Here is a 53,337-nt window from a genome sequence, read left to right as displayed (position 1 = left end):
GGCACGCGCTCCGCGTACCCCACCGAGTCCTGGGTGCAGCTGTTCGCCTGCTCCCGCTACCCCACCACCGGGCTGGACTGCACCGCCCCGTGGTCGCCCGCGGTGCCGGGGGCCCCCGGGCCCGCGGCACGAATCCCACGCTTGTGATCCCACGAAAGGCAGGCCACGTCGTGATGTGGTCCCAGATCCGCAGCCGGCTCCCGCGGGCGATGGTGGCCGTCGGGCTGCTCTCGGCGTTCGCGACCGCCGCCGGCACCGTCGACGCCGCCGCGGCGGCGCGCGCCGCCACCGGCACGGTCGTCGCCCCGAACGCCGCCCCGTCCTCGTGCCCGCACGGGGACTTCTGCGCCTACCAGGGAGTGAACTACACCGGCAAGGAACAGAAGATGGGCCCGTGCGGGGTCTACGAGTTGCAGGGCAGCGGCTGGAGCGGCCCCGGCTCCTGGTACAACAACCAGTCCGACGGCATCAAGGCGCGCATGGCGAACAAGTACGGGGTCACCGTCTACGTCACCCCCGGCGCCCCGAGCCACGACGCGAACGGCAACTGGTCGCCCATCTGGTACATCCAGAACTGCTGACGGCCGAGCCGGGCCGGGCCGGCGCGGGCGTACGGGAGCGGGGAGACCTGGCTGGGACCCGGGCGTCGCGGCCCGGGCCGGGGCTCACGTCGCCGGTCGGCGGGGGGAGTTCCGGTCCTGCGTCGGGTCGCGGTCGCCGTCGGGTTGCCCGGCGGTCCAGGAGGCGAGGATGCGCAGTGCGTCGTGGGAGGGGCTGCCGGGTTCGGCGGTCAGGACCATCAGGCGCTGGCCGGAGCCGTCGGGGCTGGTCCAGGTGTCGCAGTCCAGGGTGAGGTCGCCGACGAGGTGGTGCCGGTAGTCCTTGGTGCCGTAACTGGCGGTGTTGACGCGGTGTTCGGCCCACCATGTGCGGAAGTCGGCGTCCTGGACGGACAGTTCACCGACCAGGTGGGCGAGTTCGAGGTCGTCGGGGTCGGCGGCGGCTTCCATGCGCAGCGCGGCGACGGCGTCGCGGGCGTCGTGGTCCCACTGCCGGTGCATGCCGCGGATGAGCGGGTCGGTGAACAGCAGGCGGATGTAGTTGCGCCGCTGCGGCGGGACGTGCGCGAAGTCGGTGTACAGGGCCGCGGCGGCGGCGTTCCACGCCAGGATGTCCATGCGTTTGCCGAGCACGATCGCGGGGGTCTGGGTGAGCTGGTCGAGCAGGCGGGTCATGGCGGGCCGCACCCGCTGCGGGGGCCTGCGGCGGCGGGGCCGGGCGTCGGTCTTCCCGGCGAGTTCGTACAGGTAGCGCTGCTGGTCCTCGTCGAGGCGCAGCGCGCGGGCGAGGGTGGCGAGCACCGATGCGGACGCCTGGACGCGGCCTTGTTCCAGCCGCGTGTAGTAGTCGACGCTGATCGCCGCGATCTGCGCGACCTCCTCGCGGCGCAGGCCCGCGACCTTGCGGTGGCCGTCGGTGCCGGGCAGGCCGAAGTCCGCGGGTGACAGTTGTGCCCGGCGGGCTTTGAGGAACGCGCCGAGCGCTGCGGGATCACGTGCGGGGGCCATGGTCCCCATTGTCCCGCCGGCCCTGCGGATGTGGGGGGGCAGGTTCTTTCCCGGGCAGGATCCTGCGGCTTTTGCGGGCCCGGGCCGGGGGCGATGGTGAAGACGAGCCCGGCACGGTGCCCGGCTCGGCCCCCACCGCACCGGTGCGGACCCCCATCTGGGACAGCAGGATCTGGAGAAAATCCGTGAACAGGCACGACATCACCTTCGACAGTGCGGGCATCCCCCTGGCCGGCCACCTCTACCTCCCCGACGCCGCGGCCGGCGGCCCCCGTCCGGCGATCGTGGTCGGCCACCCCGGCGCGGGCGTCAAGGAGCAGACCGCCGGGGAGTACGCGCGGCGCCTGGCCGAGCAGGGCTTCGTGACGCTGGCCTTCGACGCGGCCTACCAGGGCGGGAGCGGCGGGCAGCCGCGCGGCCTGGAGGATCCCGCCCAGCGCGTGGAGGACCTCAAGGCCGCCGTCTCCTTCCTCACCGCGCGCGGCGAGGTCGACGCGGAGCGCATCGGCGCGCTGGGCGTCTGCGCGTCGGGCGGGTACGTGCTGACCGCCGCGGCGGGCGACCACCGCATCAGGGCCGTCGGCACGGTCAGCGCCGTCGACATCGCCCGGCAGTTCCGCCTGGGCCCGGACGGGACGCAGGACCCGGCGGTCTTCCAGGCCATGCTGGACGCGGCGGCCGGGGCCCGCACCGCGCAGGCCCGCGGCGAGGAGCCGGCCGTCCTCACCCTCTTCCCCGACACCGCCGAGCAGGCCCGCACGCTCGGCGGCGAGCACGGCGCCGAGGGCTTCGCCTATTACCGCACCGAGCGCGCCGCGCATCCCCGCGCGGCGAGCTTCTTCACCTGGACCAGCATCGACAAGATGGCGGCGTTCGACGCGTTCGCCGCCGTCCCGCTGATCGGCCCCCGCCCGCTGCTCATGGTCGCCGGCACCCGCGCCGTCACGTCCTGGATGAGCGTCGACGCCTTCCAGCGCGCCACCGGCCCCAAGGAACTCCACTGGATCGACGGCGCCAGCCATGTCGACCTCTACGACCGCAAGAGTTACGTGGACCCCGCGGTGGAGCGGCTCGCGCTGTTCTTCACCGAGCACCTGGGGCAGGCGGGGTGACGGCGGGGGCGGTGGGCCGCGCTGTGTGCGGCCGGGGGGTGCGGGGCCTATTGCCGCCTGTTCGACGGAAGGGGCCTGCCGTTCTCTAGGTCGCGGTCTTGGCGGCGATCCTGCTGCGCAGCTTGTCGCGCAGGGTCGGCCACTCCGCCGCGAGCACGCTGTAGAAGAGGGAGTCGCGGCGGGTGCCGTCCTGGCGCAGCATGTGGCTGCGCAGCGTCCCTTCGTAGGCGAGTCCGAGGCGCGTCAGGGCCTGCTGGGAGCGCTCGTTGAGGTTGTCGGTGCGCAGGCCGACTCTGGCCAGGTCCAGGTCGTCGAAGGCGTGCCCGAAGATCAGGAGCTTGGACTCGGCGTTGCAGGGGCCGCCCCAGCAGGAACGGTCGAACCAGGTGGCGCCGACCTCGGCGCGGCCCTGCGCCACATCGAGCTCGTACAGGCTCGTGGAACCGATCACCGCCGCGTCGTCGAGGCGTTGGACCGCGAAGGGCCGCCGGGCCGGGTCGGCCAGCATCTGGGTGAGCATCTCCCGCATCTGCGGCAGGGATTCGGGCCGTGGCCGGGGCATCCATCTCCACACTTCCGGATCCGACGCGGAGGGGAAGAGGGCTTCCGCGTGGTCAACGGACAGCGGGACAAGGCGAACCGTGCCGCCGTGCAGGAAGTTGCCGGTCATCACTGCACCGTAGCCTGTGATCTTGACCGGGCAGCCGGCGAACGGCCACCGTCAACTCCCGGATGGGGGTGGCCGCTTCACGCGCCGGGTGCGGAAGTCGCCGGTCCCGGCAGGTCCTTGGGGCCGGGCCCCTCGGATGCATGAAGGAGATCGGGTACGTGGAGAACGACACGCAGCACGCGCCGGCCGGGCCCGAGGTGCGCCGGCGTATCCAGGAGAGCTTCGACCGGCAGGGGCTCATGGCGCACCTAGGTGCGCGGATCACCCACATCGGCCCCGGGCGGGTCCACATCGTGCTGCCGTCGCGTCCCGAGGTGACCCAGCAGCACGGCTTCATCCACGCCGGGGCCACCAGCGCCATCGCGGACACCGCCGGCGGCTACGCGGCGCTCACGGTGTTCCCCGAGGACTGCGATGTCCTCACCGTCGAATACAAGATCAACCTCCTCGCGCCGGCGATCGGCGACCGCATCGAGGCGGTCGGGACCGTCCTGAAGTCCGGACGCACCCTCACCGTCTGCCGGTTGGAGGTCCACGGGGTGCGCGGGGACGGTGAGCGCAAGCTCGTCGCGAACGGCCAGCAGACGCTCATCCGCGTGGACAAGCCGGCCGCGGAGTGAGGTCCCGGCTCGCGCCGGCGTCCGGGGGTGGGGGGTGGCGCCGGGCAGGCGCTTCGAAGTCCGTGCCCGAACCCGCTTGGCCCGCGGCGGGCGTGCCCGGCCCCGGTGGTCGGGACCCTGGCAGGATGCCGGGGTGCGGGTGTTCGGGGTGGTCGGCTGCGTGGGGCTGATGGTTGCTCTGGCGGGGTGCGGTGGCGCGGACCGCGCCGTCCCGGCCGAGCGCGGCACAGGAACGAGTGTGAAGGCGACGGCTTCGGTGGACGCGGACGCGGACGCGGACGCGATCAGTGTTCTGGTGACATTCGTCGGCGGGCCCGCCGACGGCCTGACCGAGCTTCTGCCGCTTGCCCAGGCGGCGGGACAGGTGACGGTCTCGGGCGTGGTCTATGACAGCGACCACGTCCCGCCGGGGGAATTGCAGGACACCGCGCAGGGCCTGGCCCTGGTGATGCGGCCGCTGTGAGCCCGGCGCCGCGGCGCCTGGACGCCGAACGTCACTCGGCAGGCGCGGGCGGGCGGAGGCCGGCGTCCAGCATGCGGATCAGTTCACCGACCCGGCCCCCGCCGCCCGGCGCCGCGGGGAAGCGCTGGAGGACCTGGACGACGGCCGGTGTCGCGCGCTGCACCGCTTGCTGCACGTGTTCGGCACCGGTGTCCGGGTGGTGGGCGGCGGCGAGTTCCGCGGCCCTTGCCGCGTGGCCGCCCGCGCCGAGAATGTGTTTGACCTGGGTGGCCTTGGCCAGCGGGTGCAGGTAGGCGGCGCCTGCCGCCGACATCGCTGCCCGGGCCGCCTCGCGCGCGGCCTCGGTGTCCGCGCTCTGGGCTGCTTTGAGGGCTGCCCACGCGGTGTCCCGCAGGGCCTTCCCCCGCTCGCCGCCACGGGCGAACTCCCAGGCGGCGACGATGGCTTGCCGGGGCCGCGGATCGTCCGGACGGTCGGTCTCGAACACCGCGAGCACCGTTTCCGCGCACGCCGCGGCGAACGCGGTGACCTCCCGCAGGTCCTGCTTGCTCAGGGCGATCTCGTCCGCTTGCGCCGGCATGGCCCCATCCTCGCCCATCGCACAGGGCGGCAACGCCGTTGGCCTCGCCGCGCGGGCCGCCGAGCAGGGCCGGGGCCTGGTCAAGGTCACGACCCCGGCCCGTCGGAGGCGGCGGGTGCGGTGGCGTGCTTGTGGCGGTAGGCGGCGGTGCGGGCCCGGCCGCCGCAGGCGGTGCTGGAGCACCAGCGGCGCCGGCCGGGGCGGCTGGTGTCGACGAAGAGCAGGGCGCACTCGGGGTCGGCACATTCCCGGATGCGGTCGGTGGCGGTGTTGGTGAACAGGTCGATCGCGTCGCGCGCCACGGTGCTCAGGGCGGCCTGCTGGGCGCGGGTGGCGGGCAGGGTGAGCCGGCCGGTGCCGGCGTGCAGGACCGGGATCAGGGGCGGGGGCGCGGCGGCGGCGTTGACGGCGGCCTCGTCCGCGGCGGCCGGCGGGCGGCCGTCGATCAGTGCGCGGGCGATGCGGTGGATCGCCTCGCGCAGCACCCGTGCCGCCTCCAGCCCGGCAGCGCTGATCGCGGGCGGGTCGGCCTGGAGCAGGCCGGACTCGAGGTACCAGCGGGCCAGGTCGGCCGGCTCGCGCAGCCGCTCGTAGCTGCCGCGCCAGCGCTCCCCCACGGTGGCGACGAAGGCCAGACACAGGCGGCCGGAGCGGAAGTTGAACCGCAGCTCCTCGACGGGCACGTCCCGTCCCGCGTCCCCGACGCTGCTTGCCCCAGCCTTCACGTGACGACTATAACTCGTGACATGACCACACGTCACAAGGCACCGGAGTCCCCCTGGACCCGCATCGAGGACTTCCTGCGCGACCTGGGGGCCGACCGCATGCCGCACCCAGGCGGCACCCTGCTGGCCCACCTGGGCCGGGTCGCACGCGCGCTGGCCGCGTGGGGCGCCAGCACCGACGTGCAGACCGCGGGCCTGGCCCACGCCGCCTACGGCACGGACGGCTTCGACGAGTCCCTGCTCGACCTCGCCGAACGCGCCCGGCTCACCGCTGTCATCGGCGAGCGGGCCGAAGCGCTCGTCCACCTCTACGCCGCCTGCGACCGCTCCGCGGTCTACCCGCAACTCGGCAACGGCCGGCCGCTGGTCTTCCGCGACCGCTTCACCGGCGCCGAGCACCCCGTGGCCGACGCGGACCTTTCGGCGCTGATGGAGATCACCGCCGCCAACGAACTCGACCTGGTGGAGCACAACCAGGACCTGGCCGACGCTCACGGCCCCGACCTGTGGCGGCTGTTCGCCCGCTCCCGCGCGTGGCTGTCCGCGCCCGCCCAGGACGCCTGCACCCGGCTGCTGGGCCCCTACGCCGAGGCGGCGCCGCCGTTGCGGATCAGCGGCCTGGACCACCTGGTGCTGACCGTCGCGGACATCGAGCGGACCGTCGACTTCTACCGCCGCGTCCTGGGCATGCAGCCGGTGGTCTTCGGAGACGGCCGCCGCGCGCTGGCCTTCGGCACCAGCAAGATCAACCTCCACCAGGCCGGCCGTGAACTCCTCCCCCACGCCGACCGCCCGACCCCCGGCAGCGCCGACCTGTGCCTGGTCACCGCCCAGCCGCAAGCCCAGATCACCGACCACCTCGCCGCCTGCGGCGTCCACGTCGAGCAGGGCCCGGTACCGCGCACCGGCGCGCTCGGCCCCGTCACCAGCACCTACCTGCGCGACCCCGACGGCAACCTGATCGAGATCAGCACCTACCCGCAGCCCGCGGACGGCTGAGCCCGGCTCGCCCTCCTGGGCCCAACCGGGGTCAACTGCCCGCCCGCGCGGGGGTCATGGGGCGAGCATGCCGCGCAGCAGTTCGGTCAGGCCGCGGCGCAGGGTCGCTTCGTCGGGGGTGGTGGCGTGGTCGGGGCCGGCGGCGCACAGGAACATCAGGCCCTCGCACCAGGCGGCCAGTGACTGGGCGTGGCGGGCGGGGTCGGTGGATCCCAGGGAGGCAAGGAGGGTTTCCAGGGGTTCGCGGAAGCCGCGGCCGGCGGTGTCGTAGAACGCGCGCAGTTCGGGGCGGCGGGTCGCCTCCAGTGCCAACTCGTGCCGGGCGACCAGCAGTTCGCGGCCGCCGGTCAGGGTGCGGTGCAGGGCCAGGGCGAGCGCGCCGGCCGCCTCCTCCAGCCGGTCACCGGTGGCGGCTGAGCCCTGACCGGTGGCGGGCGGGTGGGGCATCTCGTCGGGCGTGAGGACTTGCGCCTCCCGTTCGGCCAGGCGGCGGACCGCCGCGGCGAGCAGGGCGGCACGGGTGCGGGCATGGTTGGACGTCGAGCCCTGCGGCAGTCCGGCCGCCTCGTCGACCGCGCGGTGCGTCAGGCCCCGCATGCCGCGCTCGGCGAGCAGCGCGAGGGCGGTGTCGGCGATCAACTCCGTGCGCGCTGTGCGGGGTTCGCGTGCCGCGCGGGAGCCACCGGCCAGCACGGCCGGTGCGGCAGGCGCGGCAGGCGTCTGATCAGCGGTGTCAGCGGTCATGGAACCCCAACCTACCCCCTCACACTACAGATGTAGTAGCTTGCCGTTTACTACATCTGTAGTTACGGGAGGGATCATGAAGCAGCCCCGTGCCGTCGTGATCGGCGCCGGAGTCGGCGGACTGACGGCCGCGGCCGCCCTGCACCGCGGCGGCTGGCGCGTCACCGTCCTGGAACGCAGCCCCAGCCTGGAACCCGTCGGCGCCGCGATCGCGCTCGCCCCCAACGCCCAGCGCGCCCTGGACGCCATCGAACTCGGCGACGAGGTACGCGCGTTGGCCGCCTGGGAGAGCGACGGCGAGCTGCGCGCGCCCGGCGGCCGGCGGCTGCTGCGGATCGACGGCGCGGCCGCCATCGAGCGGTTCGGCGGCCCGACCGTGCTGCTGCACCGCGCGACCCTCACCGACCTGCTCGCCTCCCGCCTGCCCGCGGGCCGCGTCCGCACCGCGGCCGCCGCGGAACTCGCCGACCCCGGCGCCGCCGGCCGCCCCGCTCTGGTGACCGCCGGCGACCAGGAGTTCGAGGCCGAACTCGTCGTCGCCGCCGACGGCATCCACTCCGCGGCCCGCCGCACCCTGTTCCCCGGCCGGCCCGGGCCCCGCTACGCGGGGTTCACCACCTGGCGCATCATCACCCCCGCCCCGCAGCGGCCGTTCACCCCGCACGAGACCTGGGGCCGCGGGCGCTTCTGGGGCACGCAACCGCTGCGCGACGGCCGCGTCTACGCCTACGGCGCGGCCTTCACCCCACAAGGCGGGCACGCGCCCGACGACGAAAAGGCCGAACTGCTGCGGCTGTTCGGCACCTGGCACCAGCCGATCCCGGAACTGATCGCGGCCGTCGAACCCGCCCAGGTCCTGCGCCACGACGTCTTCCACCAGGCCGAAGCCCTGCCCGCCTACCACCGCGGCCGCACCGCCCTGCTCGGCGACGCCGCCCACGCCATGGCCCCGACCCTGGGACAGGGCGGCAACCAGGCCATCGAGGACGCCGTCGTCCTCGCCCACCACCTGACCGCCACCCGCACCGACGACGGTGACAGCGATGCGGACGTGCCGGGCGCGCTGGCCGCCTACACCCGCGACCGGCTGCCCCGCACCATGGACGTCGTGCGCCGCTCCGCGAGCAGCAGCCGCGCGCCCGCCCTCAAGAGCGCGCCCGCGGTCGCCCTGCGCAACGCCGCGCTCATCGCCGCCGGGCGCCTGGTCCCCGGCCTGCTGCTGCGCGGCTTCGACGGCATCGCCGACTGGAACCCGCCCGCCACGCCGCACGGAGCAGCCCCGCACGCCGGGACCGGGCAGGGCGACGGACACCATGGCGTTCACGGTGACGGGCCGTCATGAACAGCGCAGAAGGGGGGCATCGAGCCGATGTAGCGCCGGGGTCGGCGGCTCCACCTGCGTCTCCAGGTTCGTTCCCTTTGGTGCAGCGGGGGGCTGTACATCATCGACGGGCTGGGTTGCCCCGGTCAAAGTCCTGGCGCACCTCGGTAGCTGAACCCAAGCAACCAAGATCCCCGACAGAGTCAAGCCAGCGGCGTGCCAGCGAGGCGTCGTACGGCTGTTCCGTGGATCGGCGGACCTGGTTCGCTTCGCGGAGAATCGCCCATGCGTCCGCTACCTGGCCCATGTGTTGGAGCTTGTCGGGGTTGATGACGACGCGAATGGCCTGGATCCGGCCGTCGAGGATGTCCAGCGCCCAGGTGCCGAGGATCTTGCCGTCCCGCGCGCGCAGGACCGCGCCAGGCTGGCCGTTGACCTCGCGCGACTCCACGACGACGCCCACCGCGGTGAACAGCGGGACGAGCGCGGCGACCCGGCTGACCACGATGTCGATACCGAATGCGCCCTTGCTCCACAGCGGGGCCTTGCCGCCGCCGTCGCCGACCATGTGCACGTCGGCCGAGAGAACGTCCCTCAGCACCTCGACGTCTCCCCCGCGGAAGGCGTCGAAGAACCGCTCGGCGAGTTGCTCGCACTCGCGCCGGTCGGCTTCAAACCGGGGACGGCCCGCGTCCATATGCCGCCGTGCCCGCACGACCAGCTGACGGCATGCCGCCTCTGATCGGCCCACCGCCGATGCGATCTCCGGGAAGCCGAAGTCGAACACCTCCCGCAGCACGAAGGCAGCCCGCTCCAGCGGGCTGAGCCGCTCGAGCAGCAGCAGGGCCGCCATCGACAACGAGTCGGCCAGCTCAGCCGAGCGCTCCGGGTCCTGGTAAGGATCGGCCAACAACGGCTCGGGAAACCACGACCCGACGTACACCTCCCGTCGTACGCGAGCCGAGCGCAGGACGTCGATCGACACCCGTGTCACCACGGCCGACAGGAAGGCCTTGGCGGAGGCGGGTTGTGTCGGGGAGGACTCCCAGCGCAGCCAGCTCTCCTGAATCGCGTCCTCGGCCTCGCTCACGCTGCCCAGAATCCGGTAGGCAATGGAGAACAGCAGCGGGCGCAACTCCTCGAACTGCTCGGTCCGCGTCATGCCAGCTCCTCCTTGAAGCCCTGCCGCCAGGACGGGTAGCGCAGCTCCCAGCCGAGCTCGCGCTTGGCCTTGGCGTTGGAGAAACCGCGCCCCTCGGTCATCATGAGCACCGCCACCTCGCCGGCGAGCAGCCTCGCCAGCCATGCGGGCACCCGCATCGGTCTCTTCGCCCCCGCGCAGGCGGCCATGTACGGCAGCCAGTCGTTTGCCGGGGCCGGCTCGTCGTCGACGATGTTGAAGACGCCTCGCGCCTTCTGCTCCACGGCCAGGACGGTCGCGCTCGCCGCGTCGTCGAGATGCACCCAGGAGCTGTAACCCGTGGCGCGGCCCACCAGCGGGAACTGCCGCTTGCGGATCAGATCCACCTGGTCGTCGGTGGCGCCCGGCCCGTAGAACCCGCCGTAACGCAGGACCGCCCCATCGGCCTTGAGGACCATCTCCTCGACGTGGCGAACCGCCGCCATTCCCGGCGCGGCGGACGTCCCCAGCATCGGGTCCGTCGGATCTTCCTCGGTCTTCACCCAGCCGCCTTCGCGGATGCCGTTCCCGTTGGCGTAGCTCTGGGCGACGACATGGGGTACGCCCGTCGCTTCGGCGGCGGCCAGCAGGTGATCCGTTCCCTCGGTCCGCAACCGGTTGGTGGTGGCGAACCAGCGGTCCATGTGCTTGATGTCGGGCTTGCCGGCGTGCACCGGGGCGATCGCGGTCATCTGGTGCACGATCACGTCCGGCCGGGCCCGGGCCACCGCCTCATGGACCGAAGCCGCGTCCAGGCCGTCCATGACGGCTCCTGCCGCGCCCAGCCGCTCCAGCAGCGCCAGCTTGGCCGCGCTCGTCGTCGTCGCGGTCACCTGGTGCCCGCGGGCAGCAAGCTGCGGAACCAGCCGTCGCCCCAGCACCCCGGTTCCGCCTGCAACGAAAACCCGCATGACCATCACCTTCCGCTTCGTACGCTTGCCTCTGCCCTCGAGACGAAACAGACCAGCTCCCTGTGACATCCGCGGATTGACATCAGAAGTACTGCGAGGGGCACGGCCTACAGGTTGGTCGCCTCGCCCGCGGTCGGACCCCGCACCTGCGTCCCGGCGTGTTCCGCTTCGCCTGCCGGGTGCACAGCGCAGGACCCGATCCGATGCTCAACGCCACTGCCGAGCATGACGCGGCCCACGTTCTCGCCGTCCTACCGACGTGACAACCTGATCACGGACGGACTGGGCCCGCAGACCAGGAGAGACACAGTCACGGGCCTGACCTTGGCGGAGATACTGGACGCTGCGGCCCACGGGCAGTTCCCGCCGCCGGAGGGGACCACGACCGTGGTGCCGCAGCTCAATCACCGCGATGCCGGGGTCATCGCGTTCACCGCACACTCCGTGGTGTTCACCGACGAGGACCCGCGGTGGGTGCGTGCGACGCTGGCGGCTCTCGACTGCGACGAACTGGCCACCCTGCCGGCCGGACGTGGCCCAAGGCGGTGGGCCGCCGGGTCCTCTCGTGCGCCCCTTGCGGCCGGAGGACAAGAAAGGGATCGGGAGTTGTTGCCCCGGTGACAGGAAATCCCCGGCGCGCGGGGCCCGTTCGCGAATCCCGGACGGGATGATTGCCCCCGTCAATTACCGGCCAGTAGCGTCGTTCGGCGGGAACGGCGGCCGGTCGAGGACGGTCCTCCCCGCACGGTTCCGGCCGGAAGCCGCTGCCGAGTTCCGCTTCGAGCCGACGCGGGCGGCAAGGCGCCGGACAACGCCGGATGGCAGAAAGGACCAGCTCGTGCGCAAGATCTTCAGCGTCGCCAGGAGCAGCCTCGTGACCGGTGCCGCGCTCCTGGCGAGCCTGGGACTGGCCGTCGACTCCGCCTTCGCGTCCGACACGTGGACCGTGACCGGCGGCGGCAACCTCACCGGCGTCTCCACAGACGCGTCCCTCACCGACGGCAGCACCTCGATCGCGATCCCATGCGCCTCGTCCGGCATCATCGTGTCCATGGCGAACGGCACCGGGCTGCCCGGCGCCGGCATCGGGTCCTTCACCAGCCTGACGTGGAGCAGTTGCACCGGTCCCCTCAACCTTGCTCTCACCCTCAGTGCGCAGAGCCTGCCGTGGTCCCTCAACGCCGTCAGCGTCACCCCGTCCGGTGTCTCCGGCACGGTCACCGGGGTCCAGGCCCACATCAGCGGCAACGGCTGCACCGCCGACCTGGGCGGCGCGACCCCTGGCACCACCGCCACGCTGGACATCCTCTACAGCAGCAACGACCTGAGGTTCACCGGGACCGGCGACCTGCACGCATGGAACGTCTCAGGCCTGTGCATCGGCTTGATCAACTCCGGCGACGCGCTCTCGTACACGGCCGACTACCTCCTCAGCCCGGGCACGGCGCACATCACCTCGCCGTGACCGCGACGCCGGGCGCGGTCGTGGTGCGGGCCTGCCGCGCCCGCCGGGAAGCAGGTTGATGCCGTCATCGTCAGCCCGAGCGGCCGGGGTTCGAGGCTCGGCCGTTGTCCGCCGCCCCAGGACGAAGACGACGGATCCGAGGATGACCTCGCCGCCTGGCCCGGCTGACCTCACCCGGGCGGCTGCGGGGTGGCATGCCGATCAGGGAGTGAGGTCCAGGACGCGCACGGGATGCGCCACCCACACGTCGGGGGTCGTGGTCGCCACCACCGCGCCGGTGGGGCGGTCCGGGGTGGGCTGCGCGGCGTGCAGCGTGTGCGCCAGAGCCCAGGTGTCACGGCGAGCAACGGACAACGCTGCGGTCAGGTCCAGGTCCAGCACCGTGATGCCGGGCAGGGCCGCGATGTGCTCGCCGGTTCCCGGCCGGGCCCGATCGGCTTCGACCAGCGCGCACGCGGTGGCGTACAGGCACCAGCCCGGTTCGGCGTGCGCGCGGTGGATCAGCCGGGAGGCCAGAAGGTTGCCCCGGCCGGCCGCTGTCATCGCCGTGTCGTCCAGGACGACGTGCACGGCCCCGTACGGGTGGGTCACCGGCCGGCCGCCTGCCGCAGACGCGCGTCCAGTTCCGCGTCCAGGTCCTTCTCCTCTGCGGCGCCCGGGGCGTACCCGTTCCAGTCGCTCAGCACCTCGCGGGCCCGCTCGGCCTGCTCCGCGCGCTCTTCCGGCGTGAGCACGGTCTCTGCCAGCCGGGCCAAATACGCCCGCAGCGACATTCCCTCCGCCGCGGCCACCGCAGCCAGACGGTTCCGGGCCTCTTCCGGGATACGGACATTCGCATCAGCCATGATCGTGCTCCCTTCCTTTCCGAGGAAGCATACGGGTACGTACCCGTGGTGTCCCGGCACGGGTCCGGACACCCGCAGGCGTCGTCCTTCACCGCCCGGGGCGGGGCGTTGGACGACTCAGACCGGGCCAGGCGCGTTCGGGATGTCCGCCGCAGTGCGAAGCCCTGGGTCCAAGACCCGCTCCTGCCCACTGGTTCAGGAAACGGTCAGATGTCGATCTCGATGTAGTCGATGGTGGTGAACCGCACCTCTTCCAGGGAGCGGGCGCGGCGGCCGCGGTCGCGGAAGTACACCTCGCGCAGGCCCTCGGCGACGATCTGCTGCAGGTCGGCCTCGCTCGCACCGGCGGCCTGGGCGTCGAACAGGCGGGCCGCGAAGTGCGGGGGCAGGCGCTGGGTCAGCAGCCGCGTGCGGTCCTCGTCGGTCGACCCGGGCGCCCCGGAGTAGCCCAGTCGCGCCCGGGTCTCCACGACGATGCCGTCCGAGGTCGCCGCGCGGGTGCGGGCCCGGGCCCGCACCCGCGGCTGCCAGTCCCTGCGGACCTCCCGCTCCAGCCGGGCCGCCAGCTCGCGCCGCGGGCGGCGCAGCGTGCCCTTGAGGTAGCGCTCCACCGTGCGCTGGGAGACCGCGAGCCGGTCCGCGACCGCGCGGGTGGAGCCCTTCTCGCTCCTGACCAGGAACCGCATCTGCGCCCCGGCGGACTTCGGGATCGGGCGGGTCGCGGTGGCCGCGCCCGCCCGTTCCAGGCTGTCCTGCAGCTTGCCCACGCCCTACTCCCCCTCGTCCGCGGTGCCGTCGCCCTTGATGTGCCGGGCCGGGTTGTGGTCCTGCTCCAGCAGTTCCACCGCCCAGTACAGCGGGCGGGTGCCCTCGTGCTTGACCATGCCGGGCGAGACCCCGAGCCGGAACGTGCCCGGTGCCGGCCTGCCGTCACCCCCGTAGGGCAGGACGTCCAGCGGCGACGGGCCCGGCGAGGGGTAGACCGCGCAGTCCGAGAGCACCGCGACCGGCATCAGCGCGTCCGGGGCGAAGTGCAGGGCGCCGGCCGGGGCGGGCCCGGTCTGCGTGGCCAGCGCGGTCCGAACCAGCTTGCGGTGCATGTTCACCCGGGCCGTCGCGATCACGGCCGCGCGGATGTCCGGCCGCCACGTCGGCCGCTCCAGCGCCGGCCACCGCTCGCCCGGCCGGTAGGACACGCCCTGCGGCCGCTCGCGCAGCTTGCCGATCCCGCCCTTGACCGTCGACTTCACCGCCGACAGCACCATCGCCATCGCCGGGTCGACCGCCTTGTGGTGCTCCATGGCGTGAAGGAACTGCTGCGGCGTCAGGTCGGCGGCCACCTTGAGGTCGGCCATCGTGGCCTTGTACGCCTGCGCCAGGTGCTTGTACCAGGGGTCCAGGTAGGGGCCCGCGTCGCGCCGCACGTACGCCTGGACCGGGCGCAGTTCCACCGGCAGCCGGTAGGTCTCGATCAGCTCGGCGGCGTAGGCGACGGTCGCGGTGGCATACCAGGCCGGGCCCTGCGGGCGGCCGCCGTGCGGCGTGAACGGCGACGGCAGCCGCGGGTCGATGTCGATGCCGGACAGGTCCACCAGCCAGCAGCCCGGCACGGTCTTGTCGAACCGCGGCCCGCTCACGTGCTCCGGCGCGCCGAGCCCGACGAGCAGCCGGTTCGCGGCGGCCAGGAACGCGGTGTTGACGTCGACGCCGACCGCGAACGGCAGCGCGCACTCGGCGTCGGTCAGGGCCTGCGGGTCGCGGATCCAGTCGAACGCCTCCTCGTCGAGGACCTCGCTCTCGCCGCGCTGGTGGCCGCGCGGGAACAGGGCCGCCACGACCGGGTGTTCGTCCGGTGCCTCCGGCGGCGCCGGGTCCACCGCCGCGGTGAGCGAGCCGGCCACCGGCCCCGACACCCACCCGCCGGTCGTCTCGTCCCTGATCGCCTGGGTGGGCGGGCGCAGCGCGGTCATCAGCTCCAGGCCCGCCACCGCCGCCGAGCCGCGGGGGGTGAGCACCCGCGCGGCGTACACGCTCAGGACGCGGGCGAGTTCCGCCGGCGGCAGCTCCTGCGCACTCCCCCACGCGCGGGCGTCCAGCGCGCCCCAGGGCAGCACCGCCAGCTGCACGCAGGAGCGCCGGCCGCCCTGCGCGGGGCGGTAGACCCGGGCCCACGGGCCGAAGCCGCGCCGGGTCAACTGCCACCTCGCGCGGGCGATCTGCCGGACCACCGGGTGCCCCTCGGGCAGCCGCATCGAGCGCCGGTCCTCCAACTGCTCCGGCAGGCCCAGCCGCGACGCGGCGGCCGCCGTCAGGACGACCAGCGGATCGGCGTCCTTGCCCGAGCGGTGCAGCCGGCCCGCGCCGAGCCCGGCCTCGGCCAGCGTCCACTCCACCAGCTCCGGCACCGTGGCCGCCGGGCAGTGCAGGACCAGGCCGCCGGCGCAGTACAGCTGCCCGTCACCGTCCAGCACGCCCAGCGGCCCATGCACGAACCGCGGATCGGACACGGCCGCGGCGGGCACCGGTCCCGCGGGCGCCTTCCGCCCGGCGGCCGGCCGACCCGGCGACGCAGACCCTGACCGTGACGCTGACCGTGAGAGTGACGGTGAAGGTGAAGGTGAAGGTGGCGGTGGGGTCCTGGTGGGTGGTGCGGCCGGGGCCGGCACCCGGGCCGGTGCGGCGGGCGCGCCGGTGGGTGCGGGCGGGGGCGCGGCTGCGCTCTGCTGGTGCGGCGGCTGCGGCGACGATTCCGGCTGCGGTTGCGGTGCGGCGGCGGGGGCTGCCGGTGGCTGCGGTGCGGGGAAGCGCACGGCCAGGCCCTCCAGCAGGCGGGCGTAGGCGGCGCGCTGCGGGGGCCGCGGCTCGCGGCGGCCGGTCTCCCAACTGCCCACCGCCTCGCGGCGGGTGGCGACCGCCTTGGCGACCTGCTCCTGGCTCAGGCCCGCGGCCTCCCGCAGTCGCCTGCGTTCGGCCGGCGGCGGCAGGGCCTCCCCGGCCACGACCTGCTCCAGCAGCGCGTCGACCGAGCTGAACAGCTCGTCCTCCGTGGGCATCGCTCACCTCCGGGCACCCACCCTAACCACGATCGCGCATCGAATCACACGCGAAACGCGCACCCGGGGCGGTGCATCCGGCTCGCCCGGCGGCAGACCCCGGCCCCGGCGAACGCGCCCGGGGAACCGCGGGCGGGGGAACGCGCCCAAGCCCCCTGCCGCCGCCACCCGTTGCGCGGACGGCCTCGCGGGCCGGCCCCGCAGCGCCGGCCGCGCGCCGCTGGAGGGCCGGTGGCGGTCAGCGGGGCTGGTCACCGGGACCAGCGGGCGCGGCCCGCAGGTCGGCCCGACCGGGCCGACTGTCGTGAAGATCGCCGGGGCGGGAGGACCCCCGGTCAGGGGCACGGGTGCGGCCGCATATCCTTCCGGCCATGACGAACCGGCGGCGAGGGCTCAGCGAGGCGTTGCGGGCCGTGGACCGGGCCCTGGGAGGGCAGCGCCGCCCGACCCGGATCCAGAAATGGGTCGCCCGGCACCCCATCGGCACCGGCCTTGTGGTGGCCGTCCCGTTCACGCTGTTCCTCCTGCTGCTCTCCCGCGAGGACGAACCGGGCGATCCTGCGTTCGCCGTGCTCTTCGGGCTGATGCTGGGAGCCGTCTTCGGCCTCACGGCCGTCTCGGAGCGGCTGCGGCAGCGCCGGCTCAGGCGCCTGGGACGCTGGGACGGAACCTGAACCGGGCTCCGGCTCCGCCCCGGCAACGGCAACGGCATCACCTGGGTGCAGCCGGCACCGCCGAGGCGAGGAACGCCTGCGGCAGGCCGAGCGGCCGACGCGGCCACGACCGGGACGACGACCACGGCGACGGCCGGTGAACGCGCCGACGAACTTTTGCCACGGCTGGACCGAAGCGGATGAGAGGGCTGACGCACACGCCATGACCGAACTCCCCCACCACGCAGGCGGCGCGGACGCTGCCGGTGATGACGACCGGCGGCGGGCCGGCGACCTCGGGCTGCGTATCGGGCACCGGCCGTCGGGCGCGCACAACGCGATCACCGACGTGCCCGGCGTCCTGGTCGGCCACACCACCGTGCGGGAGGCGCCCGACGTCCACACCGGCGTCACGGCCGTCGTGCCGGCCGGGATCGGTCCGCACGCGCCGCTGCCGGCGGGCCTGTTCACCGGGAACGGCCGGGGCAAGTTCGTCGGCGCCACGCAGGTGGCCGAGTTGGGTGAGATCGAGTCGCCGATCGTGCTCACCTCGACCCTGTCCGCGTTTCGCGCCGCGGACGCGCTGGTGTCGTGGATGCTGGCCGATCCCGCCAACGACGACGTGCTGTCGTTCAACCCGGTCGTCGGCGAGTGCAACGACGGTGCCCTGTCCGACATCCGGCGCCGGCCGGTGACCGAGGCGCACGTGCTGGCCGCCCTGGCGTCCGCGGCGCCGGGTCCGGTGGCCGAGGGCTGCGTGGGTGCCGGCACCGGCATGGTCTCCCTGGGCTACAAGGCCGGGATCGGCACCTCCTCGCGGCAGGTCGAGGCGGCCGGCGCCGCGTTCGCCCTGGGCGTGCTGGTGCTGGCGAACTTCGGCGGGACGCTGCGGATCGCCGGCACGGAGGTGCCCGGCGGGGCGAACGGCGGCGTGCTGCGCGATCACGGCTCGTGCGTGGTGGTCGTGGCCACCGACGCGCCGCTCGACGCCCGGCAGTTGACCAGGGTGGCGCGGCGGGCGGTGTTCGCGATGGCCCGCGTCGGCAGCGCGTTCGGCCACGAGAGCGGCGACTACGCGCTGGCGTTCAGCACCCGCCGCGCTGCGCCGGTGCTCGCCGACCCGGAGCTGTCGCCGCTGTTCGAGGCGACGCTGGACGCCACGGAGGAGGCCGTCCTCAACTCCCTGCTGGCCGCCAGGACCACCCGCGGGCGCGACGGCACGCTGGTGCAGGCCCTGCCGGCGCGGGAGGTGCTGGCCCTCATCGGCCAACACCCCGCCCGCTGACCGATGGTGGCCCGCAGGCGGCGCAGCGGGCGGGTCAGCCCTTGCAGTTGGGGTCGGGGAGTATGACGGGCGCGGCCTCCCGGGTGGTGACGAAAGCACGGAAGCCCGGGGCGCCCGCGACGCACTTGGTGGCGATGTTCGCGAAGTGGTCGGGGAAGTTGGTGACGTTGGCGGGGCTGTCCTCGCCGCGGTGGTCGGCGACGGGCGAATCGCCCGTCCCCCGGCGGTCGCTGGCGCATCCGGCAAGGACGGACACGGCGAAGACAGCCGCCAGTACGGCGGTGGCATACCTCGTCGAGCGGCGCTTCACATCATCCTCATCTCGGCCTGCGCTCAGGAGCGGACGGCATGAAGGACTCACCAGCGGACATGATCGGTTCCGCGGCGGGCCGCATCCGCCCTGCTCCCGGTGCCGGGAGCGCCGCGAGGGTGCTCGTGGGGTTCGGCGCGGCAGCGGGGGGCCGGCCTCGTCCGGGCGGCCCGGGGGCCGTCAGATCCAGCCGCGGCGGGAGGCGATCACGCCTGCCTGGAAGCGGTTGGAGGCGCCGAGCTGTTCGTGCAGGCGGCGGGTGCGGCGCCGCATGGTGCGTACCGACCAGCCCAGTTGGCGGGCGATCGCCTCGTCCTTCAGGCCGCTCACCAGCAAGGTGAGCATCTGCCGATCCTCCTCGCCCAGCGGGTCGGCGGCGGGCGCGTCCAGCGGCAGGGCCTGCCGCCAGCACAGCTCCCAGTAGTCGACGACGGCGTCCAGCAGCGCGGAGGGCCGGATGATGGCCGCGCGGACCTGGGTGAGGTCCAGTGACAGCGGGATCAGCGCGAGCCGGTGGTCGGCGATGGCCACCTTGACCCGCAGGCCCGGCAGCACCCGGGCCTGCTCGCCGCGTTTGACCAGGTCGCGGATGTCGTCCAGGACACCGGGCCACTCCAGGGCCTCGGGCGCGTACACCGCCCGGTAGACCACCCCGCGGGTCATGGCCGCCGCCTCGACGGGGTTGGAGGTCGTCAGCGCGTACGGCGGCCGGTCCAGGGTGCGCACCTCGTGCCGGGCCTGCTGCTGCAGGGTGACGAACCAGCGGCCCAGCGCGTCGCCGCCGGTGGCGATCTCCACCTCCTCGGTCTCGTCCTCGCGGGCCGCGGCGAACATCCGCGACAACTCCGCGGCGGCCACCCGCACATGCTCCAGTTCGCTGGTCCGCGCCCGCACCAGCGCGTCCAGCGCGGTCTGCGGCTCGATCGCGGCGTACCGGCGGGATCTGCCGGCCAGCCGCCCCACCAGGCCGTGTTCGCGCAGCCGGTCCAGCGCCCGGGCCACCCGGTCGGCGGAGCAGCCCAGTTCGGCGGCGATCTGCGCCGGTGAGGCGACCCGCCGGCTGACCGCCGCGTGGTACACGGACGCGTCGAATGGGTCGATACCGGCTGGAGTCAGGTCCTGAGGCACGGATGCATGGTGGCCCATTTGTGCCAATGGCTGCAACGGGCCAGGGGTGATCCGTTGTCCCGCGGTCCGTGGCCGACGTAGGAACTACAGACATGCCAATCAACCCAAGAAGGCCCGTGGCCTTCGCCGTTGCCGCCGTGACAGCCGGCGCGCTGCTCTCCGCGCTGCCGCCGGCCGCCTCCGCGGCGGCCGGCGGCGGGGCCGAGCGCCGGGTCATCGTCGAGCTGTCCGGTACCCCGGCCGCCGACGGTGCTCGCCTGGACTCCGCCGGCGGTGCGGGAAGTTCCCGCATAGCCGCCCGGCGCCAGAGCATCCAAGCGGCCCAGGACACCTTCCTGGCCGGGGTGCGGAACGCGGGCGTGCACGCCGGCTCCGTACGCCGGTTCGGGCTGCTGAGCGACTCGGTGGCCCTGACGGTGCGCGAGGGCGACCTCGCCGCGCTGCAGCGCCAGCCGGGCGTGGCCAAGGTGGTCCCGGACACGCCGGTGCACGCCCTGACCGACGTGAGCGTGCCGCTGATCGGTGCGCCGCAGGTGTGGGCGAAGAAGGGACCCGACGGCACGCCGGTGCGCGGCGACGGCATCACCGTCGCCCTGCTGGACACCGGCGTGGACTACCGGCACCCGGATCTGGGCGGGGGCTTCGGCCCGGGCCACAAGGTGGTGGCCGGCCACGACTTCGTCAACAACGACGACGACCCGATGGACGACAACGGCCACGGCACCCACGTGGCGGGCATCGTCGCCGGCAAGGCCGCCGAGCCCGGCGGCATCACCGGTGTCGCCCCGGACGCGACGCTGACCGCCTACAAGGTCATGGACGACAGCGGCAGCGGCTACACCTCCGACATCATCGCCGGCCTGGAGGCGGCCACCGACCCGGCCAACCCGCACCGCGCGGACGTGGTCAACTTGAGTTTGGGCGGCCCGGGCGACGGCACCGACCCGCTGGGACTTGCGGCCAGCGCCGCGGTACGCGCCGGCGTCGTGGTGGTGGCCGCCGCCGGCAACGACGCCGGCCCCGAGACGGTCGGCACCCCGGCCGCCGCCGACGGCGTCATCGCGGTCGGCGCCTCCACCAGCGGGGTGCGGCTGCCGTCCGCGTCGTACGTCACCGGCGGCACGCGTGAACTGGTGCAGGCCCAGCCGTGGTTGATGTCGGCCAACGGGCCGGCCAAGCCCGTCACCGCCCAGGTCGTCGACCTCGGCACGTCGCAGGACGTGGACTGGGGCGCGGTCGGCGACGTGCGCGGCAAGGCCCTGCTGGTGCAGGACGCCCTCGGGCCCTACTACGACCCGTGGTTCGCAAGCCTGGCGCAGGAGGCCGAGAAGCGCGGCGCGGTCGCGGTGTTCGGCGGCGCGCCCAGCGGCGGGGTGGGCCCGCAGTCCGTGCCCGCCGGCAAGGGCGTGGTGCCCGCGCAGCCCAGTACCGCGCATGTCAGCGCCTCCGGTGACGACACCCGGTTCGACTCCGTGGTCCTGATGGGCCTGGACGAGTTCGCCTACCGGCAGATGGCTGCCAAGGCCGCCGCCGGCCAGGCCACCGTGGAGATCACCGGCAGCGACGTCACCGACCAGATCGCCTCGTTCTCCTCGCGCGGCCCGGTCCCGGGCACCTACGCGCTCAAGCCCGACATGGTCGCGCCCGGCGTGCAGATCAGGTCCACCATGTACGGCGCGTGGGCGCCCGGCGTCTACCGGATGTCGGGCACGTCCATGGCGGCCCCGCACGTGGCCGGCGCGGCGGCGCTGCTGCGTCAGTTGCGCCCGAAGGACACCCCGCAGCAGATCACCTCCGCGCTGGTCGGCTCGGCCAAGCCGCTGGACGGCCCCGGGATCGCCACCCAGGGCGCGGGCCGCCTCGACGTGGCCGCCGCGGCCGCAACCGTGCTGACCGCGTCCCCGCCCACGGTCTCCCTGGGCCTGGCCGACATGGCGCACCGCACCCTGTCGGCCACCCGCACCGTGACCCTGTCCAACCCCGGCCGCAGCACGATCACCGCGGCGGTCTCGGCGACCGGCAGTGCGAGCGTCACCCCGCGGAAGGTGTCGGTCCGCGCCGGCGGCACCGCGACCCTCACCCTGCGCGTGAACACCCCGCGGCCGGACGCCGGCACCGACATCGACGGCCGCGTCCTGGTGCGCCCCGACCGCGGTTCGCCCCTGACCGTCCCCTATCTGCTGGCCGTGCGCCCGCTTACTGTCAGGGTCTCCCCCGACCCCAGCGACGGCCACGCCACCGCCTACGTCTACAGCCCCACCCCGCTGTCGGCGCCGCCGGTACTGACCGTCCAGGCGCCCAAGGGCCGGCCGGTCACCGTCACCGCCGCCTTGGACCACGGGACCTGGTACACCGCGCCGCTGACCGGCACCGCGCCCGGCGTGTACACGGTGTCGGTCGCCGCGACCGCGGCCGGCGGGCAGCAGCTGCTGGGATCCGACGCCTTCGAGGTGACCGCGCCGAACAAGGCCGGCGCCGGATGGCAGCCGGTCGGCCCCAACAGCCAGGGCGGTGACCTGACGATCGCCGGCAGCGCCCCCGACCAGGCCGTGCTCGCCCAGTACGGCCAGTCCGCGCTGTGGTACACCGGCGACAAGGGCTCCTCCTGGAGCCGCCTGGGCCGGATGCCGGTGGCCCAGGGCACCGGCAGCGTGGTGATCGACCCGAACGACGCCGCCCACTGGTGGTACGCCGTCACCGGCGGTGCCCCCGGCCGCAGTTACCTGATGCAGACCCGCGACCACGGCGGCACCTGGCAGGTCCTGCACACCCTGTCCACCGCCATCGACGCCTTCACCGCCGACCAGCAGGCCCGCGCCCTGGTCGCCGTCACCGGCAGCGACCTGGTGCTCAGCACCGACGGCGGCGCGAGCTGGACCACCGTGCCCAGCGGCGTGCCCGCCGAGGTCGCCCACGCCGCGTTCAGCGGCGACGACCTGTACCTGGAGACGTACGGAGCCGGCCTGTGGGTCGTGCCCGGCGTCGCCGGCGGCACGCCCGGCACACCGCGGCAGGTGCTGGACGAGTCCCTGCTGACCGGCCTGGCCGTGGTCGGCGACACCGTCGCGGTCTGGCAGATCGGCAACGGCGTCATGGTCAGCCACGACCACGGCGCGACCTGGTCCACCACCCTGCCGCTGCTCTACAGCGGAGGCGGCGGCCCGATCGCCTCCGGCGGCGACCTGTTCATCGGCGCCGGCAGCGACAACACCAGCTGGGTCAGCCACGACCAGGGCCGCACCTGGCAGAAGCTCCCGCTGCCCTCCTCCCGGGCCCTGATCACCGACTACGACCGGTGGGCCGACGGTTCGGTGACCATGTCCGCGCAGGACGACGGCGTGTACCACAGCGCCGCCGACGGCACCGGCGCCCGCCGCATCGGCGTGCAGGGCCAGACCGTCAACGCCCTTGCGATCAGCGGCGGCAACCTGCTCGCCGGCACCTTCGCCGGCACCTACCGCACCCCCCTGCCGGTGGCCTCCACCGAATGGGGACGCTCCGGCGGCGAGGGCTGCATCGGCTGCCAGGTCCCGCTGCTGGCCACCGCCGGCGACCACGTGGTGTGGCGGGTGGTGAAGCTGGCGATCGGCCAGTTCAACGTCCAGCGCAGCACCGACTCCGGCGCGACCTGGACCACCATGGGCAAGTACGGCGAGAGCCCCGACGCGCTCCTGGTCGACCCCGCCGACCCGAACCGGGTGACCGTCGCCTACCACGTGATGGACCAGCCCGGCCTGTACACCACCGCCGACGGCGGCAAGACCTGGAAGGTCCTGCACCAGACCCGCGTCTACACCGCCCTGGCCGGCGACCCCGCCGACCCGAACCGGCTGTGGCTGGGCGCCGCGGACGGGCTGTTCCGCTCCGACGACGGCGGCGCGACCGTGACCAAGGTCGCCGACGGCCCGGCCACCGCCATCACCCTCGACGGCCCGCGGCTGATCGTCGGCGGTGACGGCATCCGGATCAGCTCCGACGGCGCACGCACCTTCACCGCCGCCGACCTCGGCGCGCTGCCCACCTCGGTGTCCGACGTGCTGCGCGTCGGCAGCGCCCTGTACGCGGCCACCGGCAAGACCTGGCCCAACGGCCTGCTCAAGGGCGGCCGGGGCGTCCTGCGCAGCACCGACAACGGCCGCACCTGGAGCAGCGTGTCAGCCGGGTTGCAGGACCTCGACACCACCCGCCTGGCCGCGGCCCCCGACGGCAGCGCCCTGTACGTGGGCACCGTCGACGGCGGCGTCCACCGCCTGGTACTGCATCCCTGACCACCACCCCGCGTCAGGCATGCCCCTTGTGCCCGGTGCCCCGCACGGACCCGACCGGTTCGCGCGGGGCGCCGGGCGCCGGTGCGTGGCGAGACGAACTCCACACGCGACGTGCAGAGTTGACGTGGCACCGGGAGTGCGGGCCTCAGTGCTGCTGCCACCGGGGTCAGTTCGGGATCGCCCAGGGTGGGCGCCAGGTGCCGGGGGCGTCGTGGCCGGGGGTGACGGCGGCGAGGTGGGCGCGCAGGGTCGCCAGTGCCGGGTGGGGGTTGTCGCGGTGCCACAGCAGCGCGTGCGGGTAGACCGGCGTCGGGTCGGTCACCGGGATGCGGCGCAGGCCGTGGCCGGCGGGCCAGACCAGGCGGGCATGCTCGCCCATGAACGTGGCCAGGGCCGGGGTGTCGGCGACGGTGTCCAGCAGCGCGTCCGAGCCGAAGTTGGGGCCGGTCGCCTCGATGGTCAGGCCGAACTCGGCGACCATGTCGTCGTAGTAGGCCGCCCACTCGGTGCCGGGCACGATGCCCGGCATCCAGATCCGGTGCCCGGCCAGGTCGGCCAGGGTCACCGACCGGGCGCCGGCCAGCACATGGGCGGGCCCGGTCAGCAGTTGCAGCGTCTCGTCCAGCACCCGCGCGCACGCGATGCCCTGGGGCAGCGGCCGGCCGGGCATGGCCACCGCGCGGAAGGACGCGTCGATCGTCCCGGAGCGGATCGCGGCGACGGCGGTGTCGATGTCGACGAGCATCACCACGTCGAGGTCGATGTCGGGATGCGCGCTGTGGAAGCCGCGCATCAGGCCCGATCCCGCGCTCCGCGAGGCGAGCACGTCGACACGCAGCGGCCGCCGCCCGGTGTGCACCGAGGCCGCCGCGCGTTCGGCGACCCGCAGCAGTTCGCGGGCGTGCGGCAGGAACGCCTGCCCGTCGATGGTCAGCTCCGCGCCGCGCGCGGTCCGGGTGAACAACCGCACCCCCAGGCCCCGTTCCAGCCCCGCGATCCGCTTCGACACCGCCTGCTGGGTGACCCCCAGCTCCACGGCCGCCTCCTGGAACTGCCCCGCGTCAGCGGCAGCGACGAACGTCCGCACACCCTCGAGATCCACACCCGCCACCCTACGGCCACAACCACGGGTTGTGGCTGAACGGCCCGTCGCTGGCTTCGCCCGGCCGTAGTGCTCAGGGACGAGCGAGGTGAGTGGCGACCCTCAGGTGAGGTCCAAGGTGACCCGCAGCGCCGCGACGATCCAGTCCATGGTCGGGGCATCGACCGTGCCGAGGAAGTCGCCGGATGTCAGGCGTTTGCCGGTCAGCGAGGTGAGGTCGACGGCGACGGCGGCACCGCGCACGGGATGGGTGAGGGGGATGGTGATGACGGTGTCCGGGGCGCCCTGGGTCTCGTCGATCATCATGCACACGGCGGTGCCGGGCAGGGCGTCCAGGGCGGCGTCGGACTCGACGATGACCACGGCGCGGGCTTGGTGGCCAGAGGGACACGCCAGACCTGGCCACGGGCCAGAGGGGTCATGCGACGTCCTCGCCGAAGATGTCCGCGAGCTCTTCGGTGTCTGCCGCGGTCCGCTTCCCGCGCCAAGCCCGCACAGCGGGGGCCGAGTCCCGCAACTGCTGAGCTCGGAGCGCGTGTTCGACATAGGCCGACAGGTTGCCGCCGGATGCGGCCCGGGGCGTGTTCGACAAGATCGGACGGCAGGCTGTCGACCCTCTGAACTGCCTCAAGTGACCTGACACGGCGGGCAGGTACCGCTGATGCTGGTCACCCGGCACAGCGAGAAGAGGGGGAGGGACCCGATGATCTCCACGGCACCCCGTGATGGTGTGGATCCCCGCGCTGACGATCGCCCTGGTCGCACTGGGCATCGTCATCGGCGTCAGGCGCGGCATGGGCCACGGCGCAGGGCGCGGAGGCGGCTCGGGCGGCGGCGACGTCCTCGACGACGGCACCGGCACGTTTCCCGACACCGCCCACGACGGCCACCACCACGGCGGGCACGGGCACGGGCATGGGGGTGGCTGGTTCGGCGGCGGGCACTCGGGAGACCACGGCGGCTTCGGGGGCGGCGGCCACCACGGCGGCTTCGACGGGGGCGGCGGCCACCACGGCTGAACCACGGCAACACTCCCGGTTGCGGCCGCACGGATGAAGGCCGTTGCGGCGGGGCGGCCGGGCCGGCCGGCGACGCCGTAGGGTGAAGGCCGTGTACGAGACCCGGGTGACCCGCCACATCGACGCACCGCCGGCCGTGATCTACCGCGCCCTGCTGGACGGCGACGCGGTCGCCCAGTGGCGGTTCCCGGACGGGATGACCTGCCAGGTCCACGCGTTCGAGCCCCGCACCGGCGGCGCGTTCCGCGTCTCCCTCACCTACGACGCGCCGGAGGCGGAAGGCAAGTCCGCCGGCCGCACCGACACCTACCGCGGCCACTTCCTGGAACTCGTGCAGGACCACAAGGTCGTCGAGCAGCTGCAGTTCGAGACCGAGGACGCCGACATGGCCGCGCCCATGACCATGACGACCACCCTCACCCCGGCCGCCGGCGGCGGCACGGACGTGACCGTCCACCACCAGGGCGTCCCCGACGCCGTTGCGCCCGCGGACAACGAGACCGGCACCCGCATGGCCCTGGACCGCCTGGCCGCCCTCGCGGTGCGCATGTGACACCCGCTGTCCCGGGCAAGGACCGTCGCCGTGGCGGACAAAGTCGCTGGCGTGGCGGGGGCCGCCCGCGGTGGACTGGGCGGCGTGGCACTTCACGACGACGAGATCCCCGCCGGCCCGGCGCTTGTGCGCTCCCTGCTGCGGGCGCAGCTCCCCCGGTGGGCCGACCTGCCGTTGACGCCGGCGGGCGCCGGCACCGACAACACGATGTACCGGCTGGGCGAGGACCTGCTGGTGCGGCTGCCGCGGACCGCGGGCAACGGCCGGTCCCTGCTCAAGGAGCAGCGCTGGCTTCCCCGCCTGGCCCCGCAGCTGGCCTGCACGATCCCCGACCTGGTCCACGCCGGCACGCCCGCCGCCGGCTTCCCGCTGCCCTGGTCGGTCCACCGCTGGATCGACGGCGCAGAAGCCGGCCCCGGCACCGTCGGCGACTGGGCGGCCTTCGGCACCGAGTTGGCCGCGGTGGTCGGGCAGCTCCACCGCACCGACCTGATGGGCGCGCACCGCGCCGGCGACCTGAGCTGGTACCGCGGCGGCAGCCTGCACGACTGCGACCAGTGGATCACCCGCGCTATGGCCGACTGCCGCACCGCCGCGGGCCCGGCGCTGGACGTCGACCACCTTCAGCAGCTGTGGCGGGCCGCCCTGCGCCTGCCCGACTCCCCAGCGCCCCACGTGTGGCTGCACGGCGACCTGAAACCCACCAACGTCCTCGTGCGCGACGGCCGCCTGCACGCCGTCATCGACTTCGGCGCACTGTCGGTGGGCCTGCCCGACGCCGAGCACGCCCCCGTCTGGGACCTGCCGGCGCAGGCCCGCCACGCCTACTGGGACGCCGTCGCCCTGGACCAGGACACCTGGACACGGGCCCGCGCCTGGGCGATCGCCGTGGGCGTCAGCGGCATCTCCTACTACCAGCACACCTTCCCCGCGTTCGTCGAGGAGTGCCGCAGGCGCCTGCAGGCGATCCTCACCGACGCCGCCACCCGCTGAACCCTCCCCCACCCCCTCCCCCGCGGCCCTGGCCCAGGTCACCAGGGGTTCAGGGGGTGTCGCCCTCCCACTGCCACACGCGCCCGTCGCCCGGCCGCGCCCGGTACCAGGCCCGGCCGCCCGCACCGTAGGCCCCGATCTCCGTCGTCAGCGCCGCACCGTCGGCCAGCTCGCGCCGGCTGCGGCCCGTCACGTCCAGCAGCAGGCCGTCCAACGGCCCGCCCACCAGCTCCACATAGGCGTGGCCGAGCCGCGGGCCGGGGTCGGGATCGTCATGGTCGGCGCCGTACACGCGCCGCAGCATCCACCGGGCATCCATGCCGCCAGCCTCGCAGCCACCACTGACATCCTCCTGCCGGACACCGACGGACGCGCAGGCGCGCGGGCAGGCGCGGGGGCTGGCGGGCAGCCGAGGCGGTGGGCGGACGGGAAGCTCTCGCGTTCCTCAAACGGCAGGACACGCCCGGCCGGACGGCCGGATGCTGGAGACCGGCCGGATACGCGTTGGGGAGGGTGACAAGGTGACCAGGGACTCGACGGCGACCGGGTTCGTGTGGGCGATCGCGGCGATCATCGTGATCGTGGTGGCCGTGCTGATCGCCGCGGTCGCGACCCGGGTGCGCACGCGCCGCGGCCGCGGCGGGCACGGGCCGGGTGGAGTGGGCAGGCCGGGCATGGGCGCGGGGCCGGGCGGGCCGGGCGCGCCGGACGGCGGCGGCGCCACGCCGGGCGACCACCACCACGACCGCCACCACGGCCACCAGCACGGGCACGGCCCTGGGCACGGGTACGACGGTGGGGGCCAGGCGTTCGGGCACGGCGGGCACCACGACGGTGGCGGGCACGGCGGCTTCGACGGCGGTGGCGGGCACGGTGGCTTCGACGGAGGTGGCGGGCACGGCTGACGCCCGCCGCCGTGGCCGCCCCCGACGCCTCAACCGCCCGGCCGTGGCGCCTCGTTGGGTCACGCCTGCGGGCGTGTCGGGTGGGCTTGAGCGCGGCCTGGCCCGCGTGTTGCGGCGAGTTGTACCGTTTTCCCCGGACGCGGTGACCATCCGGCCCCGGGGGGATGCCCATGGACGACGACCGTGAGAACCGCGAGGGCCGCGGGGAGCGGGCGGCGCCGGTGCCGGTGGGTTCGCCGGCGGCGGTGCGGGTCTCGGACGCGGATCGGGACCGGGTCGCGGCGCGGCTGCAACACCACTATGCGGTGGGCCGGTTGACGCTGCCGGAGTTGGAGGAGCGGGTGGCGCTGGTGTACCGGGCGCGTACCCGCGGGCAGCTCGACGCGGTGACGGCGGACCTGCCGGCTCCGGTCCGGGCGGCGCCGGGGCGTGGCGGGGGTGTCGACGAGCGGCTGCTGGTGGTCCTGCTCGTCGTGGCGCCGCCCGCGGGCGTGGTGTACTGGCTGCTCGCGCGGCGCGGCGGCCGGCGTCGTGACACCGGCGAGCGGTGACGGCGGCGAGCAACGACCGTGGCGGCGCGCGCCGTTCAGCACTGTGGCGGCAGCGCGGCGGCGGTGGGACGGCGGGGCTCGGTGGGTGCGGGGGCGGGTCAGAAGACCGGGCGGCCCAGGTCGCGACGCATGGTCATGCGCAGTTCGTCGAGCGTGTGGTCCCAGCGTTCGCGGGCCTGGGTGTAGGCGGGGTCGGTGACGGTGGCTCCCTGCTCGACGTGGTCCTTCAGGTCGCGCAGTGCGCGGAAGGCCGCGGTGGAGGCCTCGACGACCTCGCGGGGGGCCACCACGGCTATCTGGTACCGCAGTTCGTAGGCGTTGGAGTCGTGGAAGGCCTGGGCGGCGTGGGCGGTGTGCTCGGCGGGTGCGGTGGGCGGGGTGGTGGGGCGGGCGGCCATGCGCAGCACGTTGCGGGTGCGGGCCAGTGCGGCCAGGTAGTCCCCGTACAGCTGGCGGCGGGAGCTCTGGTCGTCGTCGGCGCGGCTGCGGCGGGCGCGCAGGTGGTCGGCGGCCAGGGTGGTGGCGATGCCGATGACGGCGCCGAGACAGGTGCTGGCCAGCGGTCCCCAGTCCATGCGGTGATCCTAGGGTGTGCCCGGGTCGTGGCGCCGCCCGCCTGGTGGGCCGAAGGCCGGGCCCACCGGCGGGAGTTGGGTGTGCTGTGCGGGACGGGGCTGGGTCAGGTGGGGATCCAGTCCCGGTTGATGTGGGGGGTGTCGATGCTCAGCGAGCGCATGTGCTCGATCGGGTTGGTGTATTCGCGGCTGGAGACGATCAGGCCGTCGCTGAGGGTGAAGCCGTGGATGAAGTGGTTGCGGTAGTGGCCCTGGGGGTAGCCGGGGAAGCGGATGGTGCCCTCGCCGTCGCATTCGACCCAGATCACCGACGGGTCCTGGGTCTGGTAGATCTGCGGGTCGATCCACTGCCAGTCGGGCAGTACCTGCAACGACAGCTCGCCGTGGCGTTTGAGGTTGTCCCGGCCCTTGACGGTGATGGGCCGGCCGATGTCGGTGTAGAACAGCGACGCGGTGCCGTCGGGTGTGTAGAGGGTGTAGCGCTCGAGCCGCGCGGCCGCGGTGGTCTGCAGGTACTGCTGGACGGCGTGCAGGTTGCGGGCGCGCAGGTCGTCGTGGCTGGTGAACGCGCCGGCGCCCGTGACGGGGTCGGGGCAGGGGGTGGTCGCGATCGGGGCGGGTGAGGTCACGGTGCTTCCCGGGTGTTCGAAGGGGCGTGGGCGAGGTGCTGCGGCCGGGTCAGGGCTGGAGCCGGCTGATCTGCCAGTGGTCGCCGGTGCGGTCGTAGCGCAGCCGTTCGTGCAGCCGGTCGGTGCCGTTGGCCCAGAACTCCACGCTGGCCAGTTCCATGTGGAAGGCCACGAACGTCTCGGGGCAGGGCAGGGGCTTGTGGTCGGCGCCCAACTCAAGGGCCTTGGCGCGCAGTTCCTCGAAGTCCTGCAGGGTGTCCAGGGGGCGGCTCTGCCGGGAGGCGCTGGTCATGGCGTGGGTGAAGACCGGGCGGGCGAACCACAGGGCTTCGGTCTCTGCGGCGGGCAGCAGGTGGGTGGGGCCGGCGAGGTTGATCTGCTGGCTGGTCTCGCGCCAGTACAGCGCGCCCGACGCCCAGGGGTTGGCGGCCAGGTCCCGGCCCTTGCGGCTGTCGCGGTGGGTGATGAAGACGATCCCGGTGTCGTTGAGGGAGTTCAGGGCCACGATCCGGGTGGAGGTGCGGCCGTCGGTGCCGGCGGTGGCCAGGGCCAGGGCGCGCGGTTCGCGCACCCCGCGGGTGACGCTGTCCTGCAGCCAGTTGGCGAGCAGGCCCAGCGGTTCGGCCGGGGGCGCGGTGAACTCGGGGAAGTCCACGGCGACGGTGGCGGTGAGTGTCTCGGAGCGGGTGCTGCCCCCGGGCCCGGTGGCGGTCAAGGTGGTGGACTGGGGCAGGTCAGACATGCAGTGTTCCTTCCAGCGCGACGACGCCGTGGCCGTCGACGTCGACGGTGTCGACCCGGTCGCCTTCTCCGTGGACGAGGGCGCCCATGGGAGAGGGGCGGCCGATCTCGACGCCCTGGGTGATCTCGATGTGCGTTCCGTAGGCGCCCAGGCCGTGGCGGGCGATGTGGATGGCGATGGGGCCGGCGGCCGAGCCGGTGGCGGCGTCCTCGACGACACCGTAGGCGGGCGAGAACATGCGGTTGCGCCAGTGGGTGCCGGATCCGGCGAAGCAGTTGGCGGCCATGTCGGGGAAGCGGGACAGGGCGCGGTGGTCGGGGTCGAGTTTCGACAGGGCCTCGATGCTCTCCAGGCACACCAGGACGTGCCGGGGGCCGTTGCGGTAGATCTCCACCGGCAGGGCGGTCTCGGTGATGCCGAGGGCTTCCAGGAGTTCCTCGGTGCGGTCGAAGGGCTCCCACACCGGGACGGGCTGGCGCATGCGGGCGGCGACGGTGGTGGTGCCGGCGCGCTGGAGTGCGAAGGGGATCAGGCCCATCGCGGTTTCGATCCGCAGGGTGTCGCCGGGGATGCGGGCGCCGAGCGCGATGGCGGTGCCGAGCAGTGGGTGGCCGGCGAAGGGCAGTTCGTTGACCGGGGTGAAGATCCGCACGTGGACGTCGCCGTCGTGGTCGGGGCGCAGCACGAACGTGGACTCCGACAGGTTCATCTCGCGGGCGATGGCTTGCATCTGCTCGCCGGTCAGGTCGTCGGCTTCGAAGAACACCGCGACCGGGTTGCCGGTCAGTGGCTCCCGTGCGAACGCGTCGACGACGACGTAACTGTGCATGGACTCTCCCACTGGTCTTCACGATAGGGGGGCGGGTTTGGGGTGTTCAGGCGGGCGGCTGGGGGTCGAGCAGGGCGGCGAGGGCGGTGGCGACGATCCGCGGTCCTTGCCGGGTCAGGACGGATTCGGGGTGGAACTGCAGGGAGGCGAAGCCGGGTCCGCGCAGGGCGTGGACCTCGCCGGTGGCGGTGTCCCGGCTGACGCGGACGGTTCCGATGCCGTCGGCGGTGAACTCCTCGTGGTCGGCGAGGAGGGCGAAGGTGTTGTAGAAGCCGACGTGTTCGTCCGCGCCGAACAGGTCGATGCGGCTTTGCAGGCCCTGGTTGGGGACGTCCTTGCGGCGCAGCGGCAGGCCCAGGCGCAGGCCCAGGACCTGGTGGCTCAGGCACACGGCCAGGAACGGGCGGTGGCGGCGCAGGAGGGTGTCCACGGCGGTGTGCAGGTGGTGCATCTTGGGGTGGGCGGTCTCCTGGGGGTCGCCGGGGCCGGGGCCCATGACGACCAGGTCGTGGCCGTCGAGTTCGTAGGGGTCGTCGAAGCGGCGGAGGGTCACCCGCAGGCCCAAGGACCGCAGTTGCTGGTCGAGCATGGAGGTGAAGGTGTCCTCGGCGTCGACGATCAGGACGCTGCGGCCGGCCAGTTGCGGCCAGGACGAGGTGCGGGTGGTGGTGTCGGCGAGCCAGAAGTCGGCGATGGTGTCGTTGCGGGCGGCCAGGGCCCGGCGGACCTGGGTGTGGTCGGCGAAGCGGTCCTGGCGCCGCCCGCCGAGGGCGGCCAGCACGCCGGCGGTCTTGGCGCGGGTCTCGGCGGCTTCGGAGGCGGGGTCGGAGTGCCGCACGATGGTGGCGCCCACGCCGATGCCGATTCGTCCGGTCTGGTCGATGTCGGCGGTGCGGATGAGGATCGCGGAGTCCATGGTGCGCCGGCCGGCGTCGTCGCGGCCGATCAGGGCGGCGGCGCCGCTGTAGTAGCCGCGGCCGCCCATCTCGTACTGGGTGATGGTGCGGCAGGCGCTTTCCAGTGGGCTGCCGGTGACGGTGGGCGCGAACATGGTCTCGCGAAGGATGTCGCGGACGTCGCGGTCGGTGCGGCCCTCGATGAAGTACTCGGTGTGCGCGACCTTGGCCATCTCTTTGAGGTAGGGGCCCACGACGCGGCCGCCCTGGTCGCAGATGCGGGCCATCATCTTCAGTTCCTCGTCCAGGACCATGTACAGCTCGTCGGTCTCCTTGCGGTCGGCGAGGAAGTCCAGGACGCCGGGAAGGGTGGGGCCCGAGGGCGGGTAGCGGTAGGTGCCGCTGATGGGGTTCATCACGGCTGTGCCGTCCTGGACGCTGACGTGCCGCTCGGGTGAGGCGCCGACCAGGGTGCGGGTGCCGGTGTGGATCAGGAACGTCCAGTGGGCGCCGGACTCGCCTTCCAGCAGGCGGCGGAACAGCGCGGGGGCGCTGGCCGGGCTGTAGCCGGTGATGTCGGCGACGAAGGTGCGTTTGATGACGAAGTTCGCGCCCTCCCCGGTGCCGATCATCTCCTTGACGATGCGGCGCACCACTTCCTCGTAGGCGGCGTCGTCGACGTCGAAGTCGCCGCCGTCCAGCGGGGTCGCGACGTCGGGGATGCGGGACAGCGCCTCGTGCAGCGGCAGTTGCTGCTGTCCGGTGACGGTCATCGCCACCAGGGGCGTGCCGTCGTCGGCGCAGGCGAAGCCGCGTTCGGCCAGTTGCCGGTAGGGGATGACGACCAGCACCTCGTGGCCGCCCGCGCCACCGCTGTCGGGGTCGGGCAGGGGGATGTCGGCGAGGGTGGCGGGCAGCGTCACCTGGCCGGTGAGGACCTCGATGATGCCCCCTGCGGTGGTGCCGGGGCGGTGCAGCAGCGCGTAGGGCTGCCCGGGCGAGGCCAGTGCCTGGTCCAGCAGGTCGGCGGCGTTCACGAGAACAGGCCCTTGACGGTGGTGACGCGGGCGCAGCGTTCGGCGGCGTAGGTCAGGGCCGAGCGGTGGTAGTCCTGCGAGAAGTCGGCGGTGGCGTCGGCGAGGTAGAACGGCTGGATGTCGTGGGTGAAGGCGTCCACGCAGGTGGCCAGGACCCCGACGTGTGCGTAGACCCCGGCGACCGCGATCTGGTCGCGGCCGGCGGCGCGCATCCGCTGCAGCAGGTCGGACTTGAAGAAGGCGCTGTAGCGCCATTTGGTGAGCTGCCAGTCCTGCTCGGCGGGGGCGAGTTCGTCGACGACCTGCCGGTCTTCGGGGGTGGTGCGCATGCCCGGGCCCCAGAAGTCCTTGAGCAGGCCGCGTTCGGCGTCGGTCATGCCGCCGGGCTGGGCGGTGTAGGCGATGGGCACGCCCAGTTCGGCGCACCGGGCGCGCAGTTGCGCGGTGTTGCGGACCAGGTCGTGCCGCAGGGTGTCGGGGAAGGGTTTGAGGAAGTAGCGCTGCATGTCGTGGATGAGCAGGACCAGCCGGTCGGGGTCGGCCTTCCAGGGCACGGCGGCCGGCGGCAGGTCGCCCTCGGCGGGCAGCGGATACGCACAGATGGACGGTATGCCGGACATGGCTCCAGTTCCTGGCTTGGGGGGTGGCTCGGGCGGCCCGGTCGCGGGTGGGCAGGGGCGCGGGGCCGGCCGGCCGGGCCGGGTGGTGGCGCGTGCCGGGCCCTGTTCTACGTCCGCCGGTTCACGGCCCCGTGCGCGGTCCCGGGCGGCGCGGCGTGCCGCGCAACGTCAGTTCGCGGCGCGGAAGCGGTCATGCGCGCTGGTGATCGACTGGTAGTAGGCGGCGAGTTTGTAGTACTCCTCGCTGGCTGTGATCGCGCCGGCGAAGACCAGGGTGCGGTCGCCGGGGTAGGTGTAGGGGGCGTTGCGGGCGAACGTCTCGAAGGCCGGGTCGATGCCGGCGGGCAGCACGGTGGGGTCGGTGGTGCGCACCGAGAAGCTGATCCGTTCGATCTTCGCGGAGTCCCAGCCGAAGGTGAAGTACACCGCCTGGGAGGCGGAGATGAAGTCCAGCATCTGCTCGCCGGCGGCCGGCAGGGCCAGGTCGCGGAGCAGCGCTGTGACCGCGTTGCGCTGCACGTGGGCGTCGCTCAGGCCGTTGAAGTACACGTTCCAGGTGCGGTGCGCGTAGTCGACCGCGATGGCCGAGACCTTGCCGTCCAGGCCGTGGGCGGTGAACGCGGCGGTGTGCTCGGCCAGGGCCGGCGGCATCGAGGGCACCTGGGCCAGCGGCGCCAGGTGCTGCAGGGCGCCGATGGGGAAGCACACGTAGGCCTTGTTGAACCCGCCGTTCACGCCGTAGTCGACGCCGTAGCTCTGCACCTGGAAGCGGGCCTGGATGTCGGGGAGCAGGGCGCGTATGCGGTGGTCGACGTCTTCGGCCAGGCCGTGGGCGACCGCCAGTGTGTAGGGCTCGCCGAGGCTGGTGGGCGAGGCGAAGTCGAAGGACAGGTCCTTGATGGCGCCGCCGCTGTTGACGATGTTCCACACGATGGGCGAGGAGGTGAGCGCGTCGTGGTAGGTGGTCAGGACCGGTTCCATGCGTGCGCGGGAGGCGGGCAGGCCCAGCAGGGCGGCCGCCTCCTGCACGGCCGCGTTCAGGACGTCGGTGGTGGCTGTTGCGGACATCGAAAACCCCAGGTGTCGTTAAGGGAACGCGGGCGTGCTGCCGGTGAGCGGAGCATCGGCGGTGCGTCTTGGCGTGGGCTGGGCGTCGGGTTGGCGGCGGCTTGGCGGCGGGCCGGGGCCCTTGCGGTGCCGCCGGCCGGGCGGCGTGCGGGGCGGCCGCATTGCCGGGACGGGGCCGGCCCCGTGCGGGTTCAGCCGCCCGGTCTCGCGGTGCCCGGCCGGCTGCTCCCGGGTGGGTTGCTCATGCCAGATTATCGACGCAACGGCCTTGACCTGCGCTGGAGTCCGGGCTGAGACGCGGTCCCTTGACGGGGGTGGGGTGCGGGCCCCGGGGCCGGGCCCTGGCGCGGTCACGCACGGCCGTGATCGCGCCGGGCCGGGTCCCGGGGGGCTGGGGGTTCACACCGCGGCGTGGCCGCTGGCCTGCAGTTGCGGTGCCTGCGGCAGGAGCTTGGTGCGCAGGTGCCCGAACGCCAGGAGCACCGGGATGTCGGTGAGGATCGGCAGGTGGTAGGCGAAGGGGCGGGGGCCGACCATGTCGGGCGGGCCGTCGTAGCTGCCGTCGGTGTGCTGCCGTTCCAGCAGCCAGGCCAGGCCGCGGCCGATCGGTTCGGTGCCCTCGCCGCAGCTGAGGGTGATCAGGGCGTAGGCGGTGCTGATGTCGTCGCTGGGGTCGCCGGGCTGCATGCCCCAGCCGCCGTCGGGGTTCTGCGTCTGGTGCACCGAGGTCTGGATGCGCTGCGCCATCGCGGCGGTGCGGGTGTCGGTGGGTTCGGCGGTGCCGGCCGCCAGGCGGGCCCGGAACATGGTGTGCAGGCGGCTGCGGCTCCAGCCGGGTTCGAAGCCGCCGTCGGCGAGCTGGCTGTCGGCCAGCAGGCCCAGGGCGCGGCGGCGGGCCGGTGCGGTCGCCGGGTGCGGCGCCAGGGCGTTGACGGCGGCCGCGGTCATGCACGGCTCGGAGGTGGCGCCGGCGACGTAGGTGGGGAAACCGCCGTCGCTGTTCTGCACCGCCAGCAGCGAGTCGACGCCGCGGCGGATCGAGGCGGCGTAGGCGGCCGGGTCGGTGTCCTGGAGGAACTCCAGGATGCACGAGGTGCAGTCGACGTCGGTCTGCGCGACGTTCGGGCCGATGGACCAGCCGCCGTCCAGGACCGCGCCGCGCGCCAGCGCCAGCGCCAGGCCGCGTTGCGGCGCGTCGTCCTGGTGGGCGGCGAACAGGTCGGCGATGGACCGCAGTTGGGCGGGCGGGCCGCCGGCCGCGGCCAGCGCGATCGCGGCGGTGGAGGTGCACCAGTTCTGCATCTCCAGCACGAACGGGAAACCGCCGTCCTCGCGCTGGTGGCGCAGCAGCTGCTCCACCCCGCCGCGCACCGTCGCCTCCTGCCCGGGAACGCCGGCCAGGGCGTGCAGCGCCAGCAGGTGCAGCAGGACGTAGCCCTCCCAGACCGCGGTGGCCGGCGCGGTGGCGGTCAGGGTGTCCAGGGCGGCTGTGGTGGCCTTGTTGCTGACGCCGGCCGCGCTGCTGAGGATGAGCGTGACGGCGGCCTGCTGGACCGCGGCCCAGGAGTGGATGGGGTCGGTGGGGGCGGCCTCGTCGGCGGCCGGGACCACGCCGGCCGGCAGAGTGCAGCCCAGCACCGACAGCACCGCGTAGAGCATCCGGCGGCGCCGCGCGGAGATGAACTCCGGTGCCGCGCCCAGCAGCGCGTCGGTGAGCTTGTCGATGAGGTCGGAGTCGCCGGCGCCCTGCCCGCCGGCGGCGGCCCGCCCGACGGCCAGGGTGGCCAGCACCCGGTCGAACTCGTGCGGGGTGTCCAGGTGCCCGCGCAGGTAGGCCAGCACCCGGTCGCGGGCCGGGGAGGCCTGCTGGGTGCGGGTCATCAGCGTCAGGGCGAGCGCGGACTCCAGCACTCTGCTGCGGCAGTCCTCGCGTATCGCGCCGTCGGCCTCGACCCTGCCGGCGACGTGGGCGGCCAGCTGGGAGGTGGCCCGGGTGAACGCCACCGGGTCGACTTGCGCGGGCCAGGCGGTCGGGGCTGAACGCACATGGTTCGGTGGCCTCATGCCATGCTCCTGAAGTGGATGTCCGAGCGGATCGAAACGCACACGGAAACGGGAAAAGGGGACGGAACGCGCCCACCGGCCGGGGCCGGGAGCGGTACGCACGGGGCGGCCGCTGAACCCTCAGGGGCGCGGCCGGCCCCCGGGTGCGAGTCGGGGCCCAAGGCCGCGGTCGCGGCGGGGGCAATACCTGGTGACGGCCCGGCACCCGCCCGGTCTGTGGCGTCGGAGCGGGCGGGTGCCGGGCCGCGGCGCGGCGGGGTTCAGGAGGTCCGCTGCGTCGCGCGGATGGCCATCGCGGTCAGCTGGTCCTTGGCGTCGTCGGTGGCGGTGCTGGCCCGCAGGACGGCAAGGGCCCGGTCGGTGCGGGTGGCGATGTCGCGTTCCACGTGGTCGACGGCTCCCACGCCGGTGATGATGGCGCGCATCTGGGCCAGTTCCTCGTCGTCGATCGGGTTGCCGATCTTGGCCCGCAGGAACTTCGCGGCGTCCGGGTCCTGCTCGTCGGCGTACTTCAAGGCGGCCGCGAACAGCGTGGTGCGCTTGCCCTGGACCAGGTCGTCACCCGACGGCTTGCCGGTCTCCTGCGGGGCGCCGAACACGCCCAGCAGGTCGTCGCGCAGCTGGAAGGCGACACCGATGCCGATGCCGAACGCCCGGTAGGCGGCGATGAGTTCGGGGTCGGCGTCGGCGATCGCGCCGCCGATGTGCAGGGGCCGCTCCACGGTGTAGGAGGCGGTCTTGTACTGGTCGACCAGTACCGGGGTGTCGATGTCCTCCTCGCCGGCCGCCTCGGCGGTCAGGTCGAGCAGTTGCCCGCACAGGACCTCGGTGCGCAGCGCCGACCACACCGGGGACACCCGCGCCAGGGCGGGTTCGGGCAGCCCGCAGGTGCGGATCATGTCGTCGGCCCAGCCCTGGGCCAGGTCGCCGACCAGGATCGCGGCGCCCACCCCGAACAGGTCCGCGTCCCCGGACCAGCAGCGGGCCCGGTGCTGCTCGGCGAACAGCACGTGTGCGGCGGGCGCGCCGCGGCGGGTGGCGGAGGCGTCGATGACGTCGTCGTGGATCAGGCCGTAGGCGTGGAACAGCTCCAGCGCCGAGCAGCAGCGCAGCACCGCCTCGGCGTCGGGGCCCTCGGGGTCGCCGCCGGCGCCGATCCAGCCGAGGAAGGCGAAGGTCGGTCGTACGCGCTTGCCGCCGCGCAGCACGTAGCTCTCCAGTTCGGTGACCGCGGTCGCGTAGGCCGGGCTGATCGCGTCGGCCTCGGCCTGCCGTGCGGCGAAGAACTGCCGCAGCGCGGCCTCGACGGCTTCGACGCGGCCGGCGGCCCTGGGGCGGGGTCGGGTGGTGGCCATGGGGTCCCTTCGTCAGGGCGAACGGAGGATCGACTGCCCCGGGCGTGGTGCCAGGGGTCCGGCGGTGGGCGTCGGGGTACCGCCCGTGGGGTACCGGCGGTGCAGCAGTGCAGGGTTGCGGTGCTGCGGACGACGTTGCGGGGCTGGGCACCGGGTGGTCCGTCGTCGTCGAACGGACCGACCGTTGTCCGGCGGTCGGCGCGGTGCGCGAACACGCCGAGGTGGGGGGCCGGTTGCGGCCCGTACGTCGGCGAGTCTTGCCCAGCCGGCTTGAGGTCGCCTGGAGTCCGCGGCCACAAACCCCGGGCCGGCCGTCCCGCAACCGCGGCGGCCGGCCGGCGTTCTCCAGTGGGGCTCCAGGGCCTCCATGGCGGAGCCGGGCATTTTGTGCATCAGAAACAGCAGCAGAAACAATGGTTTCGTTGCGTCCCTGACTTCACAGCACCTTTTGGGGGAAAGACATGATCCAGCGCCGAAGCGTCCTCGTGGCAGGGGCGGCCCTGACCGGCAGCCTCGGCGGCGCGGGCCTGCTGCTGCGCGCCGGCTCCAGCCCGGCGCGGGCGGCCGACCTCGGGGCGTCGGGCATCGCGCAGTTCCAGCAGGCGATGCCGGTGCCGCAGGTCCTCAAGCCGACGTTCACCTCCGGGGCGGCCGCCTACTACGAGATGACGATGAAGGAGGCGGACGCGGAGATCCTGCCCGGGCGCACCACGCGGGTGCGGACCTTCAACGGGGCCTTCCCCGGCCCGGTGATCAAGGCGGTGTCCGGGCAGCGGGTGGTGGTCAGGCAGACCAACCAGCTGGACGTGCCGACCTCGGTGCACCTGCACGGCGCGCACGTGCCGCAGAGCAGCGACGGCTCCCCCATGGACCTGATCGCGCCCGGTGGCGGCAGCAAGACGTACACCTACCCCAACAGCCAGCCGCACGCGAACCTGTGGTTCCACGACCACGCGCACCACATGGAGTCCGAGACCGTCTACCGCGGGCTGACCGGCTACTACCTGCTGACCGACCAGGTCGAGCAGTCCCTGGACCTGCCCTCGGGTGCCCACGACGTGCCGATCGCGCTGCGCGACGCGCGGTTCGACGACGACGGGCAGCTGGTGTACGTGATGGGCGACTACGCGGGCCGTACCGTGCTGATGGCCAACGGCAAGGCCTGGCCGTACTTCGAGGTCGCCGCGCGCAAGTACCGCTTCCGGCTGTTCAACACCGCCAACATGCGGTTCTTCACGCTGCAGTTGGCCGACGGGTCGGGCTTCCAGCAGATCGGCTCGGACGGCGGGCTGCTGGAACAGCCGCTGGATGTCACGTCGGTGGCGCTGTCACCGGGTGAACGCGCCGACATCGTCGTCGACTTCTCCCGCTACCCGGCCGGCACCACGCTGGTGCTGGCCAACACCGCGCCGCAGCTGCCGGGCGACCCCGCCGACCAGGTCGGGCAGGTCCTGCAGTTCCGGGTGACCGGCCCGGCCGCGGACACCAGCCGGGTCCCGGCCGCCTTGCGGCACCTGCCGGCGCTGCCGCCGGCCACCGTCAACCGCAGCTTCGTGCTGGCCATGGACGAGACCGGGCTGAGCGGCGAGGCGTTCATCAACGGCAAGACCTACGACATGGACCGGATCGACACCGAGATCGAGTACGGGGCCACCGAGATCTGGACGGTGACCAACGGCAACCTGTTCACCCCGCACAACTTCCACCTGCACCTGGTGCAGTTCCGGGTCCTGGAACGCGACGGGAAGCCGGTCACCTCCGGGCCGGAGAGCGGCCTGAAGGACACCGTGGCGCTGATGCCCGGCGAGACCGTCAAACTGCAGGCGACGTTCACCGGCTACGAGGGCACCTACGTGTACCACTGCCACATGTTCGACCACGCCGACATGGGCATGATGGCCAACTTCCGGGTCTCCAGGACCCCCAAGGCCCGCCGGCACCGCCCCGTGCGCTGAGACCGCCCCGCCGGGGCCCCGCCGGGGCCCCGCCGGGAACGGGATCGGGCCGGGCCGCACCCCCTTGTCGGGGGGTGCGGCCCGGCCCGATCGTCGCGGTGTGCGGGGGGGTGGTGGGTCAGGGGCGGAACGCGGAGATCACCGACAGGGCCTGGCGGGGGGTCAGCCGCGGGTCGCACAGCGAGGTGTAGCGTTCGCCGACGCGGTCCAGGCCGTCGCGGCCGGTGGCGCACTCGGTGACGTCGTCGGGCGTGGTCTCCAGGTGCAGGCCGCCGGGCACGCCGCCGGCCTGCCGCACCGCGGTCACGAACCTCGACACCTCCAGCGCGACGGTCTCCACCAGCCGGGTCTTGTGGCCGCTGGGTGCGGTGACGGTGTTGCCGTGCATCGGGTCGGTGAGCCAGATCGCCGGGTAGCCGGCCTCGCGCACGGCCTGGACCAGCCGCGGCAGCCGGTCGGTGACGTGGCCGGCGCCCATCCGCGCGATCAGGGTGAGCTTGCCCGGGTCGCGCCACGGGTCCAGGCGCTCGCACAGTGCCAGCAGTTCCTCGGGTTCCATACCCGGCCCGACCTTGCACGCCACCGGGTTGACGACCTGCGCGAGCATCGCGACGTGGGCGCCGTCGATCTGCCGGGTGCGTTCACCGATCCACGGCCAGTGGGTGGAGCCCAGGAACAGCCGGCCCTGCTCGTCGGTGCGCAGCATCGGCACCTCGTAGTCCAGCAGCAGCGCCTCGTGGCTGGTCCACACCGCCGGGGTGAGCACGCCCGGGCCCGTGGGGCGTTCGCGCCAGCCCAGGTGGTCGATGACGTCGCTGGCGGCCATGTAGCCGGTGAGGATCCGCAGCGGGTCGGCGCGGCGGCTTTCCGCGTCTGCTTCGGGGCTGTTGACCATGTGGCCGCGGAACGAGGGCAGTTCGACGCCGTCGACGATCTCGCTCGCGGCGGAGCGGGGTTTGGTGAACTGGCCCGCGATGCGTCCCGCGCGCAGCACCGGCTTGCCGGTCATCAGGCCCAGGGCGCCGGCCAGCAGGTCCAGCACCGCGGCCTTGCGCGTCACGTGCTCGGGCCGGCACTCCTGCGGGTCCTCGGCGCAGTCCCCGGCCTGGATCACCAGGGCCCGGCCGGCGGCGACCGTGCCCAGCACCGTCCGCATCGCGGCCACGTCGTCGGGCTGGACCAGGGTGGGGCGGGCGGCGAGCGCCTCGTCGACCCGGGCCAGCTGCGACAGGTCGCTCCATTCGGGCTGCTGCAGCGCCCGCCGGACCCGAATGTCGCGGGTGACGTCCTTCACGACGTCGTTCATTGCGTAACTCCGTTCCAGCGGTGGGGACTCGAGGCGACGTCAGGTGGGGATGCCCGTGCGCTTGATCTCCGGGACGGGGATGCCCAGCGCCCGCAGCTGCTGGAAGGGGTTCATGAACTCGCGCTGCCGCTTGATCAGGCCGCCCTCGAACTCGAACGAGTGCAGGAAGTGGTTCTCGTAGTAGCCCTGCGGGTAGTCCCCGAAGCAGATCTTGCCGTGGCCGTCGCACTCCACCCAGAAGTGGTCGGGGTCGTCGGTCTCGAAGATCTTGATGTTGTACCACTCCCAGTCCGGGAAGCACTTCAGGGACCACACCGCGTGCTCGCCCAGCCGGTCCCGGCCGTGCGTGGCCACCGGGGAGCCGGTGTCGGTGGTCCACAGGCCGCCGACGCCGTCCTCGGTGAACAGCTCGTGCCGGCGCAGCCGGTCCTCGCCCGTGGTGTTCATGTACTGCTCGACGATCGCGCGGTTGCTGCGGCGCAGCTCCGCCTCGTCGGTGAAGGCCTGGGTGGCGACGGATTGAGACACGATGGACCCCTGACGGTGTGAGAACGGATGCGGGACGTCGACAAGACTCGTGCGTGGCTGCGGCACCGCCCCGCCGGGTGCGGGCACGGTGCCGCCGATGGTGCGGGAAGGTGTTCAGGCGTTGCGGTAGGCGACCTTGCGGGCCATGACTTTCAGCTCCTCGCGCCACACCGGGGCGATCGGCGCGTCCGCGATGGCCTTGCAGCCCAGGTCGACCAGGGAGGCGATGTGCGCTTCGACGTCGTCGGGGACCTTGGTGTCCACCAGGTAGGCGCGCACCTCCTGGCTGCTGTGGCCGGGCTCGGTGATCAGCGTGGCGATGGAGTCGTCGCGTTGCATGGCCCAGCCCAGCAGCAGCGTCATCTTGTGCTGGGTGAAGTCCAGTCCGGCGGGCTTGCCGGTGTCGGCGGAGTCCCCGAAGGCGTCCAGCAGGTCGTCGCGCAGCTGGAACGCCTCACCGACGGCCTCGCCGTACTCGGCGAACGCGGCGGCCAGGTCGGTGCGTCCGGCCGCGCTCGCGCCGACGACCAGGGGCCGGTGGATGGTGTAGCGGCCGGACTTGATCCGGGCGATGAGCCGGGAGACGGCCGGGTCGACGGAGAACTCGGCGGCGGCCGCGACGTCCATGTACTGGCCGATGAGGACTTCGGAGCACAGTTTGTGCCAGTCGGCGGACGCGGTCGCCGGCGCCTGCGACATCAGCTCCTCGGCGTAGGACATCGCCAGGTCCCCGGCCAGGATGCCCACGCCCTCGCCGTACCGGCGGGACTCGCCCTGAAAGCCGCGGTCGTGGTGCAGCGCGATGTGCTTGGCGTGGACGGTCGGCAGTCCGCGGCGCCGGTCGGAGTCGTCCAGGACGTCGTCGTGGACCAGCAGCGACACGTGCAGCATCTCCAGGGCCGCGGCGGCCGCCACGATCCCCTCGGCGGCGGCGTCGCCGCCGGCGGCCAGGTACCCGGCGACGCAGAACGCGGGCCGGATCCGTTTGCCGCCCGAGGCGATCAGCTCCGCGAGCGCGTCGATGGGCACGAGCGTGCGCTCGTCGACCTGCGCCCAGCTCTCGCGTTCGGCGGCCAGCAGCCGGCCCAGCCGCTCCTCCACGCGCCGCAAAAGGTCGGCGCTGGTGCGGCGCGCGAGGTCGACGGCCTGCGGGCCGCCGCCGGTGGTCACGTCGGCAGTCACAGGAATCTCCTTGGGTTCGGGCAACGACGTCGGTGGCCCCAGCTGACCACACGGGCATGGGGCGGACCTGGAGTCTGCCTTTAGGGCCGATCGACTTCGCGCATGGTGAGCGTTGACACCCCGAACGGCCCCGTGGAAACCTCCGGTGTGCACCCAGGGATTTCACATCGGGGCGCCGCCACGGGGGAAATGAGCGCCACTCCCCCGCCCTTTTCGACCGCAGGGCCGTCCCACCGATTGCCGCTGCGCTCGGCGCAGCGGACGCCCGGTGCGGGTGCAGGACGAACCACCTGGTGAAGGAGCGTGGATGGAACGTCGCTCGGGTCCGCGGAAACACCGCGCGGACCAGCCTCGGGCGGCCTTTCCGCGCAGCCGCCCACCGGCCATTTCGTGAATTCAAGATCGACGGTTTCGGGCGGATTGATTGCGCATGTTCAACCCGGCGCGAGTGAATTTCACGTGTCCGGCAGAAAAGTGTGCCGTGGAGGGCTGCACGCCGGCGCTGCGCGCCTGGCGGCGGCCCATCGAGAACACCGGGAAGGGGATCCTCCAGTGCGCGTGGGGACACACCGCGGACATGCATGCATCGATCACTGCGCCGCCGCCGGCGGTGCGGACGGCGACGGCCGGCCGCGCGCGGGCAAACCGCCGCACCACCGGCTGGTGCCCACGAACGTGGCCGCGCTGGCCGCGGGCGTGTCCGAGGCGACGATCCGCAAGTGGGTGAGCCGCGGCAAGATCACCCGGTACGGCACGCCGGGCCGTTCGCAGTTCGACATCGACGAGCTCACGCAGATCGCGCTGCGCCGGCAGCGCTGAGGTTCAGCCGGGCGTCGGCAACGACGCCCGGCCCCCGCGGCGTTCTTCACGTCCGCGGCGTTCTTCACGTCCGCGGCGTTCTTCACGTCCGCGGCGCTCGTCGGCCGGGTGGTCGCGGTGTTCGTCGGCGGGGTGGTCGGGGTGGCCGAGGGCGGCGCGGGCGATGGCGTCGGAGTCAGTGAGGGTCACCGAGTTCACCCCCGGCCGGATCCCCGCGGCGGTCACCCAGTGCACCGACTCCGTCGGCACCCCGAACGCATGACGCCGCGGATGCGCCCTGCCACCGGCATCCACCACATGGAACGGACGCCCGGTGACCGCAAGCCCATCGGTGACCAGCACACCACCCGAACGCGACCGGATCCGGTACCGCGCGGCCTGACCACTGTCCAGCAGGTGCCGCAGCAGCGCATCCCCGGTGCGGGCGACGCTGATCTCCGGCAACCGCGCCTCCACCAGAGCATCCACAACCACCCCCGAACCCGGCACCAGCGGCGAACGCACCCGGTACCCGCCCTCCTCGGGGACGACGATGATCTGCGGCCCGATGATGTGCAGGACACCCGCCTCGATCAGCGCGATCATCTCCTCCACCCGGCGCGCCGGAGGACCGATCGACAAGAACGCGTTCAACGGGGTGTACCAGCCGTCCAGATCCCGCCGGTAGGACTCCCCGTGCAGCCCGCCGTGGTCCACCGCCAGGCGCACCTCGTTCCGCAGATCCCGCAGCACGTCCAGCGCCGCCTTCAACGGCCCGCTCACATTGCCCGCACCGGCCTCGGCGACATCCTCCCGCAGATAGTCCAGCAGCCAGTTCGTGAAGTCCCGCACCGAGACGAAGTCCCGGTCCCGATACGGCCGCGCCAGCAACTCCCAGTCCAGCCGGTACTTCTCCCCGATACCGAAACTCCCCAGCACCGGATCCACCTCACCCGGGCCGTAACCGGCAGCCAGATACTCCCGCTCCAACTGCGCCGCCCGCGTGACATGCCCCCGGGAGGACAGCAAGGTGCGGTAGTACACCGTCTCGACCTCACGCGCGATCAACGGCCACAGGTGGTCCTTGAAGTCCAGTCCGGTGGTGGCGTGTTCGCGGCGCAGTTGCCGGACGCGGTCGGCGGTGAGGACCACGGGTTCGTGGCGGCCGTGCGGGCCCTTCTCGTTCTCTCCGCGGGCTTGGTAGGGCACGCCGCGCCGTGATCCGGCGAACAGCACCGGTTCGCGGCCCGAGGGCCGGTAGTGCAGTGCGCCCAGGACGCGGGTGAAGGTTCCGCCGCGTCCGGCGGTCAACTGGGCCATGTAGTCGAAGAAGTTCAGGCCCAGCCCGCGCAGCAGCACCCGCCCGCCGGCCGGCAGCACCGCCAGGTCCACATCCGCCGGGTTCGCCGGACCGATGTAGGCAAGACCCGCCTGGCGGACCCTGGCGACGAACTCCCGCTCGGCCGCCGCGGGCCCGGCCGGGAGATGGCCCTGGCACAGGACCACCGCGTCCAGACCGTCCAGGGCTGTCCCGTCGGACAGGGTGATGTGCTGGAGTGGGCCGGTCGTCGGGTGTGCGGTTGCGGTGTCGTCGTCGAGGGTGACGGCGAGGGCCGCGTGGTGGGTGACGGTCACCGACTGCGGGGCGCCGTGCACGATCCGGTGCCAGGCCCATTGCAGGTAGTGGCCGTAGAAGCCGCGGGTGGGGTAAGTGTCCGGGCCCAGCGCGCCCGCCTCCTGGAGCAGGTGCGCGGGGTGGTTGTCGCCGACGTCGCCGGCGAGCAGGGCCTGCGACCACTGGTGGAGGCTGGGTCCGGGCTCCAGGGGGCCGGCCAGGTCCACGCTGGCGTCGGTGAACACCGAGATCTGCCCGGCGACGGTGTTCATCAGCAGCTGCCGGGACTGGTCGGTGCGCCAGACCCGGCCCGCGCCCGGCGGGTAGGGGTCGATGACGTGGATGTGGACGGTGCTGCCCGCAGGCAGTTCGCGGGCGTTGGCGCACAGGCGTTCCAGGACGGACAGGCCGCGGGGGCCGGCACCGATCACGCACAGGGTGCGGTGTGTCGTTGTCATGGTCGGAAAGTTCCTGCCGTTGTCGGGCGACGGGGGCCACAGCCGTGAACGGTGCCGTGCGGGCTCGGCGTCCAGGGGTGTCAGGCGGGTCCGGTCACCATTCGACGAGGGCGAATCCCGCCGACATACCGCCGCCGAATCCGGCCATCAGGACCAGGTCGCCGGGGTGGAAGGCGCCGGCGCGGGCGGCCTCGTCCAGGGTGATCGGGATGGAGGCGGCGCCGGTGTTGCCGTAGCGGTCCAGGGTCAGGTGCATGGTGGCGCGGGGCAGGGCCAGTTCCTCGAAGACGGTCTGCAGCATCACGCCGTTGGCCTGGTGCGGCACGAAGTGGGCGATGTCGTCGGGGACGACGCCGCTCTCGTGGAGGAACTGCTTGGTCAGCTGCGGCAGCCGCTCCTCGACGAAGGCGCGCACGCCGCGGCCGTCCATCGTGAAGTACTGCAGGCCGGCCTGGAGGGCTGCTTGGTCGGCGGGCAGCCGGCTGCCGCCGGCGGGCACCTCGATCAGGTGGGCCAGGTCGCCGAAGCTGTGCGCGGCGATGTTGCGGATGCGGGCGCCGCCCGCGCCGGTGCCCAGGACCATCGCGCCGGCGCCGTCGCCGAAGAGCACGACCGTCCTGCGGTCGGCGGGGTTGAGGATCCGCGAGTACACGTCGGCGCCGATGACCAGGGCGTGGCCGCCCTTGCGGGCCAGGACTCCCTCGACGGCGGCGAGCGCGAACACCTCGCCGGAGCAGACGGCGTTGACGTCGAAGGCCGCCGCGTCGACCGCGCCGAGCAGGTGCTGGACGTAGGCGGCGGTCGGCGGCTGCGGCCGGTCCGGGGTCGAGGTGGCCACGACGATCACCGACAGGTCCGCGGCGGTGAGGCCGGCCGAGGCGAGCGCGGCGCGTCCGGCGGCCGCGGCCAGGTCCGAGGTGGCCTGCTCGGGAGCGGCCCAACGGCGGGCGCGGATGGCGGTCTTGCGGGTGACCCAGGCGTCGTCGACTGCGGCCGCCGCGCCGACGTCGTCATTGGACACAACCCGATCCGGCACGTAGGCGCCGGTACCGAGGATCGCGACTTCGGTCATGCGGCTGGTTCCCCTCAGGTGGTGGTGACATGACGGTGCCGACGGCCGCGGCGGTGCGGCCGTCTCATGGGCGGAAAGGTGTGCGGCACCGCCACGCGAGCCGGCAGGAGGAAGCCCGGCGGCGGGCCGGGCCTCGTTTCCTGGTGCCGTGTCGCGTGGCGGGGTGTCAGGTGGCGGCCGGCAGCAGGTGGGCGCCGGGGCCGGGGCGGGCGATGTGCACCGCGCCCGGGCCGACCGCGCCGCGCAGTGCGTCGGCGACCTGGTCGGCGTCCGCGGCGTGGCACAGCACCTTCACGTTGGGGCCGGCGTCCATGGTGGCGTGGGCGCTGATGCCGTCCTGCCGCAGGCGCAGTACGCGGTCCAGGACGGTGACGGTGGCCGGTGACAGGTAGCGGACGGCCGGGCGGGCGGCGAGCATCGTGGCGTGCATGCCCAGCGCGTTGCGTTCGGCGATCTCCCCGACGGTGTCGAGGTCGCCGGCCAGCAGTGCGGCGCGGATCTGCGTCAGGTCGCCGGCGCTGGAGGCGGCCCACGCCTCGTACAGCGGGGACGTGTCGAGGGTGCGGCGCATCGCGGCGCGGCTGGAGACGGCCTTGGCTCCGGCGTTGACGACGGCGATGACCAGCGCGGGGTCGAGTCCTGCGGCCGCGGGCACGGGTTCGGCGTAGGAGCCGAGGTCGGCCTGGGTGAGGGTGCCGGTCCCGGCGTGCCACAGCGCGAAGCCGCCGAAGACCGACCGGGAGGCGGAGCCGGAGCCGCGGCGGGCCAGGCGGGACAGGTGCGTTGCGTCCAGGTCCAGTTGGTAGGCGGCGGCGCCGGCCGTCGCCAGTGCGGCGAAGCCGCTGGCGGAGGAGGCCAGGCCCGCGCCGGTGGGCACGGTGTTGACCGTGTCGACGACGGCGTGCTCGCTGCGGCCGGACTGGCGGCGTATCAGGTCCAGGAAGGTGGTGACGCGGCGCAGCGCCTCGCCCTGGGCGCTGTGGCCGTTGAGGGTCACCGTGTCGTGTCCGGCGCCGGGCGCCAGGGTGACGGTGGTGGTGGTGGGGAAGATGCCCAGCGTCATCGACAGGCTGTCGGTGCGCGGCAGGACGAGTTCCTCGTCGCGTTTGCCCCAGTACTTGATCAGGGCGATGTTGGGGTGCGCGACGGCGGTGGCAGCTCCGGTCGCCGGGGGTGCCTGCGGCCGGGGCATCGTGGTGGTCGGCTGGTCTGTGGCCATGGTGTGTCGAGCCCTCTTCGTTTGGGGGACGGTCGGCGATCGTTCAGGCCACCAGGTAGCGCTGGATGGTGGGGGCGAGCAGTTCGACGAGTTCGTCGCCGGCGCCGAGGCGATCGGCTCGAGCTTGACGATTTGACTTCCGCTCCCCGGGTTAAAGCCCGGGGATTCCTACCACGGTCGGTTGACCGTCTCGGTGGGTTCCTGCTTCACCGCGCTGGGCCGGTACGAGTACCGGTCTTACCTGCGCTCCACAGGCTGACACCGCCAGTCCGGCGGCCTTGGCGACGTTGACCGCCGCGTTGATGTCCCGGTCGAGGACGGCCCCGCAAGCCCCGCATTCCCACACTCGAATGTGCAGGGGCTTGGGGCCGTCCTCGACGCCGCACTGCGAGCAGACCTGGGAGGTCGGCTCGAACCGTCCGATGCGCAGGAAGCGGCGGCCGAACTTCGCGGCCTTGTACTCCAGCATCGTCACGAACGCGGACCATCCCGCGTCGTGGACGGACTTGGCCAAGCGCGTACGGGCGAGCCCCTTCAGCCTTGATGCGGGCCTGGTCCCTGTTCTTCGATCCCCTGGCCTTGCGGCACAAACGGCGCTGTTCCCTCTTGAGTTTCTTCTCGGCCCGGCGCAGGAAACGCGGGGCGTCGATCTTCGTGTCGTCGGAGAGGACCGCGAAGTGCCCAAGGCCCAGGTCGATGCCGACAGCGGATGCCACCTCGGGCAACGCCTCGCCTGCGGTGCGGGCTGTCTCACGGACGCGAAGCGCATCGTTGTAGACCACCCGCGCACACCCGAACGCCCTGGCCAGCGCTAAGCGCTGAGGACCGTTCGGAAGGACGTCCACCTGACGCGCATGGAAGAGATCACGCGGCCCGTCTGCACCGACTTCGAATGCGAACTGGTCGAGTTCAACGGCGAGAACAACCACGTCCACCCGCTCGTGAACCACCCGCCGAAAGTAGCCGAGTCCAAACTGTTCAACAGCCTCAAGGGCGTCAGCTCCCGAAGACTCCGCCAGGAGTACCCGGAACCGGTCCGACACTACTTGGCGGGCACAGCGACTGTGGTCCGGCTGGCGGCGGCGGTGCGCTGCCCGGCGGCGTCGAGGGTCTCGGACATGTCTCCTCCTGGTGTCACACGGGTGGCGTGGGAGCAGGGAGCGGCGAGAGGGGGGCATCGCCGCTCCCCGCCGGCTGGGATGGTGCACGCAAGGTTGCCGGGCGTGCCGGGTGGGGGGGTGGTGCGGTCAGGCGTCGCCGGTCGGTTGCCCCTTGAGCTGCTCGATGAGCTGGTCGGCCAGAGCCAGGCGCTGCACCTTCGTGGTGGCGGTGCGGGGCAGGTCGGCCGGCGACGTCGCGCCGGGAGCGGCACAAAAGGCTGCGGCCATCGCCGGCAGCAGGCCCAGGTGCAGGCCGCGTTCCCGGATCGCGGCGTAGGCCGTGGAGCCCTTGGTCACCAGCGTGCCTTCCTTGCGTGTGGCGCCTTACCGGGCGATGGCCAGGGTCGCCGGCGGCGCGCGGTGGAAGGAGATCTCCTCGAAGCCCGCCTTGATCAGCCAGTCGCGGTAGTCCGCCTGCCGCCAGGTGCTGCCGTGCTTGGACTTCAGCAGCATCTCGGAGGCGAAGATCAGCGGGAACGCCGGTCCTGAGCGGTCGTCGTCGACGATGTAGTCGCAGACCACCAGTGCCCCGCCGGGCTTGATCGCCTGCCGCAGCCGGGTGAACACCTCGATGTTCGCCTCGGGGCTCTCCTGGTGGGCGATGTGCGAGTACACCGCGACGTCGTGCCGGTCGGTGCCGAAGTCGGTGGTGTGGAAGTCGCCGTCGATGCTGGTGAACCGGTCGGCGACGCCGCGTTCGGCCAGCAGCCGGTGGGCGATGGCGTTGATCGGCGCCCAGTCCAGCTGGGTGGCGTGGGCCTGCGCGTTGGCCTGGAGCCAGATCCCGGAGTAGATGCCCGAGCCGCCGCCGACGTCCAGGATCGAGATCGGCCCGGCGTCGGCCAGGCCCAGGACCTGCGCGGCGATGCCGGCGCCGGGCACCGACTGCGCGGCGATCGCCCGCACGATCTCCTCCCAGTGCGGGTTGTTCGCGACCTCCACCACGGGGCTGGCGACCGGCCCGCCGACCCGCACGACCTCGGCCAGGTCGGCCAGCGCCCCCATGTGGGTGAGCTTGAGGCGGGCGAAGCGGGCCAGGGAGACGGGCGTGTCCTCCACCAGGTACGTCGCGGCCTCCGCGGTGTTGCGGTAGCCGCCCTCGCCCAGCTCGACCAGGCCGATGCTGACCAGGCCGTCCAGGAGGGTCTGCGCGCCGCGCTCGGAGATCTCCGCGGCCTGCGCGAGTTCGGCGGCGGTGCCCGCTCCCTGCTGAAGGTGGGTGAACACGCGGTGGGTGCTGGCCGCGGCGAGCACGCCGGTGGCCCAGTAGCCGTTGATCAGCCGCATGATGCGGTCCGGTGTCGGCACCGTGTTGGTCATGCTGCCCCTCCCAGGACTCCGGTCGCCGCGTGGGCGCGCACCGCGCCGCGCAACGCGGCCGCGACCCGCTCGACCTGCTCGGTTGTCAGTTCGGCGTGCATGGGGATGGCCATCTGGCGGGCGAACAGGTCCGCGGAGACCGGGCAGGTCTGCGCGGTGGCGAACACCGGCTGCACGTGCGCGGCGAACGTGCCGTGCCCGCAGCCGATGCCCTGCCCGCGCAGTTCGGCGGCCACCGCCGCCCGGTCCACGCCCTTGTCCAAGGTGACCATGTAGGTCTGCCAGGCGTGGGTGCGGTCGCCGGGCACCTGCGGCAGCGTCAGCAGCTCCTGGTCGCCCAGCAGTTCACCGTAGGCCTGGGCAACGGCGCTGCGGCGCTTGAGGAGTTCGTCGATCCGGCCGAGCTGCACGCTCAGGATCGCCGCGGCGATGTCGGACAGTTTGAAGTTGTAGCCGATCTCGGTGAACGTCGGGATGGGCAGGCCCACCACGTTGCCCATGTCGAAGATGCTGCCGATCCCGAACGAGGACCGCAGCCGCACGTCCTTGCCGATCTCCGGGTCGCGGGCCAGGACCGCGCCGCCCTCGCCGCTGCTGGCGCCCTTGCGGCCGTGGAAGGACAGGCAGCCGACCTCGGCCAGCGCACCGGCCTGCCGGCCCTGGTAGGTCGCGCCGACCGCGCACGCGGCGTCCTCGACCACGAACAGGCCGTGCCGGTCGGCGATCGCCTGCAGTTCGGTGTAGTCGGCGGGCATGCCGACGGTGTCGACGGCGACCACCCCGACCGTCCGCGGCGTGATCAGGTCCTGCACCGCCTGCGGGTCGATGGTGTAGGTGTCGGGCCGCACGTCGGCGAAGACCGGGGTGGCGTCGACGTACCGCACGGCCTGCGCGGGCGCGGGGAACCCGTAGTCGGCGACGATGACCTCGTCGCCGCTGGTGACGCCCAGCGCGAGCATCGCCAGGTGCAGGGCCGCACCGCAGTTCGCGACGGCGACCGCGTCACCGACCCCGTACCTGGCTGCCAGTTGCGCCTCCAGCGCCTTGCCCTTGGGGCCCTGGCCGGCCGGCCAGCCGGAGGCGAACACCTCGGCCACGGCCGCCAGTTCCCGCTCACCCAAACTCGCGTGCACCAAAGGAATCGGTTCCACCGCGGTTCACCTTCCGCTTTGCTGCTGGTGTGTGTGCTGTGCCGGGATGCGGGCGCCTAGCGGCGGCTCGTAGCGCAGCGCCGTGATCTGGGCCACGTCGTGGCGTTTGCGCATGGCCTCCACGGCCACCGGGTCCACGCCGCCGCCCCGCGACCAGATCTCCGCGATCTCCTCGAAGTACTCCTCGTGGACCGGCGAGGGGAAACACTGGAAAAGCATCGTGACCGGCTCCAGGGTGGCGTTGCGGAACGCGTGCGGGATCCCGGAGGGCACGAACATGCTCGCGCCGCGCCCGGCGCGCACCACCTTGTCGCCGTCGGCCGACACCCACTCGTGCCAGTTCTCGCCGGTGCGCCTCACCGGCTCGAAGCACAGCAGGTCCAGCTCGCCGTCCAGGACGTAGAAGAACTCCTGGGACTGGCCGTGGACATGCGCGCCGACGTCGAATCCGGGCGGCACGACCACCTCGAAGATCGACACGGCCGAGCCCATGTCCTTGGTGGCCTTGAACGTCACCTCCTGCGCGGGGGTGACCAGTTTGCGTCCGGCACCGGCCGGGACGATGAGGTCGGTCATGGGTGCTGCTTCCCTTCGGTCGGCACCGGCCTTGCGTCACCGGTCAGTTGAGGTTGCGGGCGGTGTCCTCGGCCCAGGTGCCCAGGGCCATCTCCGCGGTGATCCCGGGACCGAACCCCGCGATCAGACCCGTCGCCCCCGGCGCGGGCCGCTCCTCCT

At 73.2% G+C, this 53,337-nt stretch carries 52 protein-coding genes and 5 pseudogenes; 19 read left to right on the top strand and 38 right to left on the bottom strand.

Annotated features, from left to right (window positions below; translation table 11 throughout):
* Positions 1–173: 173 nt before the first annotated feature.
* Positions 174–581, top strand: a complete 408-nt coding sequence (locus ACH4TG_RS39295; RefSeq protein ID WP_398247833.1) for a peptidase inhibitor family I36 protein — start codon at positions 174–176, stop codon at positions 579–581.
* Positions 582–665: 84 nt separating this feature from the next.
* Here ACH4TG_RS39295 and ACH4TG_RS39290 read toward each other — a convergent pair whose 3' ends face one another.
* Positions 666–1,568, bottom strand: a complete 903-nt coding sequence (locus tag ACH4TG_RS39290; RefSeq protein ID WP_398247828.1) for a helix-turn-helix domain-containing protein — start codon at positions 1,566–1,568, stop codon at positions 666–668.
* 185 nt (positions 1,569–1,753) lie between these two features.
* On the opposite strand from ACH4TG_RS39290, the gene ACH4TG_RS39285 reads away from it, so the two are divergent.
* Positions 1,754–2,680, top strand: coding sequence for an alpha/beta hydrolase (locus ACH4TG_RS39285; protein ID WP_398247826.1), 927 nt, complete (start codon positions 1,754–1,756; stop codon positions 2,678–2,680).
* Positions 2,681–2,765: 85 nt separating this feature from the next.
* On the opposite strand, the gene ACH4TG_RS39280 is transcribed toward ACH4TG_RS39285, so the two are convergent.
* The gene (locus ACH4TG_RS39280; protein WP_398247824.1) at positions 2,766–3,350 is read right to left on the bottom strand and encodes a GNAT family N-acetyltransferase; all 585 of its coding nucleotides are present in this window, start codon (positions 3,348–3,350) and stop codon (positions 2,766–2,768) included.
* Positions 3,351–3,490: 140 nt separating this feature from the next.
* On the opposite strand from ACH4TG_RS39280, the gene ACH4TG_RS39275 reads away from it, so the two are divergent.
* Together ACH4TG_RS39275 and ACH4TG_RS39270 are read left to right on the top strand one after the other, a co-directional pair.
* A complete protein-coding gene (locus ACH4TG_RS39275) occupies positions 3,491–3,970 on the top strand; it encodes a PaaI family thioesterase (RefSeq protein WP_398247823.1) in 480 nt (159 codons plus the stop codon).
* A gap of 133 nt (positions 3,971–4,103) precedes the next feature.
* The gene (locus ACH4TG_RS39270) at positions 4,104–4,433 is read left to right on the top strand and encodes a hypothetical protein (RefSeq protein WP_398247821.1); all 330 of its coding nucleotides are present in this window, start codon (positions 4,104–4,106) and stop codon (positions 4,431–4,433) included.
* Between the two features lie 31 nt (positions 4,434–4,464).
* On the opposite strand, the gene ACH4TG_RS39265 is transcribed toward ACH4TG_RS39270, so the two are convergent.
* The gene (locus ACH4TG_RS39265) at positions 4,465–5,013 is read right to left on the bottom strand and encodes a putative immunity protein (protein WP_398247819.1); all 549 of its coding nucleotides are present in this window, start codon (positions 5,011–5,013) and stop codon (positions 4,465–4,467) included.
* A gap of 86 nt (positions 5,014–5,099) precedes the next feature.
* Entirely contained in the window at positions 5,100–5,738 is a 639-nt protein-coding gene (locus ACH4TG_RS39260) for a CGNR zinc finger domain-containing protein (protein WP_398247817.1), read from the bottom strand.
* 21 nt (positions 5,739–5,759) lie between these two features.
* Here ACH4TG_RS39260 and ACH4TG_RS39255 point away from each other — a divergent pair, with 21 nt between their 5' ends.
* Positions 5,760–6,737 carry a VOC family protein gene (locus ACH4TG_RS39255; protein ID WP_398247815.1) on the top strand — a complete coding sequence of 326 codons (978 nt, stop codon included), beginning with the start codon at positions 5,760–5,762 and terminating at the stop codon, positions 6,735–6,737.
* Between the two features lie 54 nt (positions 6,738–6,791).
* Here the strand turns inward: ACH4TG_RS39255 and ACH4TG_RS39250 are convergent, their stop codons facing one another.
* Positions 6,792–7,481 (bottom strand): TetR/AcrR family transcriptional regulator, encoded by a 690-nt coding sequence (locus ACH4TG_RS39250; RefSeq protein ID WP_398247813.1) that lies wholly within the window; start codon positions 7,479–7,481, stop codon positions 6,792–6,794.
* Positions 7,482–7,557: 76 nt separating this feature from the next.
* Here ACH4TG_RS39250 and ACH4TG_RS39245 point away from each other — a divergent pair, with 76 nt between their 5' ends.
* Positions 7,558–8,823: an FAD-dependent monooxygenase gene (locus ACH4TG_RS39245; RefSeq protein ID WP_398247812.1), complete on the top strand. Its 1,266-nt coding sequence runs from the start codon at positions 7,558–7,560 to the stop codon at positions 8,821–8,823.
* A 100-nt stretch (positions 8,824–8,923) separates the two neighbouring features.
* Here the strand turns inward: ACH4TG_RS39245 and ACH4TG_RS39240 are convergent, their stop codons facing one another.
* Together ACH4TG_RS39240 and ACH4TG_RS39235 are read right to left on the bottom strand one after the other, a co-directional pair.
* The gene (locus tag ACH4TG_RS39240; RefSeq protein ID WP_398247810.1) at positions 8,924–9,964 is read right to left on the bottom strand and encodes an RNA polymerase sigma-70 factor; all 1,041 of its coding nucleotides are present in this window, start codon (positions 9,962–9,964) and stop codon (positions 8,924–8,926) included.
* A complete protein-coding gene (locus tag ACH4TG_RS39235) occupies positions 9,961–10,893 on the bottom strand; it encodes an NAD-dependent epimerase/dehydratase family protein (RefSeq protein WP_398247808.1) in 933 nt (310 codons plus the stop codon). The genes ACH4TG_RS39240 and ACH4TG_RS39235 overlap by 4 nt, the downstream gene beginning before the upstream one ends.
* Positions 10,894–11,211: 318 nt before the next feature.
* Between ACH4TG_RS39235 and ACH4TG_RS39230 the strand changes: the two are divergent.
* Positions 11,212–11,409 (top strand): annotated as a pseudogene (locus tag ACH4TG_RS39230) (GNAT family N-acetyltransferase); the annotation flags it as partial.
* Between the two features lie 322 nt (positions 11,410–11,731).
* Positions 11,732–12,358 carry a hypothetical protein gene (locus ACH4TG_RS39225; protein WP_398247806.1) on the top strand — a complete coding sequence of 209 codons (627 nt, stop codon included), beginning with the start codon at positions 11,732–11,734 and terminating at the stop codon, positions 12,356–12,358.
* A 201-nt stretch (positions 12,359–12,559) separates the two neighbouring features.
* Here the strand turns inward: ACH4TG_RS39225 and ACH4TG_RS39220 are convergent, their stop codons facing one another.
* The 4 genes from ACH4TG_RS39220 to tap form a co-directional block, all read right to left on the bottom strand.
* Positions 12,560–12,901 carry a hypothetical protein gene (locus ACH4TG_RS39220; protein ID WP_398247831.1) on the bottom strand — a complete coding sequence of 114 codons (342 nt, stop codon included), beginning with the start codon at positions 12,899–12,901 and terminating at the stop codon, positions 12,560–12,562.
* A 44-nt stretch (positions 12,902–12,945) separates the two neighbouring features.
* On the bottom strand, positions 12,946–13,203 hold the full coding sequence (locus ACH4TG_RS39215) for a hypothetical protein (RefSeq protein ID WP_398247805.1): 258 nt from the start codon (positions 13,201–13,203) through the stop codon (positions 12,946–12,948).
* Between the two features lie 206 nt (positions 13,204–13,409).
* Entirely contained in the window at positions 13,410–13,970 is a 561-nt protein-coding gene (tpg, locus tag ACH4TG_RS39210) for a telomere-protecting terminal protein Tpg (protein ID WP_398247803.1), read from the bottom strand.
* Between the two features lie 3 nt (positions 13,971–13,973).
* Positions 13,974–16,256: a telomere-associated protein Tap gene (gene tap, locus ACH4TG_RS39205; RefSeq protein ID WP_398247802.1), complete on the bottom strand. Its 2,283-nt coding sequence runs from the start codon at positions 16,254–16,256 to the stop codon at positions 13,974–13,976.
* Positions 16,257–16,627: 371 nt separating this feature from the next.
* Between tap and ACH4TG_RS39200 the strand changes: the two genes are divergently transcribed.
* On the top strand, positions 16,628–16,930 hold the full coding sequence (locus tag ACH4TG_RS39200; protein ID WP_398247800.1) for a hypothetical protein: 303 nt from the start codon (positions 16,628–16,630) through the stop codon (positions 16,928–16,930).
* A 202-nt stretch (positions 16,931–17,132) separates the two neighbouring features.
* The gene (locus ACH4TG_RS39195; RefSeq protein WP_398247798.1) at positions 17,133–18,194 is read left to right on the top strand and encodes a P1 family peptidase; all 1,062 of its coding nucleotides are present in this window, start codon (positions 17,133–17,135) and stop codon (positions 18,192–18,194) included.
* A 34-nt stretch (positions 18,195–18,228) separates the two neighbouring features.
* Here ACH4TG_RS39195 and ACH4TG_RS39190 read toward each other — a convergent pair whose 3' ends face one another.
* Positions 18,229–18,504 carry a hypothetical protein gene (locus ACH4TG_RS39190; RefSeq protein ID WP_398247796.1) on the bottom strand — a complete coding sequence of 92 codons (276 nt, stop codon included), beginning with the start codon at positions 18,502–18,504 and terminating at the stop codon, positions 18,229–18,231.
* Between the two features lie 180 nt (positions 18,505–18,684).
* Complete coding sequence (locus ACH4TG_RS39185) at positions 18,685–19,632, bottom strand: helix-turn-helix domain-containing protein (RefSeq protein ID WP_398247794.1); 948 nt, start codon at positions 19,630–19,632, stop codon at positions 18,685–18,687.
* Between the two features lie 116 nt (positions 19,633–19,748).
* Here ACH4TG_RS39185 and ACH4TG_RS39180 point away from each other — a divergent pair, with 116 nt between their 5' ends.
* Positions 19,749–23,900: a S8 family serine peptidase gene (locus ACH4TG_RS39180; protein WP_398247792.1), complete on the top strand. Its 4,152-nt coding sequence runs from the start codon at positions 19,749–19,751 to the stop codon at positions 23,898–23,900.
* A gap of 166 nt (positions 23,901–24,066) precedes the next feature.
* Here ACH4TG_RS39180 and ACH4TG_RS39175 read toward each other — a convergent pair whose 3' ends face one another.
* Positions 24,067–25,002 carry a LysR family transcriptional regulator gene (locus ACH4TG_RS39175; protein ID WP_398247790.1) on the bottom strand — a complete coding sequence of 312 codons (936 nt, stop codon included), beginning with the start codon at positions 25,000–25,002 and terminating at the stop codon, positions 24,067–24,069.
* A 102-nt stretch (positions 25,003–25,104) separates the two neighbouring features.
* Positions 25,105–25,365, bottom strand: a complete 261-nt coding sequence (locus tag ACH4TG_RS39170; protein WP_398247788.1) for a hypothetical protein — start codon at positions 25,363–25,365, stop codon at positions 25,105–25,107.
* Positions 25,366–25,727: 362 nt separating this feature from the next.
* Between ACH4TG_RS39170 and ACH4TG_RS39165 the strand changes: the two genes are divergently transcribed.
* The 3 genes from ACH4TG_RS39165 (at position 25,728) to ACH4TG_RS39155 (ending at position 27,567) form a co-directional block, all read left to right on the top strand.
* Positions 25,728–26,021, top strand: a complete 294-nt coding sequence (locus tag ACH4TG_RS39165) for a hypothetical protein (protein ID WP_398247786.1) — start codon at positions 25,728–25,730, stop codon at positions 26,019–26,021.
* 91 nt (positions 26,022–26,112) lie between these two features.
* A complete protein-coding gene (locus ACH4TG_RS39160; RefSeq protein ID WP_398247784.1) occupies positions 26,113–26,574 on the top strand; it encodes an SRPBCC domain-containing protein in 462 nt (153 codons plus the stop codon).
* 84 nt (positions 26,575–26,658) lie between these two features.
* A complete protein-coding gene (locus ACH4TG_RS39155; protein WP_398247782.1) occupies positions 26,659–27,567 on the top strand; it encodes an aminoglycoside phosphotransferase family protein in 909 nt (302 codons plus the stop codon).
* A 49-nt stretch (positions 27,568–27,616) separates the two neighbouring features.
* Here the strand turns inward: ACH4TG_RS39155 and ACH4TG_RS39150 are convergent, their stop codons facing one another.
* Positions 27,617–27,886, bottom strand: a complete 270-nt coding sequence (locus ACH4TG_RS39150; protein ID WP_398247780.1) for a hypothetical protein — start codon at positions 27,884–27,886, stop codon at positions 27,617–27,619.
* Between the two features lie 202 nt (positions 27,887–28,088).
* On the opposite strand from ACH4TG_RS39150, the gene ACH4TG_RS39145 reads away from it, so the two are divergent.
* Together ACH4TG_RS39145 and ACH4TG_RS39140 are read left to right on the top strand one after the other, a co-directional pair.
* The gene (locus tag ACH4TG_RS39145; protein ID WP_398247778.1) at positions 28,089–28,472 is read left to right on the top strand and encodes a hypothetical protein; all 384 of its coding nucleotides are present in this window, start codon (positions 28,089–28,091) and stop codon (positions 28,470–28,472) included.
* Between the two features lie 170 nt (positions 28,473–28,642).
* A complete protein-coding gene (locus ACH4TG_RS39140) occupies positions 28,643–29,023 on the top strand; it encodes a DUF1707 domain-containing protein (protein WP_398247776.1) in 381 nt (126 codons plus the stop codon).
* Positions 29,024–29,121: 98 nt separating this feature from the next.
* Here the strand turns inward: ACH4TG_RS39140 and ACH4TG_RS39135 are convergent, their stop codons facing one another.
* The 9 genes from ACH4TG_RS39135 to ACH4TG_RS39095 all read right to left on the bottom strand — a co-directional run bounded on the left by ACH4TG_RS39135 (position 29,122) and on the right by ACH4TG_RS39095 (position 38,838).
* Entirely contained in the window at positions 29,122–29,598 is a 477-nt protein-coding gene (locus ACH4TG_RS39135) for a hypothetical protein (RefSeq protein ID WP_398247775.1), read from the bottom strand.
* Between the two features lie 104 nt (positions 29,599–29,702).
* Positions 29,703–30,227 carry a PhzA/PhzB family protein gene (locus ACH4TG_RS39130; protein ID WP_398247773.1) on the bottom strand — a complete coding sequence of 175 codons (525 nt, stop codon included), beginning with the start codon at positions 30,225–30,227 and terminating at the stop codon, positions 29,703–29,705.
* 49 nt (positions 30,228–30,276) lie between these two features.
* Positions 30,277–30,969, bottom strand: coding sequence for a phenazine biosynthesis FMN-dependent oxidase PhzG (gene phzG, locus ACH4TG_RS39125; RefSeq protein WP_398247771.1), 693 nt, complete (start codon positions 30,967–30,969; stop codon positions 30,277–30,279).
* On the bottom strand, positions 30,962–31,798 hold the full coding sequence (locus tag ACH4TG_RS39120; protein ID WP_398247769.1) for a PhzF family phenazine biosynthesis isomerase: 837 nt from the start codon (positions 31,796–31,798) through the stop codon (positions 30,962–30,964). The genes phzG and ACH4TG_RS39120 overlap by 8 nt, the downstream gene beginning before the upstream one ends.
* Positions 31,799–31,844: 46 nt before the next feature.
* Positions 31,845–33,731 (bottom strand): anthranilate synthase family protein, encoded by a 1,887-nt coding sequence (locus ACH4TG_RS39115; RefSeq protein WP_398247767.1) that lies wholly within the window; start codon positions 33,729–33,731, stop codon positions 31,845–31,847.
* Positions 33,728–34,351, bottom strand: coding sequence for an isochorismatase family protein (locus ACH4TG_RS39110; protein ID WP_398247765.1), 624 nt, complete (start codon positions 34,349–34,351; stop codon positions 33,728–33,730). The genes ACH4TG_RS39115 and ACH4TG_RS39110 overlap by 4 nt, the downstream gene beginning before the upstream one ends.
* 168 nt (positions 34,352–34,519) lie before the next feature.
* Complete coding sequence (locus ACH4TG_RS39105) at positions 34,520–35,419, bottom strand: aromatic prenyltransferase (protein WP_398247763.1); 900 nt, start codon at positions 35,417–35,419, stop codon at positions 34,520–34,522.
* Between the two features lie 399 nt (positions 35,420–35,818).
* The gene (locus ACH4TG_RS39100; protein ID WP_398247761.1) at positions 35,819–37,483 is read right to left on the bottom strand and encodes a prenyltransferase/squalene oxidase repeat-containing protein; all 1,665 of its coding nucleotides are present in this window, start codon (positions 37,481–37,483) and stop codon (positions 35,819–35,821) included.
* 260 nt (positions 37,484–37,743) lie between these two features.
* A complete protein-coding gene (locus ACH4TG_RS39095) occupies positions 37,744–38,838 on the bottom strand; it encodes a polyprenyl synthetase family protein (RefSeq protein WP_398247759.1) in 1,095 nt (364 codons plus the stop codon).
* Positions 38,839–39,299: 461 nt separating this feature from the next.
* On the opposite strand from ACH4TG_RS39095, the gene ACH4TG_RS39090 reads away from it, so the two are divergent.
* Entirely contained in the window at positions 39,300–40,793 is a 1,494-nt protein-coding gene (locus ACH4TG_RS39090) for a multicopper oxidase family protein (RefSeq protein WP_398247758.1), read from the top strand.
* A 118-nt stretch (positions 40,794–40,911) separates the two neighbouring features.
* On the opposite strand, the gene ACH4TG_RS39085 is transcribed toward ACH4TG_RS39090, so the two are convergent.
* From ACH4TG_RS39085 to ACH4TG_RS39075, 3 genes are all read right to left on the bottom strand, one after another.
* Positions 40,912–42,099: a 3-deoxy-7-phosphoheptulonate synthase gene (locus tag ACH4TG_RS39085; RefSeq protein ID WP_398247756.1), complete on the bottom strand. Its 1,188-nt coding sequence runs from the start codon at positions 42,097–42,099 to the stop codon at positions 40,912–40,914.
* A 39-nt stretch (positions 42,100–42,138) separates the two neighbouring features.
* Positions 42,139–42,627, bottom strand: coding sequence for a PhzA/PhzB family protein (locus ACH4TG_RS39080; RefSeq protein WP_398247754.1), 489 nt, complete (start codon positions 42,625–42,627; stop codon positions 42,139–42,141).
* Positions 42,628–42,741: 114 nt separating this feature from the next.
* A complete protein-coding gene (locus ACH4TG_RS39075) occupies positions 42,742–43,809 on the bottom strand; it encodes a polyprenyl synthetase family protein (protein ID WP_398247752.1) in 1,068 nt (355 codons plus the stop codon).
* Positions 43,810–44,472: 663 nt separating this feature from the next.
* Here ACH4TG_RS39075 and ACH4TG_RS39070 point away from each other — a divergent pair.
* Complete coding sequence (locus ACH4TG_RS39070; RefSeq protein WP_398247750.1) at positions 44,473–44,628, top strand: hypothetical protein; 156 nt, start codon at positions 44,473–44,475, stop codon at positions 44,626–44,628.
* 3 nt (positions 44,629–44,631) lie between these two features.
* Here ACH4TG_RS39070 and ACH4TG_RS39065 read toward each other — a convergent pair whose 3' ends face one another.
* The 5 genes and pseudogenes from ACH4TG_RS39065 to ACH4TG_RS39045 all read right to left on the bottom strand — a co-directional run.
* Positions 44,632–46,680, bottom strand: coding sequence for an FAD/NAD(P)-binding protein (locus ACH4TG_RS39065; RefSeq protein ID WP_398247748.1), 2,049 nt, complete (start codon positions 46,678–46,680; stop codon positions 44,632–44,634).
* Positions 46,681–46,774: 94 nt separating this feature from the next.
* A complete protein-coding gene (locus tag ACH4TG_RS39060; protein WP_398247746.1) occupies positions 46,775–47,752 on the bottom strand; it encodes a 3-oxoacyl-ACP synthase III family protein in 978 nt (325 codons plus the stop codon).
* Positions 47,753–47,918: 166 nt separating this feature from the next.
* Positions 47,919–48,944: a diphosphomevalonate decarboxylase gene (mvaD, locus tag ACH4TG_RS39055; RefSeq protein WP_398247829.1), complete on the bottom strand. Its 1,026-nt coding sequence runs from the start codon at positions 48,942–48,944 to the stop codon at positions 47,919–47,921.
* A gap of 178 nt (positions 48,945–49,122) precedes the next feature.
* Positions 49,123–49,708 (bottom strand): annotated as a pseudogene (locus ACH4TG_RS39050) (zinc ribbon domain-containing protein); the annotation flags it as partial.
* A 48-nt stretch (positions 49,709–49,756) separates the two neighbouring features.
* Positions 49,757–49,816, bottom strand: a pseudogene (locus tag ACH4TG_RS39045) (hypothetical protein); the annotation flags it as partial.
* On the opposite strand from ACH4TG_RS39045, the pseudogene tnpA reads away from it, so the two are divergent.
* A pseudogene (gene tnpA, locus ACH4TG_RS39040) lies at positions 49,808–50,020 on the top strand (IS200/IS605 family transposase); the annotation flags it as partial. The pseudogenes ACH4TG_RS39045 and tnpA overlap by 9 nt on opposite strands.
* A gap of 198 nt (positions 50,021–50,218) precedes the next feature.
* Here tnpA and ACH4TG_RS39035 read toward each other — a convergent pair.
* From ACH4TG_RS39035 to ACH4TG_RS39015, 5 genes and pseudogenes are all read right to left on the bottom strand, one after another.
* Entirely contained in the window at positions 50,219–50,428 is a 210-nt protein-coding gene (locus ACH4TG_RS39035; protein WP_398247744.1) for a hypothetical protein, read from the bottom strand.
* Positions 50,429–50,455: 27 nt separating this feature from the next.
* On the bottom strand, positions 50,456–51,451 hold the full coding sequence (locus ACH4TG_RS39030) for a methyltransferase dimerization domain-containing protein (protein WP_398247742.1): 996 nt from the start codon (positions 51,449–51,451) through the stop codon (positions 50,456–50,458).
* Positions 51,448–52,602 carry a DegT/DnrJ/EryC1/StrS family aminotransferase gene (locus ACH4TG_RS39025; protein ID WP_398247740.1) on the bottom strand — a complete coding sequence of 385 codons (1,155 nt, stop codon included), beginning with the start codon at positions 52,600–52,602 and terminating at the stop codon, positions 51,448–51,450. The genes ACH4TG_RS39030 and ACH4TG_RS39025 overlap by 4 nt, the downstream gene beginning before the upstream one ends.
* Positions 52,603–52,608: 6 nt before the next feature.
* Positions 52,609–53,178, bottom strand: a complete 570-nt coding sequence (locus tag ACH4TG_RS39020) for a cupin domain-containing protein (RefSeq protein ID WP_398247738.1) — start codon at positions 53,176–53,178, stop codon at positions 52,609–52,611.
* A 43-nt stretch (positions 53,179–53,221) separates the two neighbouring features.
* Positions 53,222–53,337, bottom strand: a pseudogene (locus tag ACH4TG_RS39015) (type III polyketide synthase); the annotation flags it as partial.

This window comes from Streptomyces sp. NPDC020917 (assembly GCF_044333795.1).
Classification (GTDB): domain Bacteria; phylum Actinomycetota; class Actinomycetes; order Streptomycetales; family Streptomycetaceae; genus Actinacidiphila.
This window is presented reverse-complemented; position numbering and strand designations above follow the sequence as displayed.

Excerpts from the sequence above, each read along its gene's own strand:
- ACH4TG_RS39295 (WP_398247833.1), top strand. The coding sequence starts at position 174 with ATGTGGTCCCAGATCCGCAGCCGGCTCCCGCGGGCGATGGTGGCCGTC.
- ACH4TG_RS39290 (WP_398247828.1), bottom strand. The coding sequence starts at position 1,568 with ATGGCCCCCGCACGTGATCCCGCAGCGCTCGGCGCGTTCCTCAAAGCC.
- ACH4TG_RS39280 (WP_398247824.1), bottom strand. The coding sequence starts at position 3,350 with ATGACCGGCAACTTCCTGCACGGCGGCACGGTTCGCCTTGTCCCGCTG.
- ACH4TG_RS39275 (WP_398247823.1), top strand. The coding sequence starts at position 3,491 with ATGAAGGAGATCGGGTACGTGGAGAACGACACGCAGCACGCGCCGGCC.
- ACH4TG_RS39265 (WP_398247819.1), bottom strand. The coding sequence starts at position 5,013 with ATGCCGGCGCAAGCGGACGAGATCGCCCTGAGCAAGCAGGACCTGCGG.
- ACH4TG_RS39255 (WP_398247815.1), top strand. The coding sequence starts at position 5,760 with ATGACCACACGTCACAAGGCACCGGAGTCCCCCTGGACCCGCATCGAG.
- ACH4TG_RS39250 (WP_398247813.1), bottom strand. The coding sequence starts at position 7,481 with ATGACCGCTGACACCGCTGATCAGACGCCTGCCGCGCCTGCCGCACCG.
- ACH4TG_RS39245 (WP_398247812.1), top strand. The coding sequence starts at position 7,558 with ATGAAGCAGCCCCGTGCCGTCGTGATCGGCGCCGGAGTCGGCGGACTG.
- ACH4TG_RS39240 (WP_398247810.1), bottom strand. The coding sequence starts at position 9,964 with ATGACGCGGACCGAGCAGTTCGAGGAGTTGCGCCCGCTGCTGTTCTCC.
- ACH4TG_RS39235 (WP_398247808.1), bottom strand. The coding sequence starts at position 10,893 with ATGCGGGTTTTCGTTGCAGGCGGAACCGGGGTGCTGGGGCGACGGCTG.
- ACH4TG_RS39220 (WP_398247831.1), bottom strand. The coding sequence starts at position 12,901 with ATGACAGCGGCCGGCCGGGGCAACCTTCTGGCCTCCCGGCTGATCCAC.
- ACH4TG_RS39215 (WP_398247805.1), bottom strand. The coding sequence starts at position 13,203 with ATGGCTGATGCGAATGTCCGTATCCCGGAAGAGGCCCGGAACCGTCTG.
- tap (WP_398247802.1), bottom strand. The coding sequence starts at position 16,256 with ATGCCCACGGAGGACGAGCTGTTCAGCTCGGTCGACGCGCTGCTGGAG.
- ACH4TG_RS39200 (WP_398247800.1), top strand. The coding sequence starts at position 16,628 with ATGACGAACCGGCGGCGAGGGCTCAGCGAGGCGTTGCGGGCCGTGGAC.
- ACH4TG_RS39195 (WP_398247798.1), top strand. The coding sequence starts at position 17,133 with ATGACCGAACTCCCCCACCACGCAGGCGGCGCGGACGCTGCCGGTGAT.
- ACH4TG_RS39165 (WP_398247786.1), top strand. The coding sequence starts at position 25,728 with ATGGTGTGGATCCCCGCGCTGACGATCGCCCTGGTCGCACTGGGCATC.
- ACH4TG_RS39150 (WP_398247780.1), bottom strand. The coding sequence starts at position 27,886 with ATGGATGCCCGGTGGATGCTGCGGCGCGTGTACGGCGCCGACCATGAC.
- ACH4TG_RS39140 (WP_398247776.1), top strand. The coding sequence starts at position 28,643 with ATGGACGACGACCGTGAGAACCGCGAGGGCCGCGGGGAGCGGGCGGCG.
- ACH4TG_RS39135 (WP_398247775.1), bottom strand. The coding sequence starts at position 29,598 with ATGGACTGGGGACCGCTGGCCAGCACCTGTCTCGGCGCCGTCATCGGC.
- phzG (WP_398247771.1), bottom strand. The coding sequence starts at position 30,969 with ATGTCTGACCTGCCCCAGTCCACCACCTTGACCGCCACCGGGCCCGGG.
- ACH4TG_RS39120 (WP_398247769.1), bottom strand. The coding sequence starts at position 31,798 with ATGCACAGTTACGTCGTCGTCGACGCGTTCGCACGGGAGCCACTGACC.
- ACH4TG_RS39110 (WP_398247765.1), bottom strand. The coding sequence starts at position 34,351 with ATGTCCGGCATACCGTCCATCTGTGCGTATCCGCTGCCCGCCGAGGGC.
- ACH4TG_RS39105 (WP_398247763.1), bottom strand. The coding sequence starts at position 35,419 with ATGTCCGCAACAGCCACCACCGACGTCCTGAACGCGGCCGTGCAGGAG.
- ACH4TG_RS39100 (WP_398247761.1), bottom strand. The coding sequence starts at position 37,483 with ATGAGGCCACCGAACCATGTGCGTTCAGCCCCGACCGCCTGGCCCGCG.
- ACH4TG_RS39095 (WP_398247759.1), bottom strand. The coding sequence starts at position 38,838 with ATGGCCACCACCCGACCCCGCCCCAGGGCCGCCGGCCGCGTCGAAGCC.
- ACH4TG_RS39090 (WP_398247758.1), top strand. The coding sequence starts at position 39,300 with ATGATCCAGCGCCGAAGCGTCCTCGTGGCAGGGGCGGCCCTGACCGGC.
- ACH4TG_RS39085 (WP_398247756.1), bottom strand. The coding sequence starts at position 42,099 with ATGAACGACGTCGTGAAGGACGTCACCCGCGACATTCGGGTCCGGCGG.
- ACH4TG_RS39065 (WP_398247748.1), bottom strand. The coding sequence starts at position 46,680 with ATGACAACGACACACCGCACCCTGTGCGTGATCGGTGCCGGCCCCCGC.
- ACH4TG_RS39060 (WP_398247746.1), bottom strand. The coding sequence starts at position 47,752 with ATGACCGAAGTCGCGATCCTCGGTACCGGCGCCTACGTGCCGGATCGG.
- mvaD (WP_398247829.1), bottom strand. The coding sequence starts at position 48,944 with ATGCCCCGGCCGCAGGCACCCCCGGCGACCGGAGCTGCCACCGCCGTC.
- ACH4TG_RS39030 (WP_398247742.1), bottom strand. The coding sequence starts at position 51,451 with ATGACCAACACGGTGCCGACACCGGACCGCATCATGCGGCTGATCAAC.
- ACH4TG_RS39020 (WP_398247738.1), bottom strand. The coding sequence starts at position 53,178 with ATGACCGACCTCATCGTCCCGGCCGGTGCCGGACGCAAACTGGTCACC.